Source organism: Bacillus sp. CH30_1T, from assembly GCF_008364765.1.
Classification (GTDB): Bacteria; Bacillota; Bacilli; order Bacillales; family Bacillaceae_B; genus Rossellomorea.
Map to the genome: position 1 here is coordinate 519,043 of NZ_VTUY01000004.1, position 57,671 is coordinate 576,713.

Annotated in this window: 61 protein-coding genes and 7 pseudogenes (2 of these 68 only partly in view); 52 read left to right on the forward strand and 16 right to left on the reverse strand. The window is 38.4% G+C overall.

All coding sequences use genetic code 11. The features are described from left to right. On the forward strand, positions 1-232 hold the final stretch of the coding sequence (locus F0342_RS10150) for a serine hydrolase domain-containing protein (protein WP_149155828.1). The gene continues 797 nt to the left of window position 1, outside the view; 232 of the gene's 1,029 nt are visible here — the last part of the coding sequence; its start codon lies beyond the left edge, outside the window; the stop codon is at positions 230-232. 91 nt (positions 233-323) lie between these two features. Continuing rightward, positions 324-824 (forward strand): CBO0543 family protein, encoded by a 501-nt coding sequence (locus tag F0342_RS10155; RefSeq protein ID WP_149155829.1) that lies wholly within the window; start codon positions 324-326, stop codon positions 822-824. A 55-nt stretch (positions 825-879) separates the two neighbouring features. Here F0342_RS10155 and F0342_RS10160 read toward each other — a convergent pair whose 3' ends face one another. Beyond that, complete coding sequence (locus tag F0342_RS10160; protein WP_149155830.1) at positions 880-1,383, reverse strand: GNAT family N-acetyltransferase; 504 nt, start codon at positions 1,381-1,383, stop codon at positions 880-882. Positions 1,384-1,495: 112 nt separating this feature from the next. Between F0342_RS10160 and F0342_RS10165 the strand changes: the two genes are divergently transcribed. The 11 genes and pseudogenes from F0342_RS10165 to F0342_RS10215 all read left to right on the forward strand — a co-directional run bounded on the left by F0342_RS10165 (position 1,496) and on the right by F0342_RS10215 (position 11,814). Then, on the forward strand, positions 1,496-1,927 hold the full coding sequence (locus F0342_RS10165) for an HIT family protein (RefSeq protein WP_149155831.1): 432 nt from the start codon (positions 1,496-1,498) through the stop codon (positions 1,925-1,927). 11 nt (positions 1,928-1,938) lie between these two features. Then, on the forward strand, positions 1,939-3,180 hold the full coding sequence (locus F0342_RS10170) for an aminopeptidase (protein ID WP_149155832.1): 1,242 nt from the start codon (positions 1,939-1,941) through the stop codon (positions 3,178-3,180). Positions 3,181-3,333: 153 nt separating this feature from the next. Then, entirely contained in the window at positions 3,334-3,876 is a 543-nt protein-coding gene (locus tag F0342_RS10175) for a GNAT family N-acetyltransferase (protein ID WP_149155833.1), read from the forward strand. Positions 3,877-4,012: 136 nt separating this feature from the next. After that, a complete protein-coding gene (locus F0342_RS10180) occupies positions 4,013-4,573 on the forward strand; it encodes a glycerol-3-phosphate responsive antiterminator (RefSeq protein WP_149155834.1) in 561 nt (186 codons plus the stop codon). A 163-nt stretch (positions 4,574-4,736) separates the two neighbouring features. Continuing rightward, on the forward strand, positions 4,737-5,567 hold the full coding sequence (locus F0342_RS10185; RefSeq protein WP_149155835.1) for an MIP/aquaporin family protein: 831 nt from the start codon (positions 4,737-4,739) through the stop codon (positions 5,565-5,567). 19 nt (positions 5,568-5,586) lie between these two features. Next, complete coding sequence (glpK, locus tag F0342_RS10190; protein WP_149155836.1) at positions 5,587-7,077, forward strand: glycerol kinase GlpK; 1,491 nt, start codon at positions 5,587-5,589, stop codon at positions 7,075-7,077. A gap of 172 nt (positions 7,078-7,249) precedes the next feature. Beyond that, positions 7,250-8,914 carry a glycerol-3-phosphate dehydrogenase/oxidase gene (locus F0342_RS10195; RefSeq protein WP_149155837.1) on the forward strand — a complete coding sequence of 555 codons (1,665 nt, stop codon included), beginning with the start codon at positions 7,250-7,252 and terminating at the stop codon, positions 8,912-8,914. A gap of 112 nt (positions 8,915-9,026) precedes the next feature. Beyond that, positions 9,027-9,584, forward strand: coding sequence for a hypothetical protein (locus F0342_RS10200; RefSeq protein ID WP_149155838.1), 558 nt, complete (start codon positions 9,027-9,029; stop codon positions 9,582-9,584). A gap of 285 nt (positions 9,585-9,869) precedes the next feature. Next, positions 9,870-10,739 (forward strand): SDR family oxidoreductase, encoded by an 870-nt coding sequence (locus tag F0342_RS10205; protein WP_149155839.1) that lies wholly within the window; start codon positions 9,870-9,872, stop codon positions 10,737-10,739. Positions 10,740-10,892: 153 nt separating this feature from the next. Further along, positions 10,893-11,308: pseudogene (locus tag F0342_RS10210) on the forward strand (NUDIX hydrolase). Between the two features lie 62 nt (positions 11,309-11,370). Then, positions 11,371-11,814 (forward strand): DUF4064 domain-containing protein, encoded by a 444-nt coding sequence (locus F0342_RS10215; protein ID WP_149155840.1) that lies wholly within the window; start codon positions 11,371-11,373, stop codon positions 11,812-11,814. Between the two features lie 238 nt (positions 11,815-12,052). On the opposite strand, the gene F0342_RS25355 is transcribed toward F0342_RS10215, so the two are convergent. Further along, the gene (locus tag F0342_RS25355) at positions 12,053-12,148 is read right to left on the reverse strand and encodes a putative holin-like toxin (RefSeq protein ID WP_253275457.1); all 96 of its coding nucleotides are present in this window, start codon (positions 12,146-12,148) and stop codon (positions 12,053-12,055) included. A 278-nt stretch (positions 12,149-12,426) separates the two neighbouring features. On the opposite strand from F0342_RS25355, the pseudogene F0342_RS25710 reads away from it, so the two are divergent. The 5 genes and pseudogenes from F0342_RS25710 to F0342_RS10235 form a co-directional block, all read left to right on the forward strand. After that, positions 12,427-12,762: pseudogene (locus F0342_RS25710) on the forward strand (aminopeptidase P family N-terminal domain-containing protein); the annotation flags it as partial. A gap of 27 nt (positions 12,763-12,789) precedes the next feature. Beyond that, positions 12,790-13,506: pseudogene (locus F0342_RS10220) on the forward strand (M24 family metallopeptidase); the annotation flags it as partial. Between the two features lie 113 nt (positions 13,507-13,619). Then, entirely contained in the window at positions 13,620-14,057 is a 438-nt protein-coding gene (locus F0342_RS10225) for a DUF6376 family protein (protein ID WP_149155842.1), read from the forward strand. Positions 14,058-14,315: 258 nt separating this feature from the next. After that, on the forward strand, positions 14,316-16,478 hold the full coding sequence (locus F0342_RS10230; RefSeq protein WP_149155843.1) for a DNA topoisomerase III: 2,163 nt from the start codon (positions 14,316-14,318) through the stop codon (positions 16,476-16,478). 150 nt (positions 16,479-16,628) lie between these two features. Further along, positions 16,629-17,282: a type 1 glutamine amidotransferase domain-containing protein gene (locus tag F0342_RS10235; RefSeq protein WP_262481694.1), complete on the forward strand. Its 654-nt coding sequence runs from the start codon at positions 16,629-16,631 to the stop codon at positions 17,280-17,282. Between the two features lie 164 nt (positions 17,283-17,446). Here F0342_RS10235 and F0342_RS10240 read toward each other — a convergent pair. After that, positions 17,447-17,806: pseudogene (locus tag F0342_RS10240) on the reverse strand (Tn3 family transposase); the annotation flags it as partial. Positions 17,807-17,858: 52 nt separating this feature from the next. Between F0342_RS10240 and F0342_RS10245 the strand changes: the two are divergent. Next, complete coding sequence (locus F0342_RS10245) at positions 17,859-18,200, forward strand: GNAT family N-acetyltransferase (RefSeq protein ID WP_395940677.1); 342 nt, start codon at positions 17,859-17,861, stop codon at positions 18,198-18,200. Between the two features lie 123 nt (positions 18,201-18,323). Next, the gene (locus tag F0342_RS24825; protein WP_188048487.1) at positions 18,324-18,500 is read left to right on the forward strand and encodes an alpha/beta fold hydrolase; all 177 of its coding nucleotides are present in this window, start codon (positions 18,324-18,326) and stop codon (positions 18,498-18,500) included. 173 nt (positions 18,501-18,673) lie between these two features. On the opposite strand, the gene F0342_RS10250 is transcribed toward F0342_RS24825, so the two are convergent. From F0342_RS10250 to F0342_RS10260, 3 genes are all read right to left on the reverse strand, one after another. After that, the gene (locus F0342_RS10250) at positions 18,674-19,108 is read right to left on the reverse strand and encodes a DoxX family protein (protein WP_149155844.1); all 435 of its coding nucleotides are present in this window, start codon (positions 19,106-19,108) and stop codon (positions 18,674-18,676) included. 18 nt (positions 19,109-19,126) lie between these two features. Continuing rightward, positions 19,127-19,366 (reverse strand): DUF2269 family protein, encoded by a 240-nt coding sequence (locus F0342_RS25620; RefSeq protein WP_316252598.1) that lies wholly within the window; start codon positions 19,364-19,366, stop codon positions 19,127-19,129. A gap of 242 nt (positions 19,367-19,608) precedes the next feature. Continuing rightward, positions 19,609-20,208, reverse strand: a complete 600-nt coding sequence (locus F0342_RS10260) for a TetR/AcrR family transcriptional regulator (protein WP_149155845.1) — start codon at positions 20,206-20,208, stop codon at positions 19,609-19,611. A gap of 946 nt (positions 20,209-21,154) precedes the next feature. Here F0342_RS10260 and F0342_RS10265 point away from each other — a divergent pair. After that, a complete protein-coding gene (locus F0342_RS10265; protein ID WP_188048488.1) occupies positions 21,155-21,499 on the forward strand; it encodes a GrpB family protein in 345 nt (114 codons plus the stop codon). 1,155 nt (positions 21,500-22,654) lie between these two features. Here the strand turns inward: F0342_RS10265 and F0342_RS10270 are convergent. Continuing rightward, positions 22,655-22,795 (reverse strand): hypothetical protein, encoded by a 141-nt coding sequence (locus F0342_RS10270; protein ID WP_188048489.1) that lies wholly within the window; start codon positions 22,793-22,795, stop codon positions 22,655-22,657. A 152-nt stretch (positions 22,796-22,947) separates the two neighbouring features. On the opposite strand from F0342_RS10270, the gene F0342_RS10275 reads away from it, so the two are divergent. From F0342_RS10275 to F0342_RS10315, 9 genes and pseudogenes are all read left to right on the forward strand, one after another. Next, positions 22,948-23,541, forward strand: a complete 594-nt coding sequence (locus F0342_RS10275) for a TetR/AcrR family transcriptional regulator (protein WP_188048490.1) — start codon at positions 22,948-22,950, stop codon at positions 23,539-23,541. Between the two features lie 2 nt (positions 23,542-23,543). Further along, positions 23,544-23,966 (forward strand): DUF3995 domain-containing protein, encoded by a 423-nt coding sequence (locus F0342_RS10280; RefSeq protein WP_149155849.1) that lies wholly within the window; start codon positions 23,544-23,546, stop codon positions 23,964-23,966. Positions 23,967-23,980: 14 nt separating this feature from the next. After that, the gene (locus F0342_RS10285; protein WP_149155850.1) at positions 23,981-25,108 is read left to right on the forward strand and encodes an FAD-dependent monooxygenase; all 1,128 of its coding nucleotides are present in this window, start codon (positions 23,981-23,983) and stop codon (positions 25,106-25,108) included. Between the two features lie 154 nt (positions 25,109-25,262). After that, positions 25,263-25,856, forward strand: a complete 594-nt coding sequence (locus tag F0342_RS10290) for a DJ-1/PfpI family protein (protein ID WP_149155851.1) — start codon at positions 25,263-25,265, stop codon at positions 25,854-25,856. Positions 25,857-26,123: 267 nt separating this feature from the next. Then, positions 26,124-26,590 (forward strand): annotated as a pseudogene (locus F0342_RS10295) (2-thiouracil desulfurase family protein). 498 nt (positions 26,591-27,088) lie between these two features. Beyond that, positions 27,089-27,916 (forward strand): AraC family transcriptional regulator, encoded by an 828-nt coding sequence (locus tag F0342_RS10300; RefSeq protein WP_149155852.1) that lies wholly within the window; start codon positions 27,089-27,091, stop codon positions 27,914-27,916. Positions 27,917-28,059: 143 nt separating this feature from the next. Continuing rightward, entirely contained in the window at positions 28,060-29,022 is a 963-nt protein-coding gene (locus F0342_RS10305; RefSeq protein WP_149155853.1) for a proline dehydrogenase family protein, read from the forward strand. Positions 29,023-29,378: 356 nt separating this feature from the next. Continuing rightward, a pseudogene (locus tag F0342_RS10310) lies at positions 29,379-29,998 on the forward strand (TSUP family transporter). 133 nt (positions 29,999-30,131) lie between these two features. Beyond that, entirely contained in the window at positions 30,132-30,542 is a 411-nt protein-coding gene (locus tag F0342_RS10315) for a GNAT family N-acetyltransferase (protein ID WP_149155854.1), read from the forward strand. A 602-nt stretch (positions 30,543-31,144) separates the two neighbouring features. Here the strand turns inward: F0342_RS10315 and F0342_RS10320 are convergent. After that, the gene (locus F0342_RS10320) at positions 31,145-32,014 is read right to left on the reverse strand and encodes a PhzF family phenazine biosynthesis protein (RefSeq protein WP_149155855.1); all 870 of its coding nucleotides are present in this window, start codon (positions 32,012-32,014) and stop codon (positions 31,145-31,147) included. A 30-nt stretch (positions 32,015-32,044) separates the two neighbouring features. Beyond that, positions 32,045-33,091, reverse strand: a complete 1,047-nt coding sequence (locus F0342_RS10325) for an ornithine cyclodeaminase family protein (protein ID WP_149155856.1) — start codon at positions 33,089-33,091, stop codon at positions 32,045-32,047. 140 nt (positions 33,092-33,231) lie between these two features. On the opposite strand from F0342_RS10325, the gene F0342_RS10330 reads away from it, so the two are divergent. The 5 genes from F0342_RS10330 to map all read left to right on the forward strand — a co-directional run bounded on the left by F0342_RS10330 (position 33,232) and on the right by map (position 38,042). Then, a complete protein-coding gene (locus F0342_RS10330) occupies positions 33,232-34,683 on the forward strand; it encodes an aminotransferase-like domain-containing protein (RefSeq protein ID WP_149155857.1) in 1,452 nt (483 codons plus the stop codon). A gap of 530 nt (positions 34,684-35,213) precedes the next feature. Further along, the gene (locus F0342_RS10335; RefSeq protein WP_395940674.1) at positions 35,214-35,531 is read left to right on the forward strand and encodes a hypothetical protein; all 318 of its coding nucleotides are present in this window, start codon (positions 35,214-35,216) and stop codon (positions 35,529-35,531) included. Positions 35,532-36,118: 587 nt separating this feature from the next. Further along, positions 36,119-36,499: a CidA/LrgA family protein gene (locus F0342_RS10340; RefSeq protein ID WP_149155858.1), complete on the forward strand. Its 381-nt coding sequence runs from the start codon at positions 36,119-36,121 to the stop codon at positions 36,497-36,499. Next, complete coding sequence (locus F0342_RS10345; RefSeq protein ID WP_149155859.1) at positions 36,483-37,169, forward strand: LrgB family protein; 687 nt, start codon at positions 36,483-36,485, stop codon at positions 37,167-37,169. Before F0342_RS10340 ends, F0342_RS10345 begins: the two co-directional genes overlap by 17 nt. A 129-nt stretch (positions 37,170-37,298) precedes the next feature. Further along, entirely contained in the window at positions 37,299-38,042 is a 744-nt protein-coding gene (gene map / locus F0342_RS10350) for a type I methionyl aminopeptidase (protein WP_149155860.1), read from the forward strand. Positions 38,043-38,168: 126 nt separating this feature from the next. Here the strand turns inward: map and F0342_RS24830 are convergent, their stop codons facing one another. Then, a complete protein-coding gene (locus F0342_RS24830) occupies positions 38,169-38,324 on the reverse strand; it encodes a DUF8096 family protein (protein WP_172655591.1) in 156 nt (51 codons plus the stop codon). A gap of 426 nt (positions 38,325-38,750) precedes the next feature. Between F0342_RS24830 and F0342_RS10355 the strand changes: the two genes are divergently transcribed. The 6 genes from F0342_RS10355 to F0342_RS10380 all read left to right on the forward strand — a co-directional run bounded on the left by F0342_RS10355 (position 38,751) and on the right by F0342_RS10380 (position 46,351). Next, positions 38,751-39,581 carry a 3D domain-containing protein gene (locus F0342_RS10355; RefSeq protein ID WP_149155861.1) on the forward strand — a complete coding sequence of 277 codons (831 nt, stop codon included), beginning with the start codon at positions 38,751-38,753 and terminating at the stop codon, positions 39,579-39,581. Between the two features lie 343 nt (positions 39,582-39,924). Continuing rightward, positions 39,925-40,491, forward strand: a complete 567-nt coding sequence (locus tag F0342_RS25625; protein ID WP_149155862.1) for a 3D domain-containing protein — start codon at positions 39,925-39,927, stop codon at positions 40,489-40,491. Positions 40,492-41,245: 754 nt separating this feature from the next. Continuing rightward, on the forward strand, positions 41,246-42,775 hold the full coding sequence (locus F0342_RS10365) for a glycine betaine uptake BCCT transporter (RefSeq protein WP_149155863.1): 1,530 nt from the start codon (positions 41,246-41,248) through the stop codon (positions 42,773-42,775). A 231-nt stretch (positions 42,776-43,006) separates the two neighbouring features. Beyond that, the gene (locus F0342_RS10370) at positions 43,007-43,132 is read left to right on the forward strand and encodes a YjcZ family sporulation protein (RefSeq protein ID WP_106298454.1); all 126 of its coding nucleotides are present in this window, start codon (positions 43,007-43,009) and stop codon (positions 43,130-43,132) included. Positions 43,133-43,307: 175 nt separating this feature from the next. Beyond that, on the forward strand, positions 43,308-43,949 hold the full coding sequence (locus F0342_RS10375) for a lytic transglycosylase domain-containing protein (protein WP_262481695.1): 642 nt from the start codon (positions 43,308-43,310) through the stop codon (positions 43,947-43,949). A 176-nt stretch (positions 43,950-44,125) separates the two neighbouring features. Continuing rightward, positions 44,126-46,351 carry a DEAD/DEAH box helicase gene (locus F0342_RS10380; protein WP_223145713.1) on the forward strand — a complete coding sequence of 742 codons (2,226 nt, stop codon included), beginning with the start codon at positions 44,126-44,128 and terminating at the stop codon, positions 46,349-46,351. Between the two features lie 64 nt (positions 46,352-46,415). Here F0342_RS10380 and selD read toward each other — a convergent pair whose 3' ends face one another. Continuing rightward, positions 46,416-47,468, reverse strand: a complete 1,053-nt coding sequence (gene selD / locus F0342_RS10385; RefSeq protein WP_149155865.1) for a selenide, water dikinase SelD — start codon at positions 47,466-47,468, stop codon at positions 46,416-46,418. A 329-nt stretch (positions 47,469-47,797) separates the two neighbouring features. Here selD and F0342_RS25630 point away from each other — a divergent pair. Further along, a pseudogene (locus F0342_RS25630) lies at positions 47,798-47,983 on the forward strand (Rdx family protein); the annotation flags it as partial. A 58-nt stretch (positions 47,984-48,041) separates the two neighbouring features. Here F0342_RS25630 and F0342_RS10395 read toward each other — a convergent pair. After that, positions 48,042-48,434, reverse strand: a complete 393-nt coding sequence (locus tag F0342_RS10395; RefSeq protein WP_149155866.1) for an Hsp20/alpha crystallin family protein — start codon at positions 48,432-48,434, stop codon at positions 48,042-48,044. Between the two features lie 100 nt (positions 48,435-48,534). Here F0342_RS10395 and selA point away from each other — a divergent pair, with 100 nt between their 5' ends. Further along, entirely contained in the window at positions 48,535-49,938 is a 1,404-nt protein-coding gene (gene selA / locus F0342_RS10400; RefSeq protein WP_149155867.1) for an L-seryl-tRNA(Sec) selenium transferase, read from the forward strand. 57 nt (positions 49,939-49,995) lie between these two features. Here selA and F0342_RS10405 read toward each other — a convergent pair whose 3' ends face one another. Then, on the reverse strand, positions 49,996-50,133 hold the full coding sequence (locus F0342_RS10405; protein WP_113967854.1) for a small acid-soluble spore protein P: 138 nt from the start codon (positions 50,131-50,133) through the stop codon (positions 49,996-49,998). A 117-nt stretch (positions 50,134-50,250) separates the two neighbouring features. Here F0342_RS10405 and F0342_RS10410 point away from each other — a divergent pair, with 117 nt between their 5' ends. Continuing rightward, on the forward strand, positions 50,251-50,511 hold the full coding sequence (locus F0342_RS10410) for a hypothetical protein (RefSeq protein ID WP_149155868.1): 261 nt from the start codon (positions 50,251-50,253) through the stop codon (positions 50,509-50,511). A gap of 167 nt (positions 50,512-50,678) precedes the next feature. Here the strand turns inward: F0342_RS10410 and sspO are convergent, their stop codons facing one another. Next, the gene (gene sspO / locus F0342_RS10415; RefSeq protein ID WP_149155869.1) at positions 50,679-50,828 is read right to left on the reverse strand and encodes a small acid-soluble spore protein O; all 150 of its coding nucleotides are present in this window, start codon (positions 50,826-50,828) and stop codon (positions 50,679-50,681) included. A 327-nt stretch (positions 50,829-51,155) separates the two neighbouring features. Between sspO and acnA the strand changes: the two genes are divergently transcribed. The 7 genes from acnA to F0342_RS10450 all read left to right on the forward strand — a co-directional run bounded on the left by acnA (position 51,156) and on the right by F0342_RS10450 (position 56,420). After that, on the forward strand, positions 51,156-53,867 hold the full coding sequence (acnA, locus tag F0342_RS10420; RefSeq protein WP_149155870.1) for an aconitate hydratase AcnA: 2,712 nt from the start codon (positions 51,156-51,158) through the stop codon (positions 53,865-53,867). Positions 53,868-54,010: 143 nt separating this feature from the next. Beyond that, positions 54,011-54,598, forward strand: coding sequence for a peroxiredoxin family protein (locus F0342_RS10425; protein ID WP_262481696.1), 588 nt, complete (start codon positions 54,011-54,013; stop codon positions 54,596-54,598). A gap of 148 nt (positions 54,599-54,746) precedes the next feature. Further along, the gene (locus F0342_RS10430; protein ID WP_082892732.1) at positions 54,747-54,893 is read left to right on the forward strand and encodes an FbpB family small basic protein; all 147 of its coding nucleotides are present in this window, start codon (positions 54,747-54,749) and stop codon (positions 54,891-54,893) included. A 106-nt stretch (positions 54,894-54,999) separates the two neighbouring features. Beyond that, a complete protein-coding gene (locus tag F0342_RS10435; protein ID WP_149155871.1) occupies positions 55,000-55,143 on the forward strand; it encodes an acid-soluble spore protein N in 144 nt (47 codons plus the stop codon). Between the two features lie 79 nt (positions 55,144-55,222). Continuing rightward, positions 55,223-55,447, forward strand: coding sequence for a small acid-soluble spore protein Tlp (gene tlp, locus F0342_RS10440; protein ID WP_149155872.1), 225 nt, complete (start codon positions 55,223-55,225; stop codon positions 55,445-55,447). Positions 55,448-55,627: 180 nt separating this feature from the next. Further along, positions 55,628-56,044, forward strand: coding sequence for an acyl-CoA thioesterase (locus F0342_RS10445; RefSeq protein ID WP_149155873.1), 417 nt, complete (start codon positions 55,628-55,630; stop codon positions 56,042-56,044). A gap of 67 nt (positions 56,045-56,111) precedes the next feature. Next, positions 56,112-56,420 (forward strand): hypothetical protein, encoded by a 309-nt coding sequence (locus F0342_RS10450; RefSeq protein WP_149156085.1) that lies wholly within the window; start codon positions 56,112-56,114, stop codon positions 56,418-56,420. A 36-nt stretch (positions 56,421-56,456) separates the two neighbouring features. Here the strand turns inward: F0342_RS10450 and F0342_RS10455 are convergent, their stop codons facing one another. Further along, a complete protein-coding gene (locus F0342_RS10455) occupies positions 56,457-56,747 on the reverse strand; it encodes a HesB/YadR/YfhF family protein (RefSeq protein ID WP_149155874.1) in 291 nt (96 codons plus the stop codon). A 128-nt stretch (positions 56,748-56,875) separates the two neighbouring features. Between F0342_RS10455 and F0342_RS10460 the strand changes: the two genes are divergently transcribed. Continuing rightward, the gene (locus F0342_RS10460; RefSeq protein ID WP_149155875.1) at positions 56,876-57,136 is read left to right on the forward strand and encodes a hypothetical protein; all 261 of its coding nucleotides are present in this window, start codon (positions 56,876-56,878) and stop codon (positions 57,134-57,136) included. A gap of 106 nt (positions 57,137-57,242) precedes the next feature. On the opposite strand, the gene F0342_RS10465 is transcribed toward F0342_RS10460, so the two are convergent. Next, positions 57,243-57,671, reverse strand: partial view of a CapA family protein gene (locus tag F0342_RS10465; RefSeq protein ID WP_149155876.1) — the 3' end only. It continues 738 nt past the right edge of the window; 429 of the gene's 1,167 nt are visible here — the last part of the coding sequence; its start codon lies off the right edge, out of view — the gene reads right to left on this strand; its stop codon occupies positions 57,243-57,245.

Sequence of the window (57,671 nt, forward strand, 5' to 3'; positions counted from 1 at the left end):
CGGCCTGTTTTGGTACGTACAAGATATTCCACGAAATAAAAGTGAATTGGGGGAGAGGGTGCCTTCAGGATCTTATCAAATATTAGGTGTCACCGGTCCAACGATTCTTGTTATTCCTGCTTATAATGTGGTGGTGGCAAAAATGTACAACAAGCGATACAACTATGGAGGGGACCAATACCTTTATTATTTACGTGAGTTTAGTAACAAAGTGGCAGACCTATTTTCCTGAAAATGGTCCACCTCAATAAACCGAGGAATGAATTACCAAATATTTGGTAACACTAATGTCTATATTATGAGTCGGTCTATGGGGGGATCCCATGTTTCATGTTGTAGTCATTGTAGTGATAATTCTCAGTTCTTTGAAGTGGGGATCCTGGAATAGATGGAGAGAATTTCTGCCCACCATCTATTACTTTAGTTTTTTCAATATGTTTTATCAGTATATCAGTTACACCATGAAGGCGGTTTGGGAACTAGATGGTTTTTTCATCAATATGTTTGTGACGGATTCTCTTTACACGATGATCGCTTATCCTTGCCTTGTGGTTCTATTTTTAAGCCACTATCCAGAAGAAATCAGGATGAAAATCCTCTATTATTTGAAATATATAGGTGTTGCTACATTAATTGAATGGGCAGCGGCAAAGACGGATTCCATTGAATATTTCGAAGGCTGGAACCTGTGGTGGACCATACTGTTTTATTTTATTATGTTCCCCATGCTGCACCTTCACTTCAAAAATCCTGCCCGGGCATTGGTGCTTTCAGTGTTTGTCATTGCATTTTTACTTATAAGCTTTGACTATCATGTACTATAATAAAAACGGTGAATCCACATCTTGGGACTCACCGTTTTGCAATATGAAAAGATTATTATAAGAACAAAACCATCAATTCTTCATCGAAATATTCATCGTTATATTTCAATGCCCGCTTTTCTGTTCCGTATGGCTTGAATCCACAAGAGTGATAAAGGCCTTTCGCTGTTTCATTGGTTGTGACAACAGTGATCATGACTTGTTCAATGCCATCCTCCTCTTTTGCTTGAGAGATGGCAGCTTGAAGCAGCCCTCTTGCGATTCCTTTCCCTCGATGTGCAGGGGAGACATACATGGCAAAAATGGAAGCTTTATGTTTCATTTTTAAAGCTCCTTCACGTACAAGGGTCACTGCTCCTACTAGTTTCCCGTCATCAAAGTAACCAAACGTGTAGCTGCCCTTCTGTACAAGTCTCTCGGCTGTCATTTGAATTGGATTAGTACGGGCAATTGCTTCTTCATAGCTGCTGCCGAAGCTAGAAGGACTTTGCTGCAGCATTTCCAACCGAAGCTTCCAATAAGCTTCGGCATGTTTTTCATTGAGTAATTGAATTTCCATTATTTTCTGACCTTCTTTCTGTTACATGATATGATGAGGGAAGCATTTATTTTAGCTATTCAAACTGAATTCGACATTAAAGGTGGAATCCCTTTAAATTGGAGGTATATGAATGGAAGATTGTATCGGCTGCCGCCTTGCAAATGAAAAAGAGAAAGTATTTATTATATACGAAAATGATCACGTGTCCTGCTTTTTGGACCATGTCCCGCATCACCCAGGACATACACTGATTCTCCCCAAACGACACAAAGTGGAAGTAACGGAATTAAATGAAGAAGAAAGCCTCTCCGTAATGAAAAGTTCACAACTAGTTGCACAAGCCATTCAGGCTCTATATGAACCATATGGCATTACCGTCTGCCAGAATGGAGGCATATACAACGAGTTAACTCATTATCATATGCATGTTATCCCTCGTAATGAGGAACCGGAAAGATTCGGAGACTTATTCTATGGTGAGGCCGACGTTGAAACATACAGTGAATCCCTGGAAGAAACCCAGAAAAAAATGAAAAACTATATAAGAAGATTACTAGAATAGGAGTAAATAATATGACGTTCTATAAAGATTTCGATGAAAAATTAAAACAATACGCAGAACTCGCCATTAAAGTGGGAGTAAATGTTCAACACGATCAGCCACTTTGGATCTCTGCACCCCTCGGAACTGAAAAATTCGTACGTATTGTTGTAAAAAAAGCCTATCTTGCTGGTGCAAAAAACGTGCATGTTCAATGGTATGACGAGGAAATCATGAGAATACATTATGAATTGGCCCCGGATGACACTTTCTACGAATTTCCAAGCTGGCTGGCTGCTGCGCATGAATGGGTTGTGGACAATAAAGGAGCCTTTCTTCAAATAGAAGCTAATGATCCGGACCTGTTGAAAGGAATAGACCCAGACCGTATCCTTAATTTTGAAAAAGCAAGTGGAGATGCCCTGGACCGCTTCTATGAAGCGATTGAAAAGGATCAGATCAGCTGGTCCATTGTGGCCATACCTTCACAAAAATGGGCAGACAAAGTGTTTCCTAACTTACCAGAGAAAGAAAGAATCCCAAGCCTTTGGGACTGTATCTTCACATCCGTTCGTATCAATCAAGAAAATCCAGTCCTTGCTTGGCAAACGCATATCGAAACCCTAACCAACAAAGCAAGCGAACTCAATCAGTTAAAGCTCAAAAGCCTGCACTACCAATCGGAAGGGACGGACCTTTCCATAGAACTACATGAAGACCACCTATGGCTCACAGGAGCAAGTAAAACACCAGAAGGAACACATTTCATTGCCAATATGCCGACAGAAGAGGTCTATACTGTCCCTGTAAAAACCGGAGTCAATGGCACAGTTTCAAGTACCAGGCCACTTGCTTACAATGGTAACGTGATTGACGATTTCACCATTACTTTTGAAGATGGGGAAATTAAGAAAGTCACAGCAAGAGAAGGGGAGGAAATCCTGAAAAAATTGATCCTGACAGACGAAGGAGCAGCCTATCTTGGAGAAGTTGCGCTTGTCCCGCATCATTCTCCTATCTCCGATTCTGGCGTTCTATTCTTTAACACCTTATTCGATGAAAATGCATCCAATCATTTAGCGATCGGTTCGTCTTACCCGACTTGTATAAAGGACGGAGAAATCTTATCCGATGAAGAACGGGAAGAAAAAGGACTCAATGAAAGTGTGGTTCATGAAGATTTTATGATTGGTTCAGAAGTTATGAATATAGATGGAGTGTGCCGTGATGGAAGAAAGATCGCTATTTTCCGTAATGGGAACTGGGCTATCTGATTTAATAGTTTCATTCTCGGTCAGTTGTTCTTCTTAATTATTTTGGAGTACATGTAAAAAAATGGGGCATATTCTGGACGAGAAAATCGTGATCACCTTAATATCTATTAAGGGCTTCTCTGGCCATATCCTGCTAACGAAGGGAGAATACATATGAATGAACACGTAAGATTGGTTAAGCCAACCACTGAATTAGAAGAAGAGTACCTTGATTTTTATAATGAATGGAAATCAAATGGAGGAGACATGATCCCGTGGGTCATCAAAAAAGATCCCACTCACTTTTCCAAGATGGTCGACTCCTTACTGCTTGCTGAAAAAGGAGAAAACCAGCCAGATGGATGGGTACCTGACTCAACTTATTGGCTCGTTTCAGAATCCAATCGAATACTAGGGGTCGTAAATATTCGCCATTCCTTAACGGAAAAACTTTCGCAAAATGGGGGACACATCGGTTATGGGATCAGACCTTCTGAAAGGAGAAAGGGCTATGCCACTAAATTGCTGGCTCTTTCAATTCAAGAAGCCCACTCGATTGGGATCGATCAAGCGTTGATTGTCTGTGATGCATGGAATAAACCTTCAGAGCGGACGATCTTAAGTGCTGACCCTGTAAGGGATGAAGATTTTATCGAAGAAGATGGTAATGTGATTCTTCGCTATTGGGTTGATACAAATGGACGAAATTGGGAGTAGAGATTTACTGTAATGAATTCTTTATCTAAACCAGCTCTTGTCATTACGAACCATTCATGAAAACATACAGGTATTTGTGATATAATTTCTCCTTGTGAATAAGACCCATTTTAAATAGTAAGGGAGGGAAAAGAAGGTGAGTTTTGAAGGTCAAAAGATATTACCTGCCATCCGGTCCATGAAGGATTTTGATAAAATGCTCGAAACCTCTTTCCAGTACGGTGTGTTCCTCGATCTCCATGTTGGAATGCTGAAGAGTGTATTCGATTTCGCACGAAAGGAAAATCGGAAAATGTTCCTGCATATAGACTTGATCCACGGACTATCCAGTGATGAGTACGCAACAGAATATGTCTGTCAGGAAATAAAGCCTTATGGCATCATTTCTACTAAAGGGAATGTGATTAAAAAAGCAAGGCAAAAAGGTATTTTTTCCACCCAAAGGATGTTTGTGATCGATTCAAGTGCTATGAATCGCAGCATTGAGCTTATACATAAAACAGACCCTGACTTCATCGAAGTTCTTCCTGGAGTCATACCTAAAATCATTACGGAAATAAGAGAAAAAACAGGGAAACCTATTTTTGCGGGAGGGCTTATCGATACCGTTGAAGAGGTGGAATCCGCTCTTGAGGCTGGTGCTACGGCCATCACTACGTCAGATCGTGTGCTATGGAAGCATTTTGACCAAAATTAAAATCTGAAAAATGTATTGACAACGTTTTCATAGTGGAGTAACATTATCCACAAGTTAATACGTTGTGAAAGAGATGAAGAGACTCACGTGAACCGCCTTTTTTCAGGAGGCATTCCGTGAGTCTTTTTATTTTTAATAAAATTTAAGAAATGAGGGAAAAAGCATGACAGCATTTTTAGGAGAAGTGGTTGGAACAGCGTTGCTTATCATTTTCGGTGCAGGGGTTTGTGCCAATGTGAATCTCAAGAAATCATTTGCTTATAACGCTGGTTGGATTGTCATCACATTTGGTTGGGGGTTGGGTGTCGCCATGAGTGTTTACGCCGTTGGACAGTTTAGTGGGGCCCATTTAAACCCTGCTGTTACACTGGGACTGGCGTTTAATGGAGACTTCGCGTGGAGTGAGGTTCCCCAGTACATCACCGCTCAAATGATCGGGGCAATGTTAGGGGCAACGATCACCTATTTACACTTTTTACCTCACTGGCATGCAACGGAAGATCCCGGGGTGAAATTGGGGGTATTTGCTACAGGACCTGCCATCCCACACTATTTTTCAAATTTATTAAGTGAAATCATTGGAACATTTGTATTAGTAGTAGGATTATTATCTATAGGAGCGAATACATTTACAGATGGCCTTAATCCGTTTATCGTCGGTTTCTTAATCATTGCTATCGGAATTTCTCTCGGTGGGACCACAGGTTATGCCATCAATCCTGCCCGTGATCTAGGACCGCGCATTGCTCATTTTCTGCTGCCGATTCCAGGAAAAGGGCCATCCAACTGGGGATATTCCTGGGTTCCTGTAGTCGGACCTGTTCTGGGAGGTTCATTTGGAGGCGTATTTTATAAAGCCATTTTCATTGGACAAGTCACAACAAGCTTTTGGGTAGTTCTACTTGTTACACTGGCAGTACTTGGACTTGCTTATGGCAGTGACAGAAAGATCAGCTTAGCTCAAAAAGTGCATCAGCTATCAACCGATAATTAATTTTTGGAGGGGTAACGAAATGGAGAAATACATTTTATCATTAGATCAGGGAACGACAAGTTCAAGAGCGATTCTATTCAATAAAAAAGGAGAAGTCGCCCATACTGCACAAAAAGAATTTACTCAGCATTTTCCAAAGCCGGGTTGGGTTGAACATAGTGCGAATGAAATTTGGGGATCCATTTTAGCAGTTATTGCAAGCGCTTTATCTGAATCGAGTATTAAACCTGATCAGATTGAAGGGATTGGAATTACCAATCAACGTGAAACTACTGTGGTTTGGGATAAAGAAACCGGCGATCCGGTTTACAACGCCATCGTGTGGCAGTCACGTCAAACTGCGGGGGTATGTGAAGAACTTAAATCACAAGGACATAACGATACGTTTCGTGACAAAACCGGATTATTGATCGATGCTTACTTCTCTGGTACCAAGGTTAAATGGATTCTTGACAATGTAGAAGGTGCGAGAGAAAAAGCGGAGAATGGCAAGCTCTTATTCGGGACGATCGACACATGGTTGATTTGGAAAATGTCTGGTGGAAAAGCCCACGTAACGGATTATTCCAATGCTTCCCGCACGCTTATGTATAATATTTACGACCTGAAATGGGATCAGGAGCTACTTGACATATTAGGCATTCCTGAGAGCATGCTTCCAGAGGTCCGTCCCTCATCTGAAATTTATGCCAAGACGGTACCTTACCATTTCTTCGGGAAGGAGATTCCAATTGCCGGTGCAGCAGGGGATCAGCAGGCGGCATTGTTTGGACAGGCTTGTTACGAAGAGGGCATGGCAAAGAATACGTATGGAACAGGTTGCTTTATGCTAATGAATACAGGTGAAAAAGCTGTAAAGTCTAATAATGGTTTACTCACAACCTTAGCATGGGGAATCGATGGAAAAGTGGAGTATGCTTTAGAAGGAAGTATTTTCGTGGCTGGTTCTGCGATTCAATGGCTTCGTGATGGTCTTAGAATGCTTAAGGACGCGAAGGACAGTCAGGCGTATGCAGAAAAGGTAGACACTACAGACGGCGTTTATGTTGTTCCTGCCTTTGTAGGATTAGGAACTCCTTATTGGGACAGTGATGTTCGTGGAGCAGTGTTCGGTTTAACAAGAGGAACATCTAAGGAGCATTTTGTAAGAGCTACCCTGGAATCCCTTGCTTATCAAACGAAAGATGTACTGACAGCGATGGAAGCAGACTCTGGAATCTCCCTTAAGAAACTGAGAGTGGATGGCGGTGCTGTTAAAAATGACTTTTTAATGCAATTCCAGAGTGATATTTTGTCTGTTCCTGTTGAGCGACCGGTTGTAAATGAAACAACTGCTTTAGGTGCCGCTTATTTAGCTGGATTAGCCGTAGGGTTCTGGGATAATCGGGATGAAATATCCAAGCAGTGGAATAAAGACAAGCAGTTTGAACCGCAAATGCCTGTTGACACTCAAGGAGAACTTTATAACGGATGGAAAAAAGCTGTTAAAGCAGCTATGGCTTTTAAATAAAAGAAACGTATGATATACTGATTACAAGTTAATAAACTCGGTTAGAGACCACGAGAGACCAAACCTGCATTATGGACCAGTCACCATAATGTTCGTTTTGGTCTCTTTTTTTACGGTTAAATAATAAGAATGAGAGTGCAGACATATATAGATACCTGAGGAGGATCCACTTATGACATTTTCAAGTACTGCAAGAAGAGAAGTGAAAGAAACATTGGCCTCAAACCACTTTGATGTAATCGTGATTGGAGGAGGGATTACCGGAGCAGGGATTGCCCTCGATGCTTCGAAACGTGGAATGAAGGTGGCATTAGTCGAGATGCAGGATTTCGCATCCGGGACTTCCAGTCGTTCTACAAAGCTCGTTCATGGAGGTTTACGTTACTTAAAGCAATTCGAAGTGAAAATGGTCGCGGAAGTAGGAAAAGAACGTGAAATCGTTTATGAAAATGGACCTCACGTAACGACTCCTGAATGGATGCTACTACCCCTTCATAAAGGGGGCACATTCGGTAAATTCAGTACATCGATTGGATTAAAGGTGTATGACTATCTTGCTGGAGTAAAGAGAAGTGAACAACGCTCCATGCTTTCAGTTTCGGAAACATTGAAGAAGGAACCTCTTGTGAAAAAAGATGGCCTTAAAGGTGGGGGTTACTACGTTGAATATCGGACTGATGATGCCCGTTTAACGATAGAAGTCATGAAAGAAGCTGTTGCACATGGTGCCACTGTCATAAATTATATGAAATCCCAGCGATTCCTCTATGATAATAAGAAGGTAGTCGGAATTGAAGCAGAGGATCTGGTGACGGGGGATACGATTGAAATCCGCGGTTCGAAATTTGTCAACGCAGCTGGCCCATGGGTCGATGATGTGCGAGGAAAAGATTATAGTACGAATAACAAACAGCTTCGGTTAACGAAGGGAGTTCATCTTGTCATTGATCAAAGCAAATTCCCGCTTCAACAAGCGGTTTATTTCGACACACCTGATGGGCGAATGGTATTTGCGATTCCCAGGGATGGCAAGGCCTATGTAGGAACAACAGACACATTTTTTGATCAAGATAAAACATCTCCCCATATGACTTCAGAGGACCGGGATTATATCTTGGATGCCATTCATTTTATGTTTCCTGATATATCTGTAGGAAAAGAGGATGTGGAATCGAGCTGGGCTGGTGTTCGCCCATTAATTTTTGAAAAAGGGAAGGATCCTTCTGAAATTTCCCGTAAAGATGAAATTTGGGAAGCGGAAAGTGGACTCATAACCATTGCCGGCGGGAAGCTCACTGGTTACCGTAAAATGGGGGAGACAGTGGTAGACCTTGTATCAAAACGATTAAAAGAAGAGAACAAGATGAAGTTCCCCGCTTCTACCACGAAGCATATGCCGATCTCTGGAGGACATGTAGGCGGATCGAAAAACTTTCAAGCGTTTATTGATCAAAAAGCAGCCGAGGTACATCAATTTGGATTAACAGAGGAAGAGGGAAGAAAGCTTGCAGCCATGTATGGTTCAAACGTGGATCAGCTCTATAAGCTTGCTCATGCTTATAGTGGAACAAGTGATGAAAGGTCCGTCCCTCCTTATTTATATGCTCAACTGATTTATGCGATTCAGGAGGAGATGGCCGCGACGCCTATGGATTTCTTTATTAGACGGACTGGTGCTTTATTCTTCGATCGTGCGTGGGTGGAGAAATGGAAGGAATCTGTGATAGAAATAATGGCAAAGCTTCTGAAATGGAATGTAGAGCAGGAACATCAATATAGAGCGGAGTTAGATAATGAGCTTAAGAGTGCAGTAGTGCCAGTAGATTTGCAGTCGTAAGTAGGAAAACGGCAGAATGAAATTTTCTGTCGTTTTCTTTGTTTTACACTGGGAATTCCTGTAGGGATCATGGTAAAATTAGGATATTGATGCCGAATTGGGGGAATGTTGGTTGGAAGAAAAAAAGAATACCTTGGGAAGATTCCTCCTATCACTGTCACTGACTTCACTAATTGCCTTTGCAATCACTTTCTATTTTGAAAAAGGTGACTCTATCACAAGAAAGGGTGCATTAAGGCAGCACCTTGAACAGTTAGAATTCAAGGACACTTACCATGATCTGAAAGTTGTTTCAGAAAAAGAAGCCGGGGAGCAATACCTCCTTCTCTATACCTATATGAATAAGGAAGGAAAAAGACAAATCGGACTGGCCTTTTATAGAAAAATGAATGTCATTCCCCTTTATGAGCTATACCGGATTAATGATTCTCCACATTTATCTGTCGGAACGGAATTTCTCCATACTAATCAGTTTATCGTTTACGGTGACCGAGACGAAATAGGAGCAGACTACTTTACATACCGGGCAAATATCCAGTTTAGACGAATAGAGCTTGAGGAGAATGAGTATTTCATTCACATAGAACCTTACGAGGGAATGCTCCTTGTTCCTCAAGTGAACTTTTATTCTATAGATGGAAAAATAGTTAGTTCAACTCAGGCAAAATAATCATCCATAATTATGCTTACAATTATATAAATATATGAATAGTTGATGAAATTGACCGTATATGACTATTCATTTCCCGAGAGAACTGTTCATCCCTTCTTAGTGTTGTTGAATATCATATGGGATTGCTGTAGATTAAGAATAGAAATTGACACGACTTCCTCGTCAAAAGGGTGGCTTCAATGGGATGAAGCCACCCTTTTTTTGCATTTTTCGATAAAAAACTCAGTGGATCAAAACCATTATTGCTATACTAATAGAAAGAAAAATGGGGAGGAAGCTGGAATGAATCATAAAATAGCTGTGGTGACGGGGGCAAATAGCGGTTTTGGTTTTCACTCATCGCTGGAGCTGGCACAACTTGGATATAAAGTGATCGCATCCATGAGAGACCCTCATAAAGGAAGTGCACTGATTCAGCGGTCTGAGGAACTTAAGGTGAGTGATTTAGTGAGGATTCATCCATTGGATGTAACATCGGAAGCATCAATCAAGGAATTCTCTACCTATCTAAATGAATTGGGAAGGGTGCACATCCTCCTGAATAATGCAGGGTTTGCCGGTGCAGGATTTGCAGAAGAAGTTACAATTGATGAGTTCCGTGAACAATTTGAAACGAATGTTTTTGGAGTCATGAGAATAACTCAAATTGTTCTCCCTTATATGAGAAAGCAAGGAGAAGGGAAAATCATCAATATGAGCAGCATTAGCGGCAGATTCGGATTTCCTGGACTCAGTCCTTATGTTTCATCCAAGCACGCATTAGAGGGATACACCGAAAGTCTGAGATTGGAGCTTAAGCCCTTCGGCATATCCGTGCACCTGATCGAACCCGGTTCTTATCAAACGAATATCTGGACATCAGGAAAGAAAGTCACTCCACTCTCGATGCAAAAAAACTCTCCTTACTTTCGCTACATGAAGGCCATCAACTCGGAAATTCAAGCAGGTGCAGATACACTTGGAGATCCCAGGGAGGTTGCCTCGATTGTACGTGAAATAGCACTAAACAAGAAAAAAACTTTTAGAATTCCCATAGGCAAAGGAGTCCGATTAACCCTATTACTCAAAACCATCCTCCCATGGAGCATAATGGAAAACATCATCTTAAAGAAACTCCGAATGAAAAAGATCAAAGAGGGACGGACCTTATAGTAAGCATGAATAATGTCTGAATATAAAGACTTTTATTATGTAGAAGGAGAATTTTGTCAAAAGAGAGAATATGCTAGAGGAGACATTTCCATAAACTCATTTATTAAATTATTGAATGAGTTTAAATGCTTCCACACGAAATGAGGTGATTGATTGAATGAATGGATTGGTGCATCTGCTCTTTGCATGGATGAAGGTCGTTTATTGATGGTATTACAAGGGAAAGAAGAAGAGAAACGTTGGTCGGTTCCTTCAAGGGGGATCGAATTGGACGAATCCCTTCAGGAGTGCTGTAACCTGAAGTTTGGGAAGAAACAGGCTATGATATTGAAGTAGGAAAACATTTGTATACAAAGTGGGGGAATGAAGGAAGTATTTCTATAAGAATTCATTACTATGAAGTCAGGATCCTGGGAGGAGAAGCAACCATACAGGACTCTGATCAACTAATACATAAAAATAAATGGATTTCACTTCAAGAGTTAAAGAATCTGCCTCTGGGATTTCCAGAAGATCTTTCCATCCTGGAAGCCTACATGAGTAAGAAGCTAAACACACTATCCATTTAAGGGAATAGTATCGTTTTAGCACAATATATTATAAAGTAATTATCTATAAAGGAGAGAGTAGAATGGTGAAACGTACAGGAGAAGTAGTGATGGGAGTAATCGGAATTATCTTATCCGCATTATTTTCCATAATCGGAATCGTACTTAATATGGGGATGAGTAATCCCGAGTTCATGTCCCAACTCGAAGAAGGAATGGAGAGTGATCCAAATATACAAAATTCGGAGATGACTGCAGGAGATTTAAGCTCCATTATCAACGCTGCTGAATCAACTGGATCTTACCTTGTTATATTAGGAATCATTGCGTCCATCCTGGGGATTATTGCTGTATTAACCATTGTGAAAAATAAAAAACCGGTATTATCCGGAATCATGTTTATCATTGCTGCCCTTGTCATCGGACTTGGCACGATAGGATTTGGTTTCGTACCAGGCCTTCTGTTCCTGATCGCAGGAATCATGGCTCTTGTGCGCAAGCCTAAGAAAACAGACCCTGTGTATTAAAAAAGCATTGAGATAATTTTTTCTCTAAACTAGATTTTTCGTAAAGTTTTGCTTGTACTCATCTTGCTTTCAGACTCGATTTATACTATCTTAAAAGTAGAGCATAATGATAAAACAAGAGACACTGGCGGCAACCAATGTCTCTTGCTACACAGCAAACTGCAAGGAAAGCAGTGGCCCAATAGAGAAAGGAACATAACTCTACCCTTCAAAGTTTAGGCGCTTCATGAGGGTGGGGTTATTTCTTTTTGTCATTCGAAATAACTACGGCAATGATGGAGACAATTAAAGAGCCAAAGGTAATCATTAGCGTTAACGCCTCATACGTTGTCACTATAAGCACCACCTCCTTCTATAAGGAAGTGGCCACTCCCACCCTACATTCACTGTATGCTTCAAATTATATCACAAACCCCCTCCGTACTTTATAGGCAAGAGGTAGGAAAAGCGAACCCCTATCAAAAAAACATTAAACCTCATTGAGAACCTTCACTTACAATACGATTATTTCAAACTTTCTTCAAAATGTGTTAGCATAGATATGCTCATATTAATCGATTACATAACATCACGAAATTCGAGGAGGAACTCACGATGAAACAACGTATAGAAATGCTAAAAAATTGGTTAAAAGAAGAAAATATCGATGCCGCATTTATCAATTCAACTGAAAATGTATTCTACTTAACAAATTTCCACACGGATCCACATGAGCGATTAATGGGACTGTTTGTATTTCCTGATGCCGAACCATTTGTGGTCGTACCTGGAATGGAAGCACGTCAAGTGAAGGGTGCCGGCTGGAGTAACGAAGTGATCGGCTACTCTGATCACGAAAATCCATGGGAATTCATTCAACAAGCCATTCAAAGACGAGGAATTGATGGCCGCAAGGTGGCTTTCGAAAATGAAGTCGTAACGTATGGCCGCAGTCAGGCATTTTTAAACATTTTCAACTCACCGGATATAGTGAATGTTGAAGACAAATTAAATGAGATGCGTGTAGTGAAGGATGAGGGTGAAATTGCCATCATGCGTCGAGCGGCAGAAATGGCAGACTTCGGGGTTGAAGTAGGTGTAAGTGCACTTCAAGAAGGCATTACGGAAATGGAAGTTCTTGCGAAGATCGAGTATGAGTTAAAGAAAAAAGGGATTCGTGAAATGTCTTTCTCTACGATGGTGCTCTTTGGTGAAAAAGCTGGAGATCCACACGGAAACCCAGGAGACCGGAAGCTGAAGGCAGGAGATTTTGTCTTGTTTGATCTAGGTGTAGTCCTTGAAGGATATACTTCTGACATCACCCGTACATTTGCTTATAAATCCGTTTCAGACAAGCAAAAAGAAATCTACTCTACCGTTTTAAAAGCAGAACTGGCTTCACTGGAAGCAAGTAAGCCCGGAACCCGTATTGGTGATCTGGATCAAATCGCACGGGATATCATTACAGAAGCAGGGTATGGAGACTATTTCCCACACAGGATCGGTCACGGCCTTGGGATCAACGTACATGAATTCCCATCAATGAGCCATTTAAATAATGGGATATTAAAAGAAGGAATGACCTACACCATTGAGCCTGGAATTTACGTACCGGAAATTGGCGGCGTAAGAATTGAAGATGATGTGCTGATAACAAAGGATGGTTACGAAACCTTGACTAAATTCCCTAAAGAACTGCAAATTATTAAATAAGACATAGAGGAGGCTAACGGCGTGTTAGCCTTTTTTTCATGAAAAAGAAATGAAACGATTGGGAAGTTCATTCGTATATATTAGGAGAGAAAGCTAGGGAAGGATGAAATTCAGTGAAAAAATTTATCATATTAATCAGCTTTTTCATGCTGGCAGGCTGTGGAATCCTCGAAGAAGCAAACAACAGTTTGACCTATGTTGAGGAAATGACCGATTATCTCAATGAAGCAGAGCAATTTGCCAACGATTTTCCTGGATTAGTGGAAAATGCATCTGCAGACCCATCCACCATACCGGCACTTGAAACTAGGTTAAAAGACATGAAAACAGAAATACAAGAAATCAATGATCTGACTCCGCCTCAGCTCGCAGAAAACATCCACAAAAAAGTGGAAGGATATAATGAGCAAGCGCTGGAAGGAATTGATCGAGCCTTAGTAGAAATTGATAAGGGAGTAGTCCAAATTTCTGAGTTACAAAACCTTGAGATCGTTAACACTTTTAATCAGTTACAAGAAATTAAAGGTAATCTGGAAAATTTAGGACAATAAGCTAATTGTGATACGGATAATACTTTTTATCCGTATCACCATCATACTGTAATATAACATTACCCCATTTCCACTCTAGCTACAGTCACATCCCCCCCTTGGCTCCACAAAATAAATCAACCCTATTCTCAAGTAGATTTGTATTAAACTAGTTTCAAATATGACCGAAAAAAACAAATATGATTTCTCACATATAGAACAAGAGTTCTTAAAAACATGCTATAATGAAGGAATCATAGAGATGGACAGGAGATTGTTATGAAAGTTGTTATTGCCGAAAAACCCGATCAAGGAGCAACCCTCGCTAAACCTTTCCCTCATCGAAAACGCCAAGGTTATATTGAAATACAATCTAATGATGTGTTCCCTAAAGGAGCTTATATTACATGGGCTGTAGGTCACCTCTTTCAGCTTCAAGCCCCGGAAAAATATGAAAGCAGATGGAAAAAATGGACGTTAGAAGACCTCCCCATCATTCCTCATCGATTTCAATATGAGCTTCAACGGGCAAAAGCTAAACAATTCGCAGTCATTAAAGAACTTCTAAAGAAAAGTGAAGTCACAGAAATCATCCATGCAGGGGATGCGGGGCGTGAAGGTGAGTTGATCATCCGGAATATTATTTCAATGTCCCGCGTGCAAAAACCCATGAAAAGATTATGGATATCATCCCTGACAGAGAAAGCCATCATTCAAGGGTTCACTAGTTTGAGAGAAGAAACGGAAATGCGGAGCCTCTATTATGAAGCCTATTCCCGCGCTTGTGCGGACTGGCTTGTGGGAATGAATGCATCGAGAGCGTATAGCATTCTACTAAAACAGCAAGGCATGTCGGATGTTTTCTCTGCAGGAAGGGTACAAACACCGACTCTTGCTTTGATTGTAAAAAGAGATGAAGAAATAGAGCAATTCAAAAGCGAACCCTTCTGGGAAGTGAAAGCAGCCTTTCAAATGGGAGACCACACGTACGAAGGGGTTTGGCAAAAGGATGGAGAATCCCGAATTCAAACAAAGGAACTGGCAGAGAAGATTGCTTCGTTCTGCCAAGGGAAGCCTGCAAGCGTTCTGGAGATGAAAACAGAAAGAAAAGAATTTGCTCCTCCATTGCTTTTCAATCTATCAGCTCTTCAGGCAACGATGAACAAAATATATAAATTTTCACCCAAAAAAACACTGGATGTCCTGCAAAAACTTTATCAAAAGGGCATTGTATCTTACCCAAGGTCAGATTCACAATATGTAACGAAAGGGGAAGCTGAAACATTTCCGGAAATATTGTCTAAGCTTCAAGAATACAGCCCTTACAATAGCTGGATCCCCACTCCTAATGAGAGCCTGCTGAATAACAAGCGTTTTGTAAATGAAGCAAAGGTTTCAGATCACTACGCGATTATTCCAACAGAACAAGTAACTGACCCTCAATCGTTATCAGGGGATGAAAGGAAAATATATGATGTTGTGGTTAAACGCTTTATCGCTGCACATCACGACAAAGCTGTGATCCATTACACTACTATCACTACCGTCGTGGACGACCGGGCTGAATTCATTTCTAAAGGAAAGCAGATTCTTCAAGAAGGATGGCGGCAGGTTCTGATGCAGAATGAAAAGGATGATGAACCGCTGCTGCCACCTGTTGAGGAAAGCGACAAGGGCAAAGTCAAGAGTGTCCATACGAAGGAAGGAAAAACCCAGCCACCTAAGCGTTACACAGAAGGGCAACTGATTACCTTAATGAAAACAGCGGGTAAATACATGGATAATGATGAGCTCGAGAAAGTGTTAAAGCAAGCAGAAGGTCTGGGTACCGAGGCAACACGCGCTGGAATCATAACCATGCTTAAAGATCGGAACTACATTGATATCCAAAAGAATATTGTTTATCCAACCGATAAAGCGAAAGTTTTGATTCGGGCAATAGGTGAAAATGTGTTGGCATCAGCTGAAATGACGGCAAAATGGGAACAGCGACTACAGGAAATAGGAAAAGGGCAAGCTTCCGCACCCGAGTTTATGGAGCAAGTGAAGAAATTAAGCGAAAAACTTGTTCAAAACGCTCTTGAAGAGGCAAACAGATGGAATTTCGAAGACCTTGATACCGCTTCCATCCAACGGTCCAAAGGGAGTAAAGGTAAAAGAACAGCGAAAACCAGTGTCGGCACATGTTTGAAATGTGGTGGGAAAGTGGTTGACAAAGGAAAATTCTACGGCTGCTCCAATTATCAAAAAACAAAATGCAGCTTCACCATTTCTAAGACCATTCTCTCGAAGCGTATGACACAAGCAATCGTAAAAAAAGTGCTTGCGGATGGAAAATCCGAACGCATCGACGGTTTCAAAAAAGGAGAGAAGGAGTTTTCAGCTTACCTTAGTTGGGATCCTGTTGAAAAGAAAATTCAATTCGTATTCGATATAGATTAATCCATCTAAACGACTCTCAAAAAAGGAGTCGTTTTTTTCTGCTTAAAACCTTGTAAAAGAATAATAATTGGATTAAGGAAGTTTAACTTCATGAGAAGTGGATAAAACAAAAGGGTAGGAAAACAGCTATATAAAAATGGAGGGTACACATTGAAAAAGATATTAATGGTCTTAACGAATGAAAGTAAAATTGATGATGAACACGAAACAGGTCTTTGGTTATCTGAGTTCGCTGAACCATATGAAGAATTTAAGAATCAGGGATTCGGTGTAGATGTAGCTAGCTTAAAAGGAGGCCGAATTCCTTTAGATCCTAACAGCCTTGATGATGAACAGGTGGAAAAGTGGAAGGGTGTGACCAAAGAATTGGATCAAACAATGGTCCTTTCGCAATTGAACGTTAACGAATATTCAGGGATATTCTTACCTGGCGGACACGGAACGATGTTTGATCTACCTGACAGTCCAGAACTTCAACAAGCAATGGCCCACTTTGCTGAAAACAACAAAGCCATCGGATCTGTATGCCACGGTCCTGCTGGTTTCGTTGGGACGAAACTCTCAAATGGAAAATGGCTGGTTGAAGGAAAAAGCATGACAGGGTTCACCAATGAAGAAGAACAGCAAACGGGCCTTGACTCATTAATGCCTTTCTTATTGGAAACAAAATTAAGAGAGCAAGGGGCTCAATTTGAAAAATCTGAAGCATGGAGTGAGCATGTAATCACTGATGGGAAATTCGTGACTGGGCAGAATCCACAATCCAGCCAGTCAACAGCAGAAGCCTTCGTAAAATTAATATAATAACGAAATAATTAATGAAAGGAATCTACTTTAAGGAGCCAATCCATACTATTCTTTCTAAAAGGGGTCACGTTACCAAAAGTGAAAAATTGTACGTTTAGACACAATTTAGACACATTTTAGCCGGTTATCTGTACAGTAAGGAACCGGCTGTTCCTTTTCTCTTATTTCTTAACCCGTAGTGGTCGTAATTGATCAATTGTCCCATCCTGTTTCAGGTTCCACACATAATCCCCTGTTAATGCCATATGCTCCCAGCCCAAAGGAGATATATGCTGGAAATATTCTTCTGGAATTTCTACTCCTCTTGTACGTAATGATGCAATAGCCTGCTCAATATAGACTGTATTCCAAGAGACAATCGCTGACACGATGAGTTGAAGGGCACTCGCTCGGTGTAACTGATCTTCATACGAACGGTCGCGTACTTCACCTAACTGATAAAAAAATATGGCACGAGCTAATCCGTGCTTTGCTTCTCCTTTGTTCAGTCCAATCTGTACACGTCTACGGTGTTCAGGGCTGAACACCGAAATTTTGAGTTTTAAGGAAAAAACAATCAAAGCAATAGATGTTATGAGACTATATAATGATGTGGGTTGGTGGGGAGAAAGGGTAGAGCAAGATATAGAAGAGATGTTAAACAAAGTACAGTCAGTAGGAGCATGGAAAAACGATACATTAATTGGTTTTGCAAGGGCTGTTTTAGATGGAAAGTTTAGAGCGTATGTTGAAGATGTTGTTATACATAGTTCATATCAAAAGGAAGGTATAGGTATAAAACTGGTATCAAAATTGTTAGATGACCTATCACATATTGACGTAATCAGTTTGTTTTGTGAGCAACATTTAATACCTTTCTATGAAAAAAACAATTTAAAATACAGTAAATCACAATTTGTTATGCATAGAAGATAAAGATGTTACAAATAATCCTTCTTCAACAAACGGGGGCAATTCTCCAGTAATGAAGGTTGCCTTTGATGAATTAAGTATTTTGTATAATTAAAATTAGTTAAAAAAGAAAAGGGGAATAAAAATATGACTGGAGAATTAATTACGATTAGGGGTAAAGAGCTCTACGTTGAATGTTATGGGACTAAAGAAAAACCACCTATTCTATTTTTGCACGGTGGACCAGGAAAAAGCTGTCACGATTTTTCTTACCATCAATCCAAAAGATTAGAAAATGACTTTAGATTAATTGTGATTGACTAAAAAATGACCATAACCTGTTTGATAGCTGAAGATAAGTCAGGTGATATTCAGCTTTTTCGTTATTCCATTAAAGGGCGCGATCCTGGAACAAGGATCAGCGCTCATTTTTCATTTTAGGCCATTTAGTTGAAGAAATTCATCTCGCATTATGTCAATACCTGATTCTCTCAATACTATCCGACAAAAATAACAGCTGTCAAAAATATAATTTGCAAAATTATTCGAGGGAACAGAGGAGTACTTGGTCTTCCGCCAATGGTGATTTCTTTTCGTGCAGCGCGAATATTAGCTGGGAACATAACAATAAGTAAGAATGCCAAACCGACTGAAGCAATACTTGAGGTGATGGGTATTAGCAGGCCTATGGATCCAACGATTTCCAATATTCCAGTCATAGTCACGATGAAATCTGGATTTGGGAGAGCAGGGGGGACCATTTTGATAAGATCCTGACGTCTCTTTCCCCAATGAGCTGCTGCTGTAAATAAGAACATGAGAGCAATAGCAATCCGTAAAGAAGTCTCCCAATCATCAAGATAAGACAGTCCGAAAAAACCGATGAAACGAAAAATCAAAAATGACACAATCAGTAGGATAAACGGAGCCATTCGTATTCCCCCTCTTATTTAAAAACCTTTAGTAATCATCAAATACAAAATAACGACAGGTAATAAAGTAGCTACAATTCCGAAAATAGCCCAATACAGCGATGCTTTTCGGTACGCTTTAGAAATGATACCGGCCTCTATCGACTGGGCGCTGTGGCGGATCATGCTGCGCTGTATTGGCAGCAGCACCGTCAACCAGAGGATGCCGGTTAGGGAAAAAAGGATCAACGAAATGGTGAGCCAATTGAAACTGGACATCGAATATCCTGCTTGAACATCCATTAAATTGCCGGAAACGATGATTAAATCAATCCTGGCATCGTAAATATAAAGTCAGCAAAACATCACGTTTTCACCGTGTTGTGAATGAATGCGGGTTCTCCCTTTATGTCGGCTCGAATTTTCCAAAACGCCGCAGTTATAATGTTTCCTAAAAAAATAACCGCCCCCAAAAGATGCAAAAATAATAGAAAGCTCAAATGGTTCACATCCTTTTCTCATTATTCCTTTTTTGCCAGCAGTAAGCCGGCGATGAAGTTCGAGAAATCGTCTGGGCCGAATGCGTAGGAGTCAGAAGAGATAGCACTTCGCATACGAAACCCGTACGAAATCAATATGAACAATTCTGCTGTCTTATCCGCATTGACTGATAAGGAAATGACCCCTGCCTTCTGACCTGCTACAATCCACTGCTTCGACAATTGGATCACTTGTTCATAAAAACGACGGATCACCTCGCTTACGTCAGGTTGATCGTTCTGCCCCAACAAGTAAATAAAGATTCGATTAGTGGGATCAAAAGGGTCTTGCAACGACGGCAATTTTTTAATGATTTCTTGTAGTGGCCCCTTCAGCTCTTTTTTTCCTTTATTCACTTCAGCAAAAAAGCGGTCATTGATATCTTCGAGTCTTTCCTCTAACACTAAGGCCAACAGTTCATCCTTACTTTTTACATAATGGTAAATAGCTCCTTTTGAAAGCCCCGTACGTTCTATAATGTCGTTCAAGGTCATTTTGCTGCAACCTTTTTCGCGTACTAATTCTTTGGTAGCCTCCAAAAGAAGCTGTTTCGTCCGTTTTCGTTTTGATGCCCGATCCAAGTGTTTTCCTCCTTTTATAGATGGATTCTTTGGGGTTTATTTTTGGTTTTCGTTGTTGACATTCATTATACATACCGGCAGTCGGTTTGTGAAGAAAAAACAATATATTGTTCTTCAACAAAAGGGCGCGAATATTTAACATCGGGCTTTTTTGCTGAATAAAATCATCATTGTGAGTATTAGATCTTTTGGGTAATAAAAATGAAATAATAAAATTAAAGCTTTCATGTTACTTTCCACTAGTACTAAACCTGTAACATTTATCAGCAACCTAATTATATTCTATAAAAAAAGTCACCTCTCTAATACTAGAGGGTGACTAAATTTATGATATATCATGGCTTTTGATATACCATTTAGGGAGAAATTAGATAAATCTCTTAGGTACATTATCAACCATATTGATGTTGTGGTCAATCAAAAAAGTTTACCTAAGGAAAGAAAAAAGATAAGGAAATTCGTATTTTATGTTCCAAAAAATGTCTTTGCGTATATTTTCGTTAAAATGTTAGCTGTACCTCTTTATGGCCACTAATTTGAGTTTATGTAATATTGGAACAGGAATGAAATAACGCTGTTCAACTATCATGGCCAGATTGTTGAACAGCGTTGGTTGGGTTAAGTTCCATCTATGCATAAGGAATTTTTTCGGAAATTAACTGTACATCTTTTAATGCCCTAAAAATTTCAATTCTAAAGAGGGGAATGCTACATGGCACGCTACCTCTTTTGATATTGGCCATTTTATGGGGAAGGAGAAAAGGTATGAATGGAGAATAAAGAAAAAGTAGAATGTTTATGTTGTTTGTTGTTTTACTACCTTGATCACATAACGTAAAACAATTTTAGCAAATGATTAAATATAAACAATCTGAGGGTGAGTAAGATGAGAAATATTCATGATAAGAATACATGGCCAGATTGGCTACTGAGACAATAGACATTGTTGAACCGAATCCAAGATGGATCAAAAAAAGGTGAGAATGAAAAAGCGTTACTTCTAGATATTCTTTCTCGTTCAGATATAACTGAAATTCAACATTATGCAAGTACATCTATTCCGAATTTACCATCGAAACCAATTATCGCTTTAATGGCTAAAACTGATTCATTTGAAACGGTAGAAGACATAGCTTCATTGTTGGTTGATTACAATCGGTATTTTGTACATCCTGATTTAGATCAACGCCCGTGGCAAAAGTTCTTTGTGAAAGTAACTAACGACCATTGGTTATTTGTTTATTTAGTAACTACGATTCTATTCTTGTTGCTGAAGGGTATGACTCCGTAAGCAAGGAATACTATTATCGCCCAATCGGTGAGGCATTGAATTTAAAGAATTAAGCTCTGATGTATTAATAAGAGAAATTCAAGACGAAATAAAGGCAAGCATAACTAATCTAGGACTTAGTAAATAGAAAATCCAATAAGTTTTGAAATAAAAACATGATTAATATAGCGATAGAATAAGTAAAATCCTTACTATGTAGTAAGGCAAATTGAACTGTTTTCACCGCTAAAAAGGTTGTCACCTTTAATAATGCTAAAAGTTAAGAGTATCTATAATTGCACAGATATACCTTCAATTCAACTGTTTGCACAAGTAATAGTGTGAGAATCCTTTTGGAAAATTCTCCAGTTTCCCTATCTCCTTAAATCCGAGCTTATTCCCATTCACCTCAAATTATTTATAGTAAATAGCATAACCACAAAGCAAATGCTTTTCAACATATGATAAATGTTGAACCAAGAGTTACTTAGTCAAGATTCATATAAAAGGGTATTAATATCTAAATCTGTTGCCCTTTTCATCTATATACATATAATTGTGAATTTGGAACATAATGTAGACATACATGAAGAGTAAGGAGAGATTCTATGAATAGTCCTAAAGAACCCATAAAAGGTATTTTAGGGGTAGATGTCAGAAGCAGGCATAAAATAAATGAAGAGAGTCTAGACAAGTGCTTTCATAACCCAATTATTCATAAGCAAATTAAAGGGGATAAAGTATATGTACATTAAACTTAGATAGAATTTGGTCTAATCCTTAGTTAAAGGGTTTTAAATCCAATCACGGGAATGGGTTGTACATTTACAAGGGGAAAATCGAAATTTCACATAAGTTTAGAAATATAGTTTTGGGAGTTTTGTAATTTAGTCATTAAATATAAATATTTTGAAAGGAATACGATAATCTTATTACTTTATCGAGAGCAAAAAAGAAGATAATTTTGCTATGACTCTAATATTATCTTGATATCGAGTCTTCCAGAAAAGGGTGCGATTGTGGAGTAACACAGACTGAAAATGATTAAACTTTTTTATAAAACCGAATCTTAAATTTGATAGATAAGAATACATTTTGATCAATCTCTTTTCAAAATGTATTCTTTTTAATTATCGTAAAATACCGGTTTATGGGTGTTTTTGATCAAACTTTATTTCAAAGCAACATTAAAAAGGCGTTGATCCCAGCTCTAGTTGTAATATGTACGTCCATGGCCAAGTCCGCTTCATGATGGCCTCCCTCGATATACAATTTTCCGTTCACCATATTAATGCCGTTCAGTTCGACGAAAGGCATGAAAAAGCGATATTTGATGCGCTTTATCGAGAACGTTGTTTCTGTGCAACTCAAGTAAATATCAATAGATTGGTGACATAAACGGTTGAATATGATAAAATTTGACCGCGGTCATAATTTGACTATAGTCATAATTTTATGGGGGGATTCATGTGCTACGAGAATCTAGAAAAAAAGATTTAAAAGAGAGAATTTTTTTCGAAGCTATTCGTTTGTTTTCTGAAAAAGGAATAGACGAAGTTAGTGTATCTGAAATTACTAAAGCATGTGGGATTGCAAAAGGGACATTTTACAATTATTTTTCTACTAAGGAATCTGTTCTTTTATACTTTGGACAATTGCAAATGGAACGGATAACCATTATCCAAGAGAGTTCACAAATGGATGTAAAACAGAAAATCATCACATTATTTACTCGTTTAACGACAATGTATAAGGAATACCCAAAATTAATGAAATTTGCTGTAGCCGAAGTGTTCAAATCCTCGGGGATTATTGATGATGAAATGAATGCGATTCTACAACTTAAAGACCTATTAATGAAATTATTAAAGGAAGAAATAGAACGTGAACAAATTAAAGTTCATGGCGAACTTGAAGACATCGCATGTATTCTCTTAGGAACTTACTTTACATCGGTAATTATGTGGGTATATGATGAACAATCCACAACTACACTTCTTCAAAGTGTGAACCGAAGAATTTCACTGATTCTTGAACAATTTATAATGAATATGGAGGATTAACTATGATGATACTCCAAATCATTTCGTGTTTAATACTGTTTTTCCTGACCTTTATTCATGTTTATTGGGCATTTGGAGGAACAAAAGGAATAAGTGCCGTCATTCCTCAAGATAATCATAATCAGTACAAGTTTAACCCTGGGAAATGGGGAACACTTTTGGTAGCTGTTTGCCTTTTTAGTTCATGCTTAGTTTTAGGAATTCAGAGCTCCCTTATCCCATTTATAAAACAATCAAAACTAGTTCATATCCTTTGTTTTTTTTGTTTCCTCGTTTTTGGTCTTAGAGCAATGGGTGACTTTAATTATGTAGGTTTATTTAAAAAAAGACGAAAAACTTCTTTTTCTAAAATGGATACGATTGCCTATACTCCACTTTGTCTGTTTCTTAGTTTTATATTTATTTATGTCTTTATGACAAAATAGGAAGGAATCTGTATATGAAAAAAGTAATTATTTTAGGTGGTGGAATCGCTGGATTATGTACAGCCATAGCACTTCACCGAATTGGAATGAATGTACAAGTATTTGAGAAGGCAACACAACTAAAGACCGCAGGAGCAGGGATTATTTTAGCACCAAACGTCATTCGAATCTTTGAAGAGTGGGGGATTACACATCAACTGAAAAAACAGGGTCAGTTCATCAATCGTTTTGTTATCTCCTCTGATAAAGGGAAAAGCTTATCAAAGCTTAATGAAAATCAATTTCCTGAAAAAACAATTGCTATTCACCGTGCAGATTTACATAATATTCTTCTACAGGAATTAAAGTCAGTCCCTGTTTATTTTGGAAAAAAAGCTGTTAAATGTCATCAACATCCGCATGGAGTCACCGTTTTATTGAATGATGGTGAAGAAGTCACAGGGGACATGTTAATTGCGGCAGATGGAATTCATTCTGTAATTCGAAAGCAATTGCTTCCGAATATATCGCTTCGTTATGCAGGCTATACTTGTTGGCGAGGAGTTACTCTACTAGAAAACCACATGAAATTATCCGCCGAACTTCATGAAATATGGGGACCGAATGGACGCTTCGGTTATTTACCGATCTCTAAAACAAAGGCATACTGGTACATGCTTATTAACACCCAGCCAAATAATCGCCACATATCCAATTATATTGTTTCAGATTTGATCGAACGGCTAAAAAACTATCCCCAGCAGGTAACCGACCTATTAAAGCTTTCCGAAAATCATCATGTCCTCAAACACGATATTTATGATATTCCTACAATTGATCAATATGTTTTTGACAATATCGCTCTTGTTGGGGACGCAGCACATGCTATGACACCAAATTTAGGACAAGGGGCATGTCAAGGAATTGAAGATGCCTACATTTTAGGAATGTCCCTATCCGAACATCCGGATAGTGGATTACAAGAGTATCAGAAAAAGAGAGTATATAGAGCAAATAAAATCAGCGCCATTTCCAAACGAGTAGGTGTAATGGCGCAATTCGAACACCCTTTCCTTTGTCATATCCGAAATTTAATGATGAAAACAACTCCTCAAGCTTTTTACCAAAAGCAAAATCAATATATATTTGATTATCACTATTAATAACGTACTTGAGTCTTGCAAATTTAATTATCTAATCCATGAAAAGATCAGTATTCATAACGATAATTCGAATTATCGATTCTAAACCTTAAAGTCAAGTTTTTTTTGAAATTTTATATTTATATATAAATGATATCTTAAAGGAGGTTTAAAAATGCAACAGCGTACAGTTGGTATTTTACTATTTAACGATGTAGAAGTATTAGATTTTGCAGGACCATTTGAAGTTTTTTCTATAGCGACTTTTTCTAATTCAAATGAAAAGCCGTTTATTGTCAAAACAATATCAGAAAATGGAGACTTAGTTACTGCAAGGAATGGTTTGAAAGTTTTTCCTGATTTTAGTTTCGCTAACCATCCTTTATTAGATATTGTGATTATTCCTGGGGGGTATGGAGCTGAACAGATTGAAATAAACAATCCTAGTATCATTGAATGGATTAAAGCCCAGCAATCAAGAACAGAGTTTCTGACTTCAGTCTGTACTGGTGCGCTGCTTCTTGCAAAAGCAGGAATTCTAGATGGAAGAAAAGCGACAACGCATTGGATGGATATTGATCGATTAAAACATGAATTTCCTAAAGTATTAGTCCAGCGTGATGTTAAATATGTCGATGAAGGATCAATTATAACATCTGGAGGAATTTCAGCAGGAATTAATATGTCGTTTCATCTGATATCTCTACTGCATGGAAAAGATGTAGCTGTAGAGACAGCAAAACGAATGGAGTATGAAATTAAGTTGTAATTTTCCACTAACTAATGAAAGAAGGATGATACTTCTGTGTGGTTAGGTTCTTTTGTGCTATCAGAAACATCAACTTCGTTATTAACGATCTCTCGCAGTAGGATCGCTATTCTGGGATAAGGAAAGGTGCTTATTTCAGTTTAAAGGCTATATTCTTGAATGAGAGAAGGAATTATTAGAGAGTAAATCGAAGCTTTAAGTTATTCATTTAAAACGTGGAGTTAGTTGTACAAGTTCATAAGGTGGTATTAAAATGAGGTGTTATCAATGATATTAGTGAGTTCTTGTTTAGCAGGGTTACAGGTAAGATATAACGGTACGCATAGTTTAGATCTTAAGATCAGTAAACTAATAGAAGAGAATAAGGCAATACCTGTATGCCCGGAATTGCTTGGTGGATTTTCAACCTCAGAGAACCTGCTGAAATAATAGGTGGTAACGGGGATGATGTATTAGATGGGAAAGCTAAAGTAGTCGAGAAGTCAGGTAGAGACGTTACGGAATTATACATAGAAGGAGCTTACACTACTTTAAAAAAAGCTAAAAATGTTAATGCAACAGTAGTTGTTCTTAAGGAGTATAGTCCATCCTGTGGAAGTTCAATGATTTATAATGGTGAATTTATAGGGGAGAAAATTGCTGGGAATGGAGTTACAACTGCTTTTTTAAAAAGAAACGGTTTACAAGTAATTTCAGAAGAACAATTTGCCGATTATTTCGATAAGATAATATAATATAACTTATCTTCAAATAATGGACGAGATTCTTGTATGAGTATTTTTAAATGACTGTATTGCTAAAGTACCTAAAATATTCTTATTTAACAACTTTATTTTACCCCTATCCAAAACAGGACGGGGATATGTGTGTTGGCAGTATTAAACTTAAACAACTTATTATAACCGTGACATTTCCTTATTGCGGGTGATAATAGCATCGCTGGTACTACCCCCTCCTTGTTGTTGTCTTACCTGCAATGATCAAGCCTAAAATGATTTTGAGAGTTGGTATGAAGGAACCCTTTTGAACAATAGTAGGGTGATACACATAGAAGTTATTAAATTTATGGGTGTCATCAAGACATTTTTATAGTTGTAGATTTAATATTAAAAAAAGAATGGTGTGGCAGTTTTTTAATCTACCATGACACTTTTTATTAGTCAATATCTTACAAGAGAGCCTTAATCAAATGTGTTACACTAACTATCAGAAATCAAAAGGAGGTTGTTCGTATGGGACAAGAAGAAAGAACGGTACGTTTTGATCATGATTTACAAATAGAAGCTTATCGTTTTGAAGGAATCATGCAAAAGTTTCCGAACCACTTCCATGAATATTATGTGATTGGGTTTATAGAGAGTGGACAAAGACGATTATCTTGTAAGAACAAAGAATATGTAATAGGTACCGGTGATATTATATTTTTTAACCCTCTGGACAATCATGCCTGTGAATCAATTGACAACCAAACATTAGACTATCGCTGCTTGAATATCAAGCCTGAAATCATGCGAAAAGTTACAAAAGAGATTACAGGGCAAGATTATCTTCCTTCCTTTACTTCTCCTGTTGCCTATCATAGTGAACAAGCTCAATTGTTGCATAATCTTCACCAGATGATTATGGATGATGAAATATCAGATTTTGAGAAAGAAGAAACTTTTTATTTTCTTATTCAACAGCTTATTGAAGAATATACCGAAGCCATCGAAGATACAGAACCGAGAGCTATTAAACAAGAAGTTGAAAATGTCTGTCACTACATAGAAGTACATTATACAGAACATATTGCTTTAGATGATTTAGCAAAAATAGCTAATATGAACAAATATTCTTTGTTACGCTCATTTACCCGGATTCGGGGGATTACCCCGTATCGTTACTTACAAACGGTACGTATTAATGAAGCAAAGAAACGATTGGAACAGGGGGTAAAACCACTTGATGCGGCAATAGGGACGGGTTTTGTAGATCAAAGCCATTTTAGTAATTTCTTTATGGAATTTATTGGATTAACACCCGGACAATACAGGGATATTTTTATTCAGAATGATAAATGATCTGCTTTAATAATTTCCCACATTTATTACCATTTTCATTTGGGATTCAGCTCAAATATAGGAGTTTGATTTTCGTGGGTGAAAAGTCATCATCGGAAAAACGTAATCCCAAATAAGATAAAAAATAAGGATGTGATTATTTTATGCTTAATGAAGAAATTCGCTTTTCCAAAGCTCTAAAATCGATTGCTAGAAATCAAGAACTAAAATCCTATTTTCAAAATTCAAAAGAACTTTTCCCGATTTTTATTAAAGGTGCTAACCGATTTGTGGCTGGAGAAACACGTACGGAAGGGCTAGAGCGTGTTATAAACCTATATAACAAAGGGTATCAGGTTTCATTAGAATTTATTGGCGAAAATACAACATCCGAAGAAGAATGTATGCTTACCAAAAATGAATTCAAAGAATTAATAAAAGATCTCGGGAATAATCAAATGAAGGCTACCGTATCATTTGATCTTTCTCATATCGGAATGATGATTTCTGATGCAGTAGCATTTACTAATTTAGAAGAATTAGCAAAAGAAGCACAAAAACATAATATTCAACTTATGATAAGTATGGAAGAATCACAAAAAACAGATGAAATTTTATCACTATATAAAAGGATATCAAATTTATTCTCAAATGTTGGGATAACATTACAAGTTCATTTGAAGCGTTCATCTATTGACCTAAATGATCTATTGAAAACCTCGGGTAGAATACGTTTAGTAAAGGGGGCTTATCAAGAGTCTGAAGGTACATATATCCCAAGATCCGAAGAGTTAAATAAACGGTATATAGAATTTGTATCTATGTGTATAGATAGTAATCATCCATTGTCTGTCGCTACACATGATGAAAATATATTGATGGACCTAAAAGCAAAAGGATTTCTTTATAGTTCGAATGTTGAAGTTGAGATGTTGGATGGGGTTCGACCTGACCTATTAAGATTTTTAAAGGAGGATAATATCCAGGCTAAAGTTTATGTAACATATGGTAGTGAGTGGTATTTATATTTAGTTCATCGTATTGCTGAATATCCTCCGAATATTTATACTTTTATTTCAGATATAATTGAACAAAATACTGATAGAGAAAAAATACATACTAAATAATGAAATATTATTTTCTAATGTTTCCTATAATTTAGTATCTTCAACAATTGGGCGCTTTTCTGAAATAAGGAAAGTGTCTTTCTTCATGAAAAGGGCCAGATTGTGGAATAACTCTAAAAAAGAAAATTGTGTATTAAGGTTAAATTATATAGAAAAGATTGTGAAGGAATGTACTTAAAGGAACTAGCATGTTAGTTGAAGAAATAATTAATTATAAAAGATAAGTTTTTCTTATAGAGATTAATAAAAACAATAAATTTTTTTATACTTTTTATTCAAGTACAATTAAGTTATAAGTTATAAGTTATACGGTTAGGCGTTGTGTATTTAATACAACTAGATGAAAGGAAGATTAGATGTATTTTGAATTAGACCAATCTCTATTAATTATTTTGATTGTCTTTGGATTTTTAGCTTCATTTATTGATTCAGTTGTAGGAGGCGGTGGACTGATTGCATTACCTGCATTATTATTTACAGGGCTGAGCCCAGCATCAGCAGTTGCTACGAATAAATTAGTAGGGACTATGGGCTCTTTAACGAGTACATTTATGTTTTATCGTTCTGGCAAACTCGATTTAAAATCAATATATAAATTTTTTCCACTCGTTATTATTGGCTCAATGCTAGGTGCGTGGACTGTCCATTTAATGGACCCTGAAGTTCTTAAGCCGTTGATGTTGGTAATGCTCGCTGCTGTTGCAGTTTACACCATTTTTAAGAAAGATTGGGGTGGCATCTCGACCTATAAAAAATTGTCCATCGAAACTTCATTATTTTTATGGTTTTAATCTTTGCTATTGGTTTTTATGATGGATTTCTTGGTCCTGGAACAGGTTCATTTTTAATGTTTGCTTTTTTAATGATTGGATTTAAAAGAGGAAGTGGTTATGTACGTGCATTGTTTATTGCTGTAACCTTTATACTATTAGCGAAAAATATACATGATCTTATCAATTTACACTCTCTTCCCTAAAAGGTTTATTAAATAGAAATCGTTTTGGTAAACGATTGAGCTTATTAAAGAGGTACAGAATTATCCTATAAAAAGGGAAGACTATTATGTTCCCTGCATTACTTATTTTATAGAGAAGACAAAGGAGAGGATTATGGAAACCACGATTAGAAAAGTAGATAAGGAACAGGTTTGGGAATTAAGGCATAAAGTGATGTGGACCCATAAGGACTATGACTACATTAAGTTAGAAGATGATCATTTAGCTATTCATTTTGGTCTTTTCCAAGAAGACATCCTGATTTCTGTCATCTCACTTTTTATTAATAATGAAGAAGGTCAATTCCGAAAATTTACTACTGTAGAACAAGAACAAGGTAAGGGATACGGAAGTGTTTTGTTAAACTATGTTTTAAAGGAAGCAAAGATTTACGGCGTTAAGAGAATCTGGTGTAATGCCAGAAAGAATAAGGTGACTTTTTACAAAAAATTTGGTTTGCAAGAAACCCACTCCAGTTTTATAAAAGAGGGTAAATCCTACATAATAATGGAGAAATATTTGTAGTCCATTATTGGGACTACCCTACTGCAAGTAAATTGTGAAGAATCGTACTTAAACTGATATGAACGAAACTGTCAATAGCCCACCTTATTTCGGTCCATTTTTTTGGTTTTTGGGCAACCTTAATACAGAAGCTTATACTGCTTCCTTTCCAGTGGTCAACCAAGATTTGGTTAGACTACTTCCTCGTCATCTTGAAGACCTCCTCTCAATACAATGATAGGTTGTCAAGTGGTTTCCTTTACTAGCTATCATTGTATTGAGATACTCCTTTAAAGATGAGAGGAAGAGGTAAGCATACGGCACGAAGGCAAAAGATCTCTACAACGGTTAGCACTCTGATATTCGTGGGTGGTCAATATTCCTATTCACCTTAATTATTAATTCATTTAACATGAAAATAGAAAAATATGGAATTTGGAAAGAGTCGTTTAAAAGTATATAACGGAGCTGATCAGGTTGAAAGTATTAGATGGCGTCCCACCCACATTTTAACGAAAATATACTTTAAGCAAATTTCGACAAAAAATGAGCCGGATTTTCTACTCTAAGAAAAATCCGGCTATCTTATTATTTAAATTTTATTAGAAATTTATATTTTACAATTATATTTCAACCTCTGTTTCAGATAAATTCAATGCTTTTCCGCCTACCTTTACCTCAATAATTTCTTTCCCTTGAGTAGTTAACGCTATAACTATTTCCGAAGGCCTTTTCATAGAGTAACCTTGCTCAACAGATATATTAATAACATGTTCAGGTTTGATTTTACCATATTTATAAAGATAACATGAAAGGGCACCATTGGATGTACCAGTTGCAGATTCTTCGGGAATTCCATATAAAGGTGCCAAATTTCTACAGTGAGCATTTGAACCCTTTAGTGATTCAAGGGTAAAAATATGATAACCAATGGTATTATATTTACTGCTGATATTTGTTACTTTTTCCAAATCTGGCTTTATAGAATTTAATATATCTAAGTTTTTAATCGGTATAAGTATATCCCTAAGGCCAGTAGATACAATTTGTACTGGTAGATCCCCCAACATTTCATCTATAGTAATATTTAAGGAATCTGCAATTTCCTCCTTGTCTATTATTTCATAATAGCTTGGAGCATTTTGATCCATCATAATTGATAGGTCTTCCATTACTTCTACACTTAAAATTCCAGCCTTTGTTTCTTGAGAATATTTTCCTGGTTTAATATATCCTTGGCTTGAAAGTGTATAGAACGCTGCTATCGTTGCATGGCCACAAAGATCAACCTCTTCATTAGGTGTAAAGAATCTAACCTTGAAGTCAGCAAGGTCTGACTTCATGACAAAAGCAGTCTCACTAAAACCGATGATACCTGCTATTTTTTTCATGTCCTCATTTGATAGATAATCAGCGCTAAGTACCACTCCGGCAAGGTTCCCTCCTTCAATGGATTTTGCAAATGAATTTAATGTATAAACTTTTAACTTCATAATATGATCCCTCCAAATTGTATATCGATTTTATATTTGCACGATTGTCCCAACATTCATTTCTTCTGCTTTTGATACAATATATTTTGAAACTGCAAGATCCTGCAATGCTATGCCAGTATTATCAAAAATCGTAATTTCTTCATCACTTGTACGTCCTTTCGCATTTCCAAGTATGAATTGTCCGATTTCAGTCAAATTGTTTTTGCCTAATATACCAGCCCTTATAGCACTTTGTGTTTCTCCGACTGTCGATGCCTGTGTAATATCATCTACATATACAGAAGCTACCTCAAAGATCTTTTCATCTATTTCCTGTTTTCCAGTCATGTCTGCCCCCACACAGCTGAAATGTATGCCTGGCTTAATCCACTCCTTAAAAATCAGTGGTTTTCGCGAAGGCGTTATCGTAATTACTGCATCGGTTTCTTCCAAAGCTTTCACTGGATTTTCTACAGCTACAAACTGAACTGACTCAATTCTTTGTTTCCAGCTCTTATTATAAGTATCGTTAATATCATTTATGATTTTTTCTAGTTCCGTCTTTATTGAATACTGGAATTTTGATGCATTTTCATATTTTACGGGATCATATATATATACCTTGGTTATTGTCTGAACTTGAGATAGAGTGGCTGCTATTTGAAAAATCGCCTGAACTCCTGTACCAACAATCATTAGTGTTTTTGAATCTTGTTTTGACAGGTGTTTCACGCCTATTGAACCTGCTGCTCCAGTACGCATTCCTGTCAAATAACTTGCGTTGATCATTGCCTTAGGAAATCCATTCTTCAAATCAAATAACATAGTCAGCCCTGTTATAGCTGGAAGTCCTTGATTTTTATTATCACCAAACCATGAAACGAGTTTTAATCCAAACACATCTTCTTCATTCAGCATCCCTGATTTAATATCCATTTCTGCCCTATCCTCAAAAATCACCTCAGATACCATGGAGAATAGTCTCGCCTGATTGTTGGCTTTAAGCGCATAGGCTTTTTCTACACATGCTACTGTATTCTTGATATCAAGAATGTTCTTAACATCATTATCACTTAGAATTTTTATTGGTACCATAGTTATCATTCTCCTTTTAAATTTTAATATCTGTTAATGTAATTGTATTTGAACAACAACTAAAAGTCTCCAACCATTCTTGGTTGTTATTTAACCAACCAAATGATATGGTAAGATTACTATTATTTGGGAGGGATTTCATGTTAGATATCAACTGGAGACCTGATAGAAATAATCCTACTCGATTGAATATACAGATTGTTAACTTCATAAAGGACAAAATAGTAACTGGAGAATGGCCGGTTGGTTTCAAATTGCCAAGTCAGCGGACACTTTCTGAAATCTTCAGTGTAAACAGAAGTACCGTAGTATCTGCCCTTGAAGAGCTGGCAGCTGAAGGCCTTATTAACGGTAACGCTGGTGGAGGGACAAAAGTAAAAAACAATACATGGACATTAATGTCCATTAATCATTCACATAATTGGCTTCCCTATATATCTTCGGGATTACATCAAACAAATCAAAAGATAATGCAGCAGATCAATCAGGCTGAATTCCAACCTGATATCATCCGAATGGGGTCCTGCGAACCTTCCCCTGAATTAATACCTAACAAAATGATTCAGGGAGTACTAAAAAACCTGTCTAAGTCTATGGGATCGCTGGGTTATGAAGAACCAAAAGGAAATATCCATCTAAGAAGAGAAGTATGCACATACCTTAAAACAATAGGAATAGGAGCTGATCCATCCTCAGTTTTGATTACCTCTGGTGCTTTGCAGGCACTGCAGCTTATTTCCCTTGGCCTTTTGAACACTAACTCAGTAGTATATGTTGAAAAGCCATCCTATCTATACTCTCTTAGAACCTTTCAATCCTTCGGAATGCAGCTTTCGGGAATTAAGCTGGATGAAGAAGGTATAGAAATAAAAGAATTGATTGATCGACATAGGCGGAGAAAAGGAGCAATGCTTTTTACAATACCTACTTTTCAAAATCCTACCGGAAGCGTCATGTCACTTGAAAGAAGAAAAACGCTTGTTGATGCGTGTGATAGGGAACGTTTGCCTATTATCGAGGATGATGTATATAGGGAGCTTTGGTTTGATGAACAACCTCCACAGCCAATAAAGGCATTTGATAACAATGGACTTGTATTATATATTGGTGGGATATCGAAGAATTTAAGTCCTGGTCTTAGGATTGGATGGATTGTTGGATCAGAAAAAGTCATTGAAAGATTGGCAGATATAAAAATGCAAACTGATTCTGGAACCAGCTCACTCTCCCAGAATGTAACCACAGAACTATTCTCTAGTGGTCTTTATTATCAGCATAACGATATAATGAGGAAAAATGTTAAGCTACGAAGAGATGTTGCACTTGAAGCATTAAAGAAATATTTTACCAGCATCGGTACATGGAATATCCCAAGGGGCGGATATTTCATCTGGCTTAAGTTAAATAAAGGTATATCCATGTACCAGCTTTTTACTAAAGCCTTAAGTCGGAAAATACTTGTTCACCCTGGAGATTTGTATGAGTTTCACTCTGATCAATATTTAAGAATTTCTTATTCTTATGCATCCTTAAATGAAATTGACTACGGAATTAAAACTCTTTCAGAATTGGTAGCAGAACAAATTTTTTAAGTTTAATATAGAGATTTAAATATTGCAGATAATTATAAAAATGAGTATTGAATAACCACTGTTTGAGATTCGAAAGCATCATCAACTCCTCTAGTTCCTGAAGTTTTTAATCATTAATCTAGCTAATTTTCTAAAAAACCAATTGTCTTATAACTCAAATAACCTATGCGCAGAACCCAAACTTTAACACAAATATCCATAGTTCTGCGTATTTGTTCGGCCCCCTAAAGCAAACTTCCCCCAAAATAATTAGTCTGAGGGAACACAAAACACACTTCAATTTTTACTCAAAAACCTCCTAAGCCTTTAATATCAGACTATTTCTTCTCTATCAATACTATGCACTCCACACGTGCGGACACTAGGTTGCAGATAAAATTAATAAATATGTGTTGTATTTGTCTATATGGTGACCCCTGTTAGAAGATAAACCTAGACCAGAACTTGAAATTATGTCTTGGAAAGAGTGTGGACGGAAGAGAACTGTAATGAGACAATCCACAAACGGGCAGAATTAATGGGAGGACATTATGGAATTATTTGAGTATAAAGAACGAATTGAAAAACAAGTAGAAAGCTATGTATTATCTGAGGAACAGTTACAATTTACAGGTATACCAAAGAAATGCATAGAATTATCAAAAGTCGATGCTGATAGACATTCTATATTGTTTTTTGTAAATAATGAGCTTGTGACATTCTTCTTGCTTCATGAAAATGAAGGCGTAAAGCCTTACTCTGAAAATTCAAAAGCTATGCTATTACGAGCGTTTTCAACGGATTATTATTATCAAGGAAAAGGATATGCCAAACAATCATTATTGTTACTACCTGATTTTGTTAGTTAAGAATATCCACATATTAGTGAGATTGTATTAGCGGTAAATGTGAAAAACTTTACTGCACAGTCGCTATATAAAAAGTGTGGCTTTATTGACGAAGGTATACGAAAAATAGGAAAAAAAGGCGAACTTATTATTATGAGCTTTTATTTATAAATTAGTTATCGTGAAAGATTCGACAACCGAATTAATAAACTTTATTATTTTTTTGAAGCATTCCCTATTGTGTTTATTGAAATTAAATAACTTTAAAGAGTAATACTATTTACGATTTATAGTATTGCTCTTATTTTTTACATCAAAATTAAAAAACATTATTATCTGTTTATACTATTTTTATTTAACCTATGATCAACTTATCAGTAGCTGTTCACATCTCTCGATTAATACAAACTAATTCCTTAATGTACAGGTAACACCTTAAATTATGTCAAAAATGTGTCTAAACGTACAATTTTCTTTTTTTGATATGGTGACCCCTAAAAGAGCATGGAGTGAGAACACCTCATGCTCTTTTTTGATTTCAACCTATTCTCTATTGACCTGCCATTTGTGATAAAATCGTGAGAAGACTATAAAGCGAGGAGAAAATTATGCAGGTTGTTCGGACCATCATTCAAATTGCCATTCTATGCTTATTTTATGAAATTGGAAAGTGGTGTACAGACTTCTTTCAATTACCCATTCCCGGAAGCGTAATCGGGATGCTTTTTTTGTTTCTACTATTATTATCTGGTGTAGTGAAAGAAAGATTATTAATGGACGGGACAGGATTTTTCCTAAGACATTTTTCCTTCTTTTTTCTTCCCTTGTCTGTTAGTGCAATGGTTCTGGGGCCATATTTTATAGATTTCGGATGGAAGCTCATTGTCATTCTGGTTATTAGCGGGATAACTGGATTTGTAGCAACAGCCTTATCAGCAGAGAGTTTAATAAGATGGAAGGAGAAACGAAACCATGATCCATCTCATTAGTACACTGTTGGCATTAGCCATTACAGTATTGTATTTTATCTTTGGGGTAAAGATTCATCGACTTTGGCCAACCCCCGTAACGATACCTATATTTATTAGTACGATTGCTGTCATTGTCACATTATTGATCATCGATATTCCTTATGAACAGTATGCAGACTTCACTTCTTTCATAACGTATTTACTAGGACCTGCTACTGTTGCCCTTGCGTATCCCCTTTATCAGCACCGAAAATTATTAGTACAGCATGTACAGCCTATCCTTATCGGTATCCTGTTCGGAAGTGGAATGTCTATGCTTATTTCTTATTTCTTCAGTATGTGGTTGGGGATCCCATCTGAATGGAGCCGCTCCTTGCTTATTAAAACCATTACAACCCCAGTAGCAGTTGATATAGGAAAGGTTATTGAGGCGAATATAGAAGTCATTCCAACGGTCGTCATTGTGACGGGTATGTTCGGAGCTATGATCATACCGACTATATTAAAGTGGCTGCATGTAAAGCACCCCATTGCAAAAGGGCTTCCATTCGGGGTGATTTCCCATGGAGTAGGGACGGCACAGGCTATTAAAGAGGGCGAAAGGGAAGGGGCAGTAAGTGGTGCCGCCATGGCATTAACCGCCACGATCATGTCCTTCGTCATCCCGCTCCTATTTCTTTTTGTTTGATATAGTAATTGAAGGGAGTGAATCCCATAATAATTAACCACCCTACTAAACAACAGCTTTCCCTTTTAAAACATAGTGTGTTTCGGTATAGTAAGGGAAGGTAAAATTTCAAAAGAGAAGGAAGATAATATGATTGTCAAAACTGATGAAGATTTAAAAGCGTTAAAAGAAATCGGCCGCATTGTGGCGATGATCCGTGATGAATTACGCTCTCAGACAAAGTCTGGAGTAACGACTAAAGAGCTTGACGATATTGCTGGAAGACTGTTTGAAGAAAACGGAGCCATTTCAGGCCCTAAAGGAGAATATGATTTTCCTGGTTTCACATGTATCAGTGTGAATGAAGAAGTGGCCCATGGGATACCCGGTGACCGTGTGATCAAAGAGGGAGACCTTGTCAATATTGACGTATCCGGTTCTAAAGATGGCTACTATGCTGATACAGGAATCTCATTTGTTGTTGGGGTGGGAGACCCAAAACTTACAGATTTATGCGGGGCGGCATTAAAATCATTCCAAGCGGGACTCCAGAAAGCAAGAGCTGGATCAAAGCAAAACGGAATCGGCAAAGCGGTTAATAATGAAGCGCGAAAAAATGGTTATACGGTGATTATGAACTTAACTGGCCACGGTGTAGGACGGTCTCTTCATGAGAAACCTGATCACATCTTAAATTATTTCGATCCATGGGATAATGCACTGTTAAAAGAAGGAATGGTCATCGCGTTTGAACCCTTCATCTCAACCAAAGCACAAAACGTAATCGAAAAGGGAGACGGCTGGACCTACATCACACCCGACAACAGCTTCGTTGCCCAAATCGAACACACCATCATCATAACCAAAGACGAACCAATCATTTTAACACAATAAAGCAGTGAGGGACGGACCTTGACTCCTAGGAGTAGCTCCTAGGAATCAAGGTCCGTCCCTCTTTTTGTATAATGAATAAATAGAAAAAAGGGAAACCGATTTTTGATACCGGTTCCCCTTTTTCTATTAAACGATTTTCGTTTTACCACACTCTTGACACTTTCGATAAAACTTCCCATCTAATACACGTGATTTAAATATATTGTTCCCACATTCGCAGCGACCACTGTGTTCGTCGGGATCATCTTTATAAAGTACGATATTTTCTTCCTGATTCTCCAACCTTGTCATCCTCCAGTTCAACCAGTACTTCCTATAGTATAGTAGGAATCTTCTAGCTTGTTAAGATTAAACTCACTTCTTTTTTAAGACTATATCTTCTTCAATTAAAAAATATTTGAAGCATTTACGATTTATTCACCTACCCAAAAGACAACTTGACCTCTAAAATTAGCGTCAAAATAGAATAGAACTCTTTAACCTTTTTATCCATAAATACCCTTTACGCCTATTATTTTCATCTGAAATTACCATAGTATTCCTATACATGATAGTTTATACAGGAAATCGCTTTCTATTACATTAGTGAAATATTCTTGACGCACGATATTAAAGTTCCTGTTATTGAATTGAGATTTTACTATGTTAGTATTTTCCCTGTTAGCACAAACAAATAAATCGCTAGCTACATAAGGAGGAATTTTTTCTATGAAACTAAAAAAATCGATTATTTCTGTGGCTGCATTTACTACACTTGCAGTGTCTGGTGGAGCTAGCGCTTCAGCACAAGACATCGAAGTTAAAAAAGGTGACACTTTATGGGGAATTGCCCAGGAATACGGTACATCCGTTGATAAACTCATGAAATGGAATAATTTAAATTCACACTTAATCTATCCTGACCAAGAACTCACGGTATCATCCAAAGAATACTATACAGTTAAAAAAGGTGACACACTCTGGGGAATCTCTTCACAATATGGAGTTTCCGTCGACAGTTTAATAGGCTGGAACGCTCTTGAAAGTGACCTGATTGTCCCTGGACAAGAATTAGTCCTCAATCTAGAAGATAAAAAAGCACCTTCAGCTACTGCAAATACTTCTGAGCAAGCAGCAGCTCCTGCTCAAGAAGAAACAGCAGAAGTAGCTCCAGAAGCTGAAGCGCCTGCAGCAGAACCAGCTGAGGCACAACCTGCTGAAGAAGAGCCGGCAGCAGCAGAACCAGATGCACAAGAGGAAGCTGTAAAGGAAATCACTGTAGAAGCAACTGCTTACACAGCAAGTTGTGAAGGCTGCTCAGGTACGACAGCTACTGGCGTAAACCTTTTAGAAAATCCAGATGCTAAAGTGATTGCAGTAGACCCGGATGTCATTCCACTGGGATCAAAAGTATTTGTTGAAGGCTACGGCTATGCAACCGCCGAAGATACAGGTGGAGCGATTAAAGGAAATCGAATCGATGTATTCATCCCATCAAAAGACCAAGCCGTTGATTGGGGCAGAAAATCAGTTAACGTAAAAATCCTTGAAAGTAAATAATAGATTGGAACCACTGAGAAGTCATTCTCAGTGGTTTTTTATTCTTCAACACATTTTTAATAGCTTATCTCTAAACACAATATGCAAATGGAATAACTTTCTTAATAGCTTCTTCATTACCAATTTACTTTCAATTCATCCACGCTTTTCAACTAGTATTTCCCTTCAAATGAAAGACTTAGAAGCACTTCCAGCTGAATCGACAGAAAACAATAAATATTACAGGCTTGTCATCTAATTGTTATCGGTTTATAAACACCCTGTTATATATCTGAGGTAAGTCTATGTTACTATTTCTACTGTTGGTTTCATAGACCAAACACAAAAGGAGGAATTTCACAAGATGAAAAAAGTATTATTTTCCATTTTTTCCTTCACAGTTTTTCTAACAATCGGACTTACTTCTGCCTCCGCAGAACCAAAAGATACTGCAATGAATGATTATCATAATATAGAAAAAGGCGATATTCTTTGGGAGATTGCAAATCGATATCATGTTTCGATCGATGAGGTTGGCACTCGCCAACAACTTTTAGAAGAAGGTTATACTGTGAATAACGTACAAGAAGAACAAGCTGTTAAATCCGCTGATACGGAAACTTCCGGGGACAATGTTGTAAAAGAGGTTAACGTAACCGCTACGGCGTATACAGCTTATTGTGAAGGCTGTATAGGCATTACAAAGACGGGGGTGGACTTAATCGAGAACCCCGATGCCAGAGTCATTGCCGTCGATCCGAGTGTCATTCCACTGGGATCTAAGGTATTTATAGAAGGATACGGTTATGCCCGTGCGGAAGATACAGGTGGAGCCATTAAAGGGAAACGCATCGACATTTATATGGAAAAAGAAAAAGATGCCCTTAAATATGGTGTACAAGATGTCAATGTGAAAATTATTGAAGAGTAACGAATAGGAAAGGGCGCCGACTTAGGCGTCCTTTTTGTATCAAAAACTATTTTCCTTGAACTTCAGAGCCTTTTCTAGCAGAAGGAGCTACGGATTTCATCTCAATTTAATCACCCATTTGTTGTTGAGCTAATTTTTCAGCTGTTTCACGTTGTGATTTGTCTTGCTTATTTTTTTCATGACTCGACCTCCTCCCATACATTCTTTTATTAACCTTCACGGAAACATGAAAATTACTACAAGAACTTCATCCATAATTCCCAGTTAAACTTCAAATGAATTTAGAGAAAATCATTAATTATATCCTTCATAACGTCTATTCTCCTAACATAAAAGTTAAACCATGTTAGTCAACCATATTCGACTTAACAAATTTATTAAGCGTGTTATTTCCAGTTTCTCATGCTAGAAAATTCCGGAATGGACTTTAAAGGAAAAAAAGAATTGGAATGAAAACGTTTAAATGACAAACACTATAAAAAAATTTAATGGTTATTACTTGCAAAGTTAAACTTTTTTCTGGTAGGGTAACAAATGTTGGTTTATGAGAGTGTGGTGAGGGAATAGGTAATAAGTAATTATTCCTCCACAATCCTCAGAATGCACATATTCCCATCTGCATTAACTGAGACTCTTTCATGATGAAGTTTATTGCCGCCGGTGTACATACTTTGATAAACACCCTTAATCCGGCTGTCGTTACCTTCATACAGAAAAGAGCAAAAAATACATTGAAAATGGAAAGGAGAATTTTATGAAGAGGATATCAAATGTTTTCTGGATTACCGTTGCATTGGTTGCAGCATCTGTTGCCTATGGTGTCATCGCGCCAAAGTCATTTGAAAATGTAACAGCTGATATGCAAAGCTTTATCACCTCAACATTCGGTTGGTATTATCTTATTTTAGTCACAGTGATAGTTATTTTCTGCGTATTCTTGATCTTTAGTCCAATCGGAACGATAAAATTAGGAAAGCCAGACGAGAAACCTGAGTACACGAAAGGAACATGGTTCGCCATGTTGTTTAGTGCAGGGATGGGAATCGGTTTAGTATTCTGGGGGGCAGCAGAGCCGCTGTCACACTATTTGACGCCTCCACTTGCTGAAGGTGGAACGAATCAGGCGATCAAGGAATCAATGCGTTACACGTTTTTCCATTGGGGAATACATGCATGGGCGATCTATGCGATTGTCGCTTTAGCACTCGCTTATTATAAATTCCGTAAAGATGAGCCTGGCTTAATCTCAGCTACATTGAGACCGATCTTTGGAGATAAAGTGAACGGTCCACTGGGAACGGTCATCGATGTACTGGCTGTATTCGCCACTGTTGTCGGTGTTGCCACAACGCTTGGATTTGGTGCAGCACAAATTAACGGAGGACTCTCGTATCTACTGGGAGTTCCAAATAATTTCACCGTTCAATTCATTATCATTGCGGTAGTAACCGTCTTATTTATGATATCGGCATGGTCTGGATTAAGTAAGGGAATTAAATATCTATCTAATACGAATATGGTACTGGCAATTGGAATGTTCGTGTTAATGTTCTTTATCGGACCTACATTGCTCATCCTGAATATGTTCACTGATACACTCGGTGCCTATATTCAAAACATCGCTGCCATGAGTTTCCGGATTGCCCCATTAAACGCAGAACATCGCGGGTGGATCAATGGCTGGACGATTTTCTATTGGGCATGGTGGATTTCCTGGTCTCCATTTGTCGGAATCTTCATCGCACGTGTATCACGAGGCAGAACCATTCGTGAATTCTTAATCGGAGTACTACTGCTGCCTGCTTTAGTCAGTTTCATTTGGTTCGCTACTTTTGGTACATCTGCCATTGAAATTCAACAAGCAGGAACAGATATATCAGGTCTAAATACAGAAGAAGTGTTATTTGCTGTATTTAACGGTTTTGAATGGTCAACGATCCTTTCAGTCATTGCCATCACATTAATAGGAACATTCTTTATTACGTCTGCTGACTCAGCTACATTCGTTCTGGGAATGCAAACAACCTATGGATCATTAACTCCTCCTAACTATGTGAAGTTAACTTGGGGACTTGCTCAGTCTACTGTTGCATTAATCCTGCTCTATAGTGGAGGACTACAGGCATTACAAAATGCATTAATTGTCGCTGCGTTGCCATTCTCAGTCATTATGGCCCTGATGATGCTGTCTCTGTATAAATCACTGAATCAAGAGAAGAAAGAGCTTGGATTATACATCAAACCTAAGCCACGAAAAACAAAAGAGCCTAAAGAGCACATGTAGAAATCGTTTTAGCGCCTGGAATTTTTCCAGGCGCATTTTTAATATCAAGCACTTCCTTTCTAGACATTTTACTCATTTTCTGCTCCTCCATGATACGCAAAACCCACTGTTCATAGGCAATCTGCTCCAAATGCATTACATTGATAAAAAGTGAATACTGATTTTAATTAACCTACAATTTGTCCACTACATACATTAATATCGTAGTAAGATAACTGGAGGTGACTGATGATGTATGGATATGGATACCCTGGATATGGATATGGCTGCGGTGGTGGTGGCTACGCTGGTGGCTTTGCGTTAATCGTAGTTTTATTCATCCTATTAATTATCGTTGGAGCAGCGTTTGTTTGTTAATAATAAATGAATGATGGCTAGGTGACCTCGACAAAGTCAATGATTTCTCTACCAACATCCGGTGAAGAAAGAAAGGATTACTGGGGTCATCTTTTTTTACATAATGATTGTCACATAGTGGTTCTCGTATTAGAATACAAGAGGAATCAATACTCTTGTAAAGGATCGAGCCTCGATGACTAAAAAATTCGCACAAACAATGCGACCCAGTAAGAAAAAACGATCCTCACCATTTAGGATCGTCCTTATACCCATCATCGTCTTAGCTATTTATTATGCAGTAAATAATGGAGAAACCACTTATAACCTGTCTTCATTTGGTAAAGAAGAGGTCCCCCCCGAATATATTCCCATTTATAAAGCAGCTGAAGAGGAATACGGGGTACCATGGTATTTACTGGCTGCCCACCACCGGGTCGAAACGAAATTTTCCACCATGAAGACTCTTGTGTCTCCTGTGGGGGCTGAAGGACACATGCAATTCATGCCATGTACATTTGTCGGCTGGTCACATCCGAGTTGCTCAGGCTTAGGGAAGGGGAATATTCCACAAAACCAAAAAACTGATCCTAACGTCATTGAAAAGTATGGTGGTTATGGGGTCGATGCAAATGGAGATGGAATAGCCGATCCTTTTCAAATTGAGGATGCAGTGTTTAGTGCTGCTAACTATTTGGAACGAAATGGAGCAGCCGATGGAAAAATCGAACAAGCCGTATTTGCCTACAATCATAGCGACAAATATGTAGAAGATGTTTTGTACTATGCAGATCGATTTGTAGAAAATGAAGAAGTGGAGTCAGGCAAGGCTATGTGATTCCTTGATAATTTTGGAGAAGAGCCGGGTATTTATTTCGGTTCTTTTTTTCTCTTACGTAAAATTTGTTGTTTTTTACTTTATTCCACTTCCATTTTCTACTTATCATATACACTCACATAATAAATTGTTATGATAAGGTTCGTGAATTTTTTCGTATGGCAAAGGTGATTCAGATGAAAACGACAGAAATGATAGAAGAGTGGAAAACCGCTCTGGATATGGAAATTCTTCAACTAAAAAAACGCGAAACATCTGGAGTTTTGATAGAAGAAGGGAGATGTATCCGAAAAGAAGAAAATGCCTATATTTATTGGTTCACCCTTAGTTATCCTGCGTCTTTACCAGAAGGAGGAGGCGTAGTTTATAAGAGAAAGCAATCAAGAATCACAGGGGTGGTGATTAGTTCAGAGGACAGGGAGTGCATGATTGAACTCGATCAATTCATAGGAGACCCTATTTCTTATGGTCAAATATTACATGAACCATGGGAAATATTAGAGAAGTTAATAGAAAGATTAGACGAAGCAAAAGAGAGCCATGGAAAAACAAAGCGTATTCAGCATGTGATGAATCCAATGAAAGAAACAAGGCATCCGAAGACTACGTTTAAAAATCCTTTACACGAAGCATATGTGCGCAGTAAGTATAATCCTGTTACGTATCTATGGGGACCACCTGGAACAGGAAAAACCTATACGCTTGCCAGAGTAGCTGCTTATCATTATACAGAAGGAAAAAAAGTACTGCTTCTTTCCCATAGTAATGCTGCAGTCGATGTCTTAATAGAAGAAATGCATCACTTTCTCAGCAGCCACGATCGGTGGAAGAGAGGGGAAGTCATCCGCTATGGTACCAACCAGAAAGCGTATAGTAAAGAAGTTACAGATTTAAGCGTGCTTCAATTATTAGAACAACTTGACCCCAGCCTTGCAGAGGAAAAAGGAAAGGTCGAAACCTACCGTAGAAGGTTAAAAAATAAACTGGCGAAAACGTATTCAAGTTACGATTCAGAACGGTTGTCTCAACTTGAAGTTCATTATCAAAAAATCAAAGAAAAGTTTAAACGAAGAGAAGGTGAACTTGTCACAGACGCAAGGGTCATCGGCACGACTCTCTCTAAAGCTGCGATTGATGGCATTCTTTATGAAGAAGAGTTTGACCTTGTTATCGTGGATGAGGCGAGTATGGCGTATATACCTCAGGTAGCATTTGCTGCATCCCTTGGAAAAAATATCGTTATTTGCGGGGATTTCAAACAGCTCCCGCCTATTTCTACGTCCTTTCATCCAATGGTAACGAAGTGGCTGAAGGAAGACATCTTTCATTCGGCTCAGGTTGCACATGCTGTTGATAAGAGCAAGGACCACCCTCAGTTATTATTACTTCCAGAACAGCGGCGAATGCATCCAAGCATTTCGGCATTTACCAATCGCTATATCTACCATTCGAAGGTAGGCGATCACCATTCGGTAGAAATGATGAGAGCGGGGATTACGAATAAAATGCCTTTCCCTTCTCATGGAGCCGTATTATTTTCACTCAAAGAAGGTACGGAATGGGCAGAGACTCAAAAAGGCTCACGTTGGAATGTCCTATCCAGCTTAGTGACGATCCAGCTTACTCAGGAGGCGATCGAGGATGGTATTCAATCTATCGGAATCGTGACCCCCTACCGTGTTCAAGCGAAGTGGTATAACCTTTTACTGGACGAATTAGTAAAGACCACAAATCCTCAATTGAATTTATATGCCGCTACGGTTCATGGCTTTCAGGGTTCGGAAAATGACTTGATCCTTTTTGATCTCGTTGATGCAGCTTCCCATGGGAAACCGGGGGCACTACTCACTCGGAAAGGAAGTGATAGGCTACTGAATGTAGCGATTACGCGAGCGAGGGGGAAGTTCGTGCTTATTGGGAACGATCAATTTATTCAGAAGAAGACACATTCCTCCCAACCCATTCATAAATTCATACGTCATCTTCAACAGGAAGGGCATAAGGAAACAAGTTCCTCATTCAGCCCTTCCTCGACTAAGAAAATGAAGTGGACTGATATAAGTGATCTAAACAGACTGATGAAAGATTTTAAGGCAGCTAAACAAAAGATCGTAGTGAACGTTGGACTTGTCACAGATATCCCTCAAGAGATATTAAGCATATTACACACAGTATCCAGTGAGAAAAACGTCATTATCCAAAGTAAAGACGGCAGTACTTCGCAACCTGGAAACAGTTTCAAAATTAAAAAAGCAACAACGGGTATTCCATTCATCGCGTTAGATGAAAAAGTCATTTGGTTCAATTCTTTTGCAAAAGAAAAAAACCGATTCCCTTATCATTTAAGGATTTTATCAAAGAGAATCACGGGTCAATTCCTTAAAATGATCGAAGAAAAATAAGCGGTGGTCCTTCTGAAAGTTAGTAGCTTAAAATCTACTTCTCTCAAAAAGAGCCACCGCTTAATTATTTTTCAACTAGTATACTCCATCTTTGCTTCGTCAGCACACGACCAATTATATTTGCTGAAATCGAGTGAAGACCTAACATCTCTATATACTTTTCCGCCTCATCCTCTGGCAAACTTACTAATAACCCTCCTGAAGTAATCGCGTCACACACGATCCATTGATCTTCCTTATTGATACTCGGATTATAGTGCACTTTTTCTTCAAGCCACTGGTGGTTCGCTTTCGACCCACCAGGAATGACTCCTTTGGCTGCTAATTCCCTCGTCCCTTCTAATAGGGGAATGGAAGAGTATGAAAACTCGATGGATACGCCACTGCCTTTAGCCATTTCAAAGGCGTGCCCCATTAAGCCAAATCCTGTTACATCTGTCACTGCATGCGGATTAAAGTCATGAAAAACTTCTGCTGCAGATTTATTTAACATGCTCATGACTTCGATCACATCTTTTTCTTGGTCTACCGACACCATCTTACGCTTAATACCTGTCGTTAGAATTCCTACACCCAGTGGTTTGGTAAGAACTATAACGTCTCCTTCTTTGGCACCGTTGTTCGTCCAATATTTTTTGGGGTGAACGATTCCAGTAACACTCAAACCAAATTTTGGCTCTTGATCATCAATGGAATGGCCGCCTACGGTCACAGCACCAGCTTCGATTACTTTATTTTGTGCACCGGACAGAATTTCAGTAAGTATTTCACTTCCGAGCTTTTTAATTGGAAACCCTACAATGTTTAAAACCGTTTTCGGCGTTCCACCCATAGCATATACGTCACTTAGTGCGTTTGCCGCTGCTATTTGACCAAATTGGTAGGGATCATCCACAATCGGGGTAAAATAATCTACGGTTTGTACCATAGCCAGATCATCTGTCAGTTGATAAATACCACCATCGTCAGATGATTCGTTTCCTACTAACAATGCTTCAGTAAATGGTTGAGGGGGTAGCTGACGCAACACTTGCGTCAAGTCACTAGGACTAAGTTTGCAGCCTCAACCAGCTTTTGTAGAAAGTTCTGTTAATCGGATAATTTCTTCCCTGCTCATTCACTTCACCCCTTTATGTATGAATATTCTAATTGTACAGGATAAAAATACAATTGGGCAAAGGAGAAGGGATGGACGGTAGAAATCAGTCTGGGAAAAGGAGGATTTGTATTTGAAATTATTATAAAATAGGCTTTGCACCTTAATAACAGGATTATATTCAATGATTGGGATCAATACAGTACTGCAGATTGAAAAGGGAAGTATTTGGAGAAAAATAGAAGCTATGGTATTATGCACACAGGAAAATATATAATAGAAGGAGGAAAATAATGATGAAAAAGGTCTCGATTACAATTGAATTCTGTATGATGTGAAACTATGCACCTAAAGCCGCGAGTTTCGCGGAACAACTGTTTACCCATTTTCGTTCAGACATTAAAGAGCTAAAGTTAATACCATCCTCTGGTGGGGCATTTGAGATTTCAGTAGGAGAAGAAAAGGTTTATTCTAAATTAGATAAAGGAGTTTTTCCTGACTTAAACCTCATCATTTCTTCGATTGAATCCCTATAAACATGGTTAAAGGTCTGAGTTTTCACTTCAGACCTTTTCATCTATTTAGAGAGAGTGATTACTCATTAGATAACCCTTGGACTCGGATGACGAAGGAAGTGGGGCTGGGACATTCCTTTTTAGGGACATTGATTTCGATGGTATGATGCTCGATTGAATAGGTGATTGCCCGTTGCTTTAAACAAAAGGGAAATCGAATGGTTCGGTTTCTCTCCTTGATTTCGTCCTTCATCAGTATCGATACGACCAATTGAGTGTCATTTTTCTTAATGATTAATTCCTCTGGATGAATATTTTCCGTTTCAATTTCTACGATAAACGCTTCAGTTGTATCCAGAAAGTCGACTCTAAATTCTTGTTCATCCAATTGAACCGTAGCAGGATCCAATAGCCAATCCTTCATATTCTCCTCCCAGTTCTCTAAATAGAAATCCTCCCTTTCCTTGCTCATTTACACCTGACCCCCAACATATTCTTTTACACATTGTATTCTTTCTAATTTAATTGGTGAGGGTGTTATAATCAGTATTAAGAATAAAGGAGGGTTCAAAATGAAACAACTCGTCAGACATATCCCACCCATCCACGAACTACAACAAGCCGATGAATTCCATGCTCTCCTCAACAAGCATCACCTCACAAAAGAAAGAGGGACGGACCTATTAAAAAAGGTGATTACACGCAGTCGGAGTTCCCTGCTTAATGAACAATGGCAAGGGCCTCATCCTTTATCAGCCGACTTTGTTAAAGAAGTGTTCGCACAAGCAGATACCTTGATGAAAGAATCGTATTCCCTTTCTCTTCGCAAGGTCATTAATGCAACAGGAACCATCCTGCATACGAATTTGGGACGAGCCCGATTGGGACAAGATGCCATTGAACATGTCAAGAAGACTGCAGGTCACTACAGTAATTTAGAATACGATATTGAAGGGGGAAACAGAGGTTCGAGGCATACCCATGCTGAAAAGTTCATCTGTGAGTTAACTGGAGCGGAAGCAGCCATGGTTGTGAACAATAATGCAGCGGCTGTTTACCTTATTCTCACGGCGCTTACAAAACATAAAAAGGTGATTGTCTCCAGAGGGGAGCTCGTGGAAATCGGAGGATCATTTCGAATTTCTTCCATCATGGAAGAAAGTGGGGCTCTGCTCTCTGAAGTTGGAACGACAAACAAAACACACTTAAAGGATTATGAAGAAGCACTATGTGAAGAAACAGCCATGATTATGAAGGTCCATCAAAGTAATTTTGTGATAAAAGGATTTACATCATCCGTCTCCACTGATGAACTTGTTCAGTTATCCCTCCGAAATCATCAAATCCTATATTATGAAGATTTAGGGAGTGGGGCTCTTTACGACTTCGCACAACTAGGTATCGGAAATGAACCTTTAGTAAAGACTGTCATTGAAAAAGGGAGCGACCTCGTTTCTTTTAGTGGAGATAAATTATTAGGCGGTCCCCAGGCCGGTATCATTGCAGGAAAAAAACAATGGATTGATCAGCTTAAAAGGCATCAGCTGGCCCGGGTACTGCGCGTAGACAAGATGACGTTGGCTGCTTTAGAGATGACACTTAGGCATTACATAAAAGGGGAGGAGCAGGATAAAAATCCGACCATTGCATCCATTACCCGAAAAAAAGAAGAGATTTTTCAGCAAAGTACACATTTAGTAGAAGAGGGAAATTCCCTGAAACCGGATTTCAGATTTGAAATAATTGAAGGGAAAAGTCAGATTGGTGGGGGAACTATGCCGGAAGTTGAATTAGATACTTATCTCGTTTCAGTTACTCATGACATACTGTCTGCCCAGGAACTTCATGATCACCTCAGAAAGGGGAACCCTTCCATCATAACAAGAATTCAAGAAGGGACCGTTCTCTTTGATCTGCGGACTGTCACCTCCCTTGAACAAATGGACATTATCCATGCCTTAAAGAATCTGCATTAGACGGCAAAAGGGAGAGTGGATTGTGTTATCACAACTCCACTCTCCCTTATTTATTGCTTACATATCGTGATGGCTATGTTGTTTTTGTCGAGTGTGATTACGATTCTTCACTTTATGTGATCCACTTAAAGGCTCAGGTTGCCCAGACTGCTTCGGAGCATTTTTACGCATATCTTTGCTATCATTTTTGTTCATAAAGCATCCCTCCTGTTCTTAGAATGCTTTGCTCTGAAACAGTTTATTCATGGGTATAATTTTCAGCTGATCTGACCATACTAAAAAAGCTAATTTCACAAAAAGGAGAGATCATCCATGCCTTACCACAAAAACAAACAACAAGCGTACCAAGCTGCTGAGCAAAGTGTTACTGAAATACAGAATACAATCAATGAGCTTGTTTTAGATGGAGCTAGTTACGGCTCACAACTGGCTCACTTGAAGAATGAAGTGAACGAAGCGTATCAACAAATTGAAAATGCACTTGAAGTGGCATCTGACACACAAAGAGCACAGCTCCAACAATTCAAATCAGACCTTTCTTCGATCGTCAGTGAAGTAAATGGGCAATCGTAAGAAATAAGAAGGAACAAAACCCGCTCTGCTAAACATTCGCAGAGCGGGTTTAATATTTAAACAAACAGGGTAGGGGAAAAGAGATGAAGATACTTACATAAATGAAGGTGATTAAACCAAACTTAGTATGTTCAAAGCCTCGTTTGTTCAATCACCGATCAATTGAATTACTGATTGGTTTTGCGTTTTTTATTAAACTGACGTTGAGCTTCAGTTAATGGTTCATTTGAATATTCTTCATTGTATCCGGCACCTTTTCCTTGTGCCTTCGCTGCATTCATCCCGTTAATTACATGGTTTGCTTTACGTTTATCCATTATTGGACACCTCCATAAGGATAGAATGCCACCATCATCAATCGTTTATAAGAGGGAAAGGCTAGCAGATTTATTTTTTCACGATAATAATTTCGTGCAACTGACACGTTTTGACATGGGGAAAAATGTTGATTTACCAATATTTTTCTAAAAACCTAAAGGAGTTTATTATTTTAGATAAGAAAAACTTATCAAAAACAATAACTTTATTGTTATTTACTTATGTAATCGCTTGTATTAAGATGTAAATGTGAGAAAAGTTCGTTAGTTTTTTTAACGAAAACTTTTCGACTTATTGTTTGATGTAGTTTAGAGGGGGAATTCGAAATGGCAAAGAACGATGTATTTAATGCACGATCTTCTTTCGAACTAGAAGGAAAACGTTATCATTACTATCGTTTAAAAGCACTTGAAGAAGCAGGAGTAACAAAGATTAATCGCTTACCTTACAGTGTAAAGGTATTGCTTGAGTCAGTACTTCGTCAGTTTGACGGACGAGTGATTAACAAAGACCACGTTGAAAATTTAGCAAACTGGGGATCAACTGAAGTGAAAGATGCGGAAGTACCTTTCAAACCTTCCCGTGTCATCCTTCAAGATTTCACTGGTGTACCGGCAGTAGTTGACTTGGCGTCTTTACGTAAAGCAATGGCTGATATTGGTGGAGATCCACAAAAGATCAATCCTGAAATTCCAGTTGATCTTGTTATTGATCACTCCGTACAAGTAGATAAATATGGTACAGTAGGTGCTTTAAAAGCGAATATGGATCTTGAGTTCGAACGAAACGCTGAACGTTATCAGTTCCTTAGCTGGGCACAAAAAGCATTTGAAAACTATCGTGCTGTACCACCAGCAACAGGGATCGTACACCAAGTTAACTTAGAGTATTTAGCGAATGTCGTTCACGCTGTTGAAACAACAGATGGCGATTTTGAAACATATCCAGATACACTGGTCGGTACTGACTCTCATACCACTATGATCAACGGTATCGGCGTGTTAGGTTGGGGTGTAGGTGGAATCGAAGCAGAAGCAGGAATGCTTGGTCAACCTTCATACTTCCCAATCCCGGAAGTTATCGGGGTAAAACTGACAGGTGAACTTCCTAATGGAGCAACAGCTACTGACTTAGCTCTTAAAGTTACACAAGTATTGCGTCAGAAGGGTGTAGTAGGAAAATTTGTTGAGTACTTTGGAACAGGAGTTGCAACGCTGCCACTTGCCGACCGTGCAACAATTGCCAATATGGCTCCTGAATATGGTGCTACATGTGGTTTCTTCCCAGTCGATTCTGAGTCATTAGATTACCTTCGTTTAACTGGTCGTGACGAAGATCATATCAAAATGGTTGAGGAATATTTAAAGAAAAATGATATGTTCTTCACACCTGAAAAGGAAGAACCAACATATACAGATGTAGTAGAGATTGACCTTTCTGCAGTGGAACCTAACCTTTCCGGACCTAAACGTCCACAGGATTTAATTCCGCTAACTGATATGAAAGAATCTTTCAATAAGTCAATTACAGCTAAAGAAGGCGTCCAAGGCTTCGGCTTAGATGCGTCTGAAATTAATAAAACGGCAAAGTACACAACGGAAGATGGTAAAGATGTTGTTATGCCTACTGGAGCGATTGGTATCGCTGCCATTACATCTTGTACAAATACATCTAACCCATATGTTATGCTAGGTGCTGGATTAGTAGCGAAAAAAGCAGTGGAGCTCGGCATGAACGTTCCTGATTACGTAAAAACTTCTCTGGCTCCAGGATCAAAAGTTGTAACTGGTTACCTTAGAGATTCAGGTTTACTATCTTACCTTGAAGATATCGGCTTTAACCTTGTAGGGTATGGTTGTACGACTTGTATCGGTAACTCTGGTCCATTACGTCCGGAGATTGAGAAGGCTGTATCAGATGCTGACTTACTCTTAACATCTGTGCTTTCAGGAAATCGTAATTTCGAAGGTCGTATTCATCCATTAGTGAAAGCAAACTATCTTGCTTCACCACCACTTGTTGTTGCTTATGCATTAGCAGGTACAGTAGACATTGATCTTCAAAAAGATTCTCTAGGTAAAGATAAAGACGGAAATGATGTATTCTTCAGAGACATCTGGCCTTCTCAAGATGAAGTCAAAGATGCTGTGAAATCTACTGTTACTCCAGAGTTATTCCGTAGAGAATATGAGCATGTTTTCTCTGAAAACGAGCGTTGGAACCAAATCAAAACAAGTAATGAGCCACTTTATAGCTTTGATGACAAATCGACATATATCCAAAATCCATCTTTCTTCACTGGATTAGCAACGACTCCAGAAGATATCCAAGGATTAAATGGACTACGTGTTGTTGGTAAATTTGGTGACTCAGTAACAACTGACCACATTTCTCCTGCAGGCGCTATCGGCAAGGATACACCAGCTGGTAAATATCTGCGTGCTAACAATGTTGAACCTCGTGATTTCAATTCATACGGTTCTCGTCGTGGTAACCATGAAGTGATGATGCGTGGTACATTTGCGAATATTCGTATTCGTAACCAAATCGCTCCAGGTACAGAAGGTGGATTCACAACTTACTGGCCTGAAAACAAAGTAATGCCAATGTACGATGCTTGTATGAAATATCAAGAAAATGGTACTGGATTAGTTGTACTGGCAGGAAAAGATTACGGTATGGGATCTTCTCGTGACTGGGCGGCTAAAGGGACAAACCTTCTTGGAATTAAAACGGTTATTGCAGAAAGCTATGAGCGTATTCACCGTTCAAACCTTGTAATGATGGGTGTACTTCCACTTCAATTCAAAAAGGGTGATAGTGCTGAATCTCTTGGCTTAACTGGTAAAGAAACGATTTCCGTAAACGTAACAAACGATGTGAAACCTCGTGACATCTTAACTGTAACAGCTGTTGCAGAAGATGGTACAACAACAGAATTTGAAGTGCTGGCTCGCTTTGATTCTGATGTAGAAGTAGACTACTACCGCCATGGTGGAATTCTACAAATGGTTCTACGTAATAAATTACAGGCATAATGCATGCTGTAAGCCCCGGGTCTTCCCGGGGCTTTTTTTTGCTTCAACAATTATGGCGAAAGGTCACTTGAAATTCCATGACTAAATAGAGACAAGCTATCATAAGATGATAGTAATACCATACCTATGAGAGGAGCACTCCTTTGAAATCTATCTTTGGCATGTTGCTTGTAGCTTTATTAGTCTTCACGTTCTATATGGAAAATAAGTCAGAGCCCACTACCTTTTCTGAAAGCACGCTCGGGCAAGCTGCTGAGTATGATCAATTAATTGATATAGAAGAAGGAGAGGTGTCGGAAACTACTCCTGTAGAGAACTATCCTGGACCGAATGTCGGGGACAAGGCCATCGACTTTAAATTGGATACTTTAACCGGGGGATCCGTCACTTTATCTGAATTGAAAGGAAAGAAAGTGGTTCTCAATTTCTGGGCTACTTGGTGTCCACCGTGTAAAGAAGAAATGCCGATCATGCAGGAGTTCTACACCAAAAACGGAAAAGACGTTGAAATCCTGGCAATCAATATCGACCCCCAATACAACGTAAAAGAATACCAAAAAGCAATAGGACTCACATTCCCGATCCTATTAGACAAAGACGACAAAATCAACACCGCCTACGACATCCTAACAGTCCCAACCACCTATATCATCAACGAACAAGGAATCATCACCCACAAACAAATCGGCGCCATCACCAGCCTCGAATCCTTCACCGCGTTAATCAAGTGAGGGACGGACCTCTACACATCCTGGAAATTTTGACATCAAATCAAAGCTCTTACAGAACCAGCTTATCGATTGTGACCTTTGTTTAAAATATCTGACATTTGGATATACTACTTATAACAAACCACAATTGAGAGTGAGGCGATTGTACGTGCGCAGACCAAGAAAAAAATCTTTTGCAGATCTTGTGAAAGAAAATAAGAAACAGCTCTTGTTGGATCAAGATGCCATTGATGCCATTGAAGAGCGAATTGATGCAAGACTCGAAATAAAACGCCCAATGGGAAAAGCCGAGTAAGAAATTACGAGGCTTATTTTTTTGGTTTTAAATATTCATACTGCCAATTATTACGCCTTTTTTTACTTCCCTCTTTGGTAATCATATTAGTAAGGAGGGGAAGTTTATGAGTAATCCTAAAGGAAGTAGAAAGCACTTTGTACCTAATCATCTTGGAACACAACCAAGAGCAGCAGGCGGAAACAACGGAAAACAAATGCAAGATAAATCAGGTAAGCATGCACAAGTCATCCAAACAAAGGGTGAATAACGCTTACCTTTAAATCAAAAATGAAAAGGGACCGGCCTTAAGGTCCGTCCCTCAATACAAATAGCAGGAGGAATGCAGGATGGCATGGGATAAACCGAATCCGGATGATCGTAGTGATAATGTAGAGAAGCTTCAAGGCATGGTTCAGCACACGATTGAGAATATGGAGAAGGCTGAGGAGTCGATGGCTTTTACAGACAGTGAAGAGCAGCTTCAGTCTATTAAAGCGAAGAATGAGCGTCGCAGAGAAAGCCTGGAAGCTTTCCGTAATGAAATTAAAGACGAAGCTAATCAAACAGAATAATAAACGGGATCATCTGCAACCCGAACGGAGAAGGCTCTTAAGAGAACCTTGCTGTTCGGGTTCTTTCATCAATCAAACAGTCATCAGGTCCCACTCACTCCTAAGCCTATTTGTTCAATGCCTTCTCCAATCTATGTTAAAATAAATAAGGATACTGATTAGATGAAGAGGGTGTAGAGGATGCATATTGCTGAAAAAACCATAGAGGTACGATACGCAGAAACCGATCAAATGGGAGTTGTGTATCATGCGAATTATCTTGTATGGATGGAATTAGGAAGAACGCAGCTTATAGAAGATCTCGGCTTTAAGTACGCTGATATTGAAAAAGACGGGATTCTTTCTCCAGTTATTGATCTTAATGTCAGCTATAAAACACCGGTTCGTTACGGTGAAAAAGCGTTTATAAAAACGTGGGTGGAAGAATATGATGGACTCCGCATTACATATGCTTACGAAATCTATAATGGTCAAAACCAGCTGGCCATCACGGGACAGTCGAAACATGTTTGCGTTAAGCAAGAAAACTTCCGTCCAATTTCTATACGTAAAATGTTTCCTCATTGGCATGAAGCATACGAGAAGGTCAAGAAGTAATTTCTACATAATTGAAATATCCTCTTGAAAACTACTTTACAGAAGCATGATAGAAAGGAAAATCTCCATGGCATTCGGCTTAACCAAACATGAATTACATGCATGGAAGCAGTGTGTAAAACGGGGTGAGATTGCATTTCTCACTCATTATTGGCTTGATGACCGATTCCCCCATGCACGATCTGTCACGAAAGTGGGTTGTTGTGATCTAAATACATTATCAAAGTGGGGAGATAAGTACGGGTTGAAAAAAGAATGGATTCATGAGAGGGAAGACGGATTTCCCCATTTCGATCTACTGGGAGATATTCAATATGACATTTTACTTAAAGAGGGTCTCCACGACCATATCTCACGCTTTATAAACCGAAAATAAAAAGGCTGGCGAATGCCAGCCTCTTCCCATGCTACCTTACTTTTTGTACTCATATAAAGGTTCTTGAAGCTTATCGTCATACTCGACGAATAAATCATGACCATCAAAAAACCATAAATCTCTCTCTTCAATAAAAAATTCCCTGTTCTCGATTTCAATTCGTTCGCCGAGATCAACCGGTTCGTCTTTGTTCACTCCTAATGAAAAACTATCATGCAGAGGACTGGAACCTCCATATCGTACATAAAAACGAACTTGATCGCCTTCCTCTACAAGCATTTCGTTCTTAAACCACGCCAGAGCTTCTTTTGAAATATGTATCTTCATTGATGAGACTCCTTTCTTACAGGTATTCCTCCAGAGTGTTTCATGATTCTTTACAAAGAAGGTTTCATTTCATATTATATACATAGATAAGAAGGAACATCTACTAATACGCATAAAGGATGAGATGGATGAATACACAAGCATTATTATACTACATAGGTGCATTTATATTTGGCGGATTAAGTGTATTGACGTTCCTGCAATTACACGATGCGAAATATCAGATAGAAGCCGGCACCTTTATTATCATTGCTGCCCTCATTTATTATGGGATGGTCACTCTATTCTTTAAGGGCAGCCGCAAAGCTTTCTTGATGGCAAATGCCTTATTGGCTGTATTAGCCCTTGGAGGCATATTCTTTAATTCATTGCTATTCGGTGGACATTAAAAAAACGAGCTTCCCGTAGTGGAGGCTCGTTTTTTTACACCTTAGAAAATTCAGGATGACACATGGGCAGATGGCTTTAGAAATGTCACCTTCAGCTGGCCTATTATTATTCAGGCAGACCATTCACCATATGTGAAACCATTTCTTCTTCTGAATAACCAATCAACCCATTCTTCTTAGCAAACTCAAGAGGGTAGATTCGGTAGTTATTGTAATGATTTTCTGAAACAAAAGTTGGCTGAAATTCAATGGAAGGGTACGTAATCTTGGAGCTCCCCGGTTTCATCGTTTTTTCTACTTGAACCGTAACCATTCCTCCAATATCTTTGAAATCATCTTTCTGTCCTGAAAGAAAATTCCCTAATGAATAGATTACTACTGCATCCCGGCCATCGCTCGTTTTGTATGTTTGAATTGGCTGCAGAACGTGTGGATGATGGCCAAAAATGATATCAACACCATTTTCCGTTAACACATTTGCCAGTCTTTCCTGTTCCTCAGTAGGGAAGCGTTGGTACTCATTTCCCCAATGCAA

What these genes read in the sequence shown, in the direction of transcription:
- F0342_RS10155 (WP_149155829.1), top strand. Translation starts at nt 324, where the DNA reads ATGTTTCATGTTGTAGTCATTGTAGTGATAATTCTCAGTTCTTTGAAG.
- F0342_RS10160 (WP_149155830.1), bottom strand. Translation starts at nt 1,383, where the DNA reads ATGGAAATTCAATTACTCAATGAAAAACATGCCGAAGCTTATTGGAAG.
- F0342_RS10165 (WP_149155831.1), top strand. Translation starts at nt 1,496, where the DNA reads ATGGAAGATTGTATCGGCTGCCGCCTTGCAAATGAAAAAGAGAAAGTA.
- F0342_RS10170 (WP_149155832.1), top strand. Translation starts at nt 1,939, where the DNA reads ATGACGTTCTATAAAGATTTCGATGAAAAATTAAAACAATACGCAGAA.
- F0342_RS10175 (WP_149155833.1), top strand. Translation starts at nt 3,334, where the DNA reads ATGAATGAACACGTAAGATTGGTTAAGCCAACCACTGAATTAGAAGAA.
- F0342_RS10185 (WP_149155835.1), top strand. Translation starts at nt 4,737, where the DNA reads ATGACAGCATTTTTAGGAGAAGTGGTTGGAACAGCGTTGCTTATCATT.
- glpK (WP_149155836.1), top strand. Translation starts at nt 5,587, where the DNA reads ATGGAGAAATACATTTTATCATTAGATCAGGGAACGACAAGTTCAAGA.
- F0342_RS10195 (WP_149155837.1), top strand. Translation starts at nt 7,250, where the DNA reads ATGACATTTTCAAGTACTGCAAGAAGAGAAGTGAAAGAAACATTGGCC.
- F0342_RS10205 (WP_149155839.1), top strand. Translation starts at nt 9,870, where the DNA reads ATGAATCATAAAATAGCTGTGGTGACGGGGGCAAATAGCGGTTTTGGT.
- F0342_RS10215 (WP_149155840.1), top strand. Translation starts at nt 11,371, where the DNA reads ATGGTGAAACGTACAGGAGAAGTAGTGATGGGAGTAATCGGAATTATC.
- F0342_RS10230 (WP_149155843.1), top strand. Translation starts at nt 14,316, where the DNA reads ATGAAAGTTGTTATTGCCGAAAAACCCGATCAAGGAGCAACCCTCGCT.
- F0342_RS10245 (WP_395940677.1), top strand. Translation starts at nt 17,859, where the DNA reads ATGAGACTATATAATGATGTGGGTTGGTGGGGAGAAAGGGTAGAGCAA.
- F0342_RS24825 (WP_188048487.1), top strand. Translation starts at nt 18,324, where the DNA reads ATGACTGGAGAATTAATTACGATTAGGGGTAAAGAGCTCTACGTTGAA.
- F0342_RS10250 (WP_149155844.1), bottom strand. Translation starts at nt 19,108, where the DNA reads ATGGCTCCGTTTATCCTACTGATTGTGTCATTTTTGATTTTTCGTTTC.
- F0342_RS25620 (WP_316252598.1), bottom strand. Translation starts at nt 19,366, where the DNA reads ATGTCCAGTTTCAATTGGCTCACCATTTCGTTGATCCTTTTTTCCCTA.
- F0342_RS10270 (WP_188048489.1), bottom strand. Translation starts at nt 22,795, where the DNA reads ATGCCTTTCGTCGAACTGAACGGCATTAATATGGTGAACGGAAAATTG.
- F0342_RS10280 (WP_149155849.1), top strand. Translation starts at nt 23,544, where the DNA reads ATGATGATACTCCAAATCATTTCGTGTTTAATACTGTTTTTCCTGACC.
- F0342_RS10285 (WP_149155850.1), top strand. Translation starts at nt 23,981, where the DNA reads ATGAAAAAAGTAATTATTTTAGGTGGTGGAATCGCTGGATTATGTACA.
- F0342_RS10290 (WP_149155851.1), top strand. Translation starts at nt 25,263, where the DNA reads ATGCAACAGCGTACAGTTGGTATTTTACTATTTAACGATGTAGAAGTA.
- F0342_RS10300 (WP_149155852.1), top strand. Translation starts at nt 27,089, where the DNA reads ATGGGACAAGAAGAAAGAACGGTACGTTTTGATCATGATTTACAAATA.
- F0342_RS10305 (WP_149155853.1), top strand. Translation starts at nt 28,060, where the DNA reads ATGCTTAATGAAGAAATTCGCTTTTCCAAAGCTCTAAAATCGATTGCT.
- F0342_RS10315 (WP_149155854.1), top strand. Translation starts at nt 30,132, where the DNA reads ATGGAAACCACGATTAGAAAAGTAGATAAGGAACAGGTTTGGGAATTA.
- F0342_RS10320 (WP_149155855.1), bottom strand. Translation starts at nt 32,014, where the DNA reads ATGAAGTTAAAAGTTTATACATTAAATTCATTTGCAAAATCCATTGAA.
- F0342_RS10325 (WP_149155856.1), bottom strand. Translation starts at nt 33,091, where the DNA reads ATGGTACCAATAAAAATTCTAAGTGATAATGATGTTAAGAACATTCTT.
- F0342_RS10330 (WP_149155857.1), top strand. Translation starts at nt 33,232, where the DNA reads ATGTTAGATATCAACTGGAGACCTGATAGAAATAATCCTACTCGATTG.
- F0342_RS10335 (WP_395940674.1), top strand. Translation starts at nt 35,214, where the DNA reads ATGGAATTATTTGAGTATAAAGAACGAATTGAAAAACAAGTAGAAAGC.
- F0342_RS10340 (WP_149155858.1), top strand. Translation starts at nt 36,119, where the DNA reads ATGCAGGTTGTTCGGACCATCATTCAAATTGCCATTCTATGCTTATTT.
- F0342_RS10345 (WP_149155859.1), top strand. Translation starts at nt 36,483, where the DNA reads ATGATCCATCTCATTAGTACACTGTTGGCATTAGCCATTACAGTATTG.
- map (WP_149155860.1), top strand. Translation starts at nt 37,299, where the DNA reads ATGATTGTCAAAACTGATGAAGATTTAAAAGCGTTAAAAGAAATCGGC.
- F0342_RS10355 (WP_149155861.1), top strand. Translation starts at nt 38,751, where the DNA reads ATGAAACTAAAAAAATCGATTATTTCTGTGGCTGCATTTACTACACTT.
- F0342_RS25625 (WP_149155862.1), top strand. Translation starts at nt 39,925, where the DNA reads ATGAAAAAAGTATTATTTTCCATTTTTTCCTTCACAGTTTTTCTAACA.
- F0342_RS10365 (WP_149155863.1), top strand. Translation starts at nt 41,246, where the DNA reads ATGAAGAGGATATCAAATGTTTTCTGGATTACCGTTGCATTGGTTGCA.
- F0342_RS10370 (WP_106298454.1), top strand. Translation starts at nt 43,007, where the DNA reads ATGTATGGATATGGATACCCTGGATATGGATATGGCTGCGGTGGTGGT.
- F0342_RS10375 (WP_262481695.1), top strand. Translation starts at nt 43,308, where the DNA reads ATGACTAAAAAATTCGCACAAACAATGCGACCCAGTAAGAAAAAACGA.
- F0342_RS10380 (WP_223145713.1), top strand. Translation starts at nt 44,126, where the DNA reads ATGAAAACGACAGAAATGATAGAAGAGTGGAAAACCGCTCTGGATATG.
- F0342_RS10395 (WP_149155866.1), bottom strand. Translation starts at nt 48,434, where the DNA reads ATGAGCAAGGAAAGGGAGGATTTCTATTTAGAGAACTGGGAGGAGAAT.
- selA (WP_149155867.1), top strand. Translation starts at nt 48,535, where the DNA reads ATGAAACAACTCGTCAGACATATCCCACCCATCCACGAACTACAACAA.
- F0342_RS10405 (WP_113967854.1), bottom strand. Translation starts at nt 50,133, where the DNA reads ATGAACAAAAATGATAGCAAAGATATGCGTAAAAATGCTCCGAAGCAG.
- F0342_RS10410 (WP_149155868.1), top strand. Translation starts at nt 50,251, where the DNA reads ATGCCTTACCACAAAAACAAACAACAAGCGTACCAAGCTGCTGAGCAA.
- sspO (WP_149155869.1), bottom strand. Translation starts at nt 50,828, where the DNA reads ATGGATAAACGTAAAGCAAACCATGTAATTAACGGGATGAATGCAGCG.
- acnA (WP_149155870.1), top strand. Translation starts at nt 51,156, where the DNA reads ATGGCAAAGAACGATGTATTTAATGCACGATCTTCTTTCGAACTAGAA.
- F0342_RS10435 (WP_149155871.1), top strand. Translation starts at nt 55,000, where the DNA reads ATGAGTAATCCTAAAGGAAGTAGAAAGCACTTTGTACCTAATCATCTT.
- tlp (WP_149155872.1), top strand. Translation starts at nt 55,223, where the DNA reads ATGGCATGGGATAAACCGAATCCGGATGATCGTAGTGATAATGTAGAG.
- F0342_RS10445 (WP_149155873.1), top strand. Translation starts at nt 55,628, where the DNA reads ATGCATATTGCTGAAAAAACCATAGAGGTACGATACGCAGAAACCGAT.
- F0342_RS10450 (WP_149156085.1), top strand. Translation starts at nt 56,112, where the DNA reads ATGGCATTCGGCTTAACCAAACATGAATTACATGCATGGAAGCAGTGT.
- F0342_RS10455 (WP_149155874.1), bottom strand. Translation starts at nt 56,747, where the DNA reads ATGAAGATACATATTTCAAAAGAAGCTCTGGCGTGGTTTAAGAACGAA.
- F0342_RS10460 (WP_149155875.1), top strand. Translation starts at nt 56,876, where the DNA reads ATGAATACACAAGCATTATTATACTACATAGGTGCATTTATATTTGGC.